The sequence below is a fragment of the Acidithiobacillus sp. TH-A67 genome, assembly GCF_057473545.1.
In genome coordinates, this window is record NZ_JBYCKU010000026.1 from 1 (window position 1) to 56,578 (window position 56,578).

At 54.9% G+C, this 56,578-nt stretch carries 57 protein-coding genes and 3 tRNA genes (1 of these 60 cut by a window edge); 41 read left to right on the top strand and 19 right to left on the bottom strand.

Annotated features, from left to right (window positions below; all coding sequences use genetic code 11):
• The 9 genes from clpX to AC2VNM_RS02730 form a co-directional block, all read left to right on the top strand.
• A partial coding sequence (gene clpX / locus AC2VNM_RS02690) for an ATP-dependent Clp protease ATP-binding subunit ClpX (protein ID WP_486912824.1) occupies positions 1-1,011 on the top strand: 1,011 nt, incomplete at its 5' end.
• Positions 1,012-1,108: 97 nt separating this feature from the next.
• A complete protein-coding gene (gene lon, locus AC2VNM_RS02695) occupies positions 1,109-3,544 on the top strand; it encodes an endopeptidase La (RefSeq protein WP_486912825.1) in 2,436 nt (811 codons plus the stop codon).
• Between the two features lie 79 nt (positions 3,545-3,623).
• On the top strand, positions 3,624-3,953 hold the full coding sequence (locus tag AC2VNM_RS02700) for an HU family DNA-binding protein (protein ID WP_483165394.1): 330 nt from the start codon (positions 3,624-3,626) through the stop codon (positions 3,951-3,953).
• Between the two features lie 11 nt (positions 3,954-3,964).
• Positions 3,965-4,040: transfer RNA gene (locus tag AC2VNM_RS02705), tRNA-Val, on the top strand.
• Between the two features lie 10 nt (positions 4,041-4,050).
• Positions 4,051-4,127 (top strand) — tRNA-Asp (locus tag AC2VNM_RS02710).
• Positions 4,128-4,206: 79 nt separating this feature from the next.
• On the top strand, positions 4,207-5,685 hold the full coding sequence (locus tag AC2VNM_RS02715; protein WP_483165363.1) for a peptidylprolyl isomerase: 1,479 nt from the start codon (positions 4,207-4,209) through the stop codon (positions 5,683-5,685).
• Positions 5,686-5,740: 55 nt separating this feature from the next.
• Entirely contained in the window at positions 5,741-6,550 is an 810-nt protein-coding gene (locus AC2VNM_RS02720) for a flagellar brake protein (RefSeq protein ID WP_483165364.1), read from the top strand.
• 23 nt (positions 6,551-6,573) lie between these two features.
• Positions 6,574-7,632, top strand: a complete 1,059-nt coding sequence (gene fliK, locus AC2VNM_RS02725) for a flagellar hook-length control protein FliK (protein WP_483165365.1) — start codon at positions 6,574-6,576, stop codon at positions 7,630-7,632.
• Positions 7,625-7,915, top strand: a complete 291-nt coding sequence (locus AC2VNM_RS02730) for an EscU/YscU/HrcU family type III secretion system export apparatus switch protein (protein ID WP_483165366.1) — start codon at positions 7,625-7,627, stop codon at positions 7,913-7,915. The genes fliK and AC2VNM_RS02730 overlap by 8 nt, the downstream gene beginning before the upstream one ends.
• Positions 7,916-7,926: 11 nt before the next feature.
• Here AC2VNM_RS02730 and AC2VNM_RS02735 read toward each other — a convergent pair whose 3' ends face one another.
• The 3 genes from AC2VNM_RS02735 to AC2VNM_RS02745 form a co-directional block, all read right to left on the bottom strand.
• Positions 7,927-8,484: an HdeD family acid-resistance protein gene (locus AC2VNM_RS02735; protein WP_483165367.1), complete on the bottom strand. Its 558-nt coding sequence runs from the start codon at positions 8,482-8,484 to the stop codon at positions 7,927-7,929.
• 26 nt (positions 8,485-8,510) lie between these two features.
• Positions 8,511-9,023: an AAA family ATPase gene (locus tag AC2VNM_RS02740; protein WP_483165368.1), complete on the bottom strand. Its 513-nt coding sequence runs from the start codon at positions 9,021-9,023 to the stop codon at positions 8,511-8,513.
• A gap of 132 nt (positions 9,024-9,155) precedes the next feature.
• A tRNA-Leu gene (locus AC2VNM_RS02745) sits at positions 9,156-9,242 on the bottom strand.
• A gap of 38 nt (positions 9,243-9,280) precedes the next feature.
• Here AC2VNM_RS02745 and rnr point away from each other — a divergent pair.
• Positions 9,281-11,515 carry a ribonuclease R gene (gene rnr / locus AC2VNM_RS02750; protein ID WP_483165369.1) on the top strand — a complete coding sequence of 745 codons (2,235 nt, stop codon included), beginning with the start codon at positions 9,281-9,283 and terminating at the stop codon, positions 11,513-11,515.
• 29 nt (positions 11,516-11,544) lie between these two features.
• On the opposite strand, the gene ppk2 is transcribed toward rnr, so the two are convergent.
• The 3 genes from ppk2 to AC2VNM_RS02765 are packed head-to-tail and all read right to left on the bottom strand — an operon-like array spanning position 11,545 to position 14,915.
• Positions 11,545-12,318 (bottom strand): polyphosphate kinase 2, encoded by a 774-nt coding sequence (gene ppk2 / locus AC2VNM_RS02755; RefSeq protein ID WP_483165370.1) that lies wholly within the window; start codon positions 12,316-12,318, stop codon positions 11,545-11,547.
• 56 nt (positions 12,319-12,374) lie between these two features.
• Positions 12,375-13,982, bottom strand: a complete 1,608-nt coding sequence (locus tag AC2VNM_RS02760; RefSeq protein ID WP_483189525.1) for a GGDEF domain-containing protein — start codon at positions 13,980-13,982, stop codon at positions 12,375-12,377.
• Between the two features lie 27 nt (positions 13,983-14,009).
• Positions 14,010-14,915: a GGDEF domain-containing protein gene (locus AC2VNM_RS02765; RefSeq protein WP_483165372.1), complete on the bottom strand. Its 906-nt coding sequence runs from the start codon at positions 14,913-14,915 to the stop codon at positions 14,010-14,012.
• 128 nt (positions 14,916-15,043) lie between these two features.
• Between AC2VNM_RS02765 and AC2VNM_RS02770 the strand changes: the two genes are divergently transcribed.
• The 5 genes from AC2VNM_RS02770 to AC2VNM_RS02790 all read left to right on the top strand — a co-directional run bounded on the left by AC2VNM_RS02770 (position 15,044) and on the right by AC2VNM_RS02790 (position 18,626).
• The gene (locus tag AC2VNM_RS02770; RefSeq protein WP_483165373.1) at positions 15,044-15,454 is read left to right on the top strand and encodes a hypothetical protein; all 411 of its coding nucleotides are present in this window, start codon (positions 15,044-15,046) and stop codon (positions 15,452-15,454) included.
• Between the two features lie 47 nt (positions 15,455-15,501).
• Positions 15,502-16,002, top strand: coding sequence for a flagellar basal body-associated FliL family protein (locus tag AC2VNM_RS02775; protein WP_483165374.1), 501 nt, complete (start codon positions 15,502-15,504; stop codon positions 16,000-16,002).
• A gap of 12 nt (positions 16,003-16,014) precedes the next feature.
• Positions 16,015-16,875 (top strand): flagellar motor stator protein MotA, encoded by an 861-nt coding sequence (gene motA / locus AC2VNM_RS02780; RefSeq protein WP_483165375.1) that lies wholly within the window; start codon positions 16,015-16,017, stop codon positions 16,873-16,875.
• A 3-nt stretch (positions 16,876-16,878) separates the two neighbouring features.
• Complete coding sequence (motB, locus tag AC2VNM_RS02785) at positions 16,879-17,811, top strand: flagellar motor protein MotB (protein ID WP_483165376.1); 933 nt, start codon at positions 16,879-16,881, stop codon at positions 17,809-17,811.
• A 104-nt stretch (positions 17,812-17,915) separates the two neighbouring features.
• The gene (locus AC2VNM_RS02790; RefSeq protein WP_483167444.1) at positions 17,916-18,626 is read left to right on the top strand and encodes a PilZ domain-containing protein; all 711 of its coding nucleotides are present in this window, start codon (positions 17,916-17,918) and stop codon (positions 18,624-18,626) included.
• 21 nt (positions 18,627-18,647) lie between these two features.
• Here AC2VNM_RS02790 and AC2VNM_RS02795 read toward each other — a convergent pair whose 3' ends face one another.
• Positions 18,648-19,484 (bottom strand): hypothetical protein, encoded by an 837-nt coding sequence (locus AC2VNM_RS02795; protein ID WP_483165378.1) that lies wholly within the window; start codon positions 19,482-19,484, stop codon positions 18,648-18,650.
• Position 19,485: 1 nt separating this feature from the next.
• Positions 19,486-20,826: an exodeoxyribonuclease VII large subunit gene (xseA, locus tag AC2VNM_RS02800; protein WP_483165379.1), complete on the bottom strand. Its 1,341-nt coding sequence runs from the start codon at positions 20,824-20,826 to the stop codon at positions 19,486-19,488.
• Between the two features lie 84 nt (positions 20,827-20,910).
• On the opposite strand from xseA, the gene trxA reads away from it, so the two are divergent.
• On the top strand, positions 20,911-21,285 hold the full coding sequence (gene trxA, locus AC2VNM_RS02805; protein ID WP_486912826.1) for a thioredoxin: 375 nt from the start codon (positions 20,911-20,913) through the stop codon (positions 21,283-21,285).
• Here trxA and AC2VNM_RS02810 read toward each other — a convergent pair.
• A complete protein-coding gene (locus AC2VNM_RS02810) occupies positions 21,282-21,455 on the bottom strand; it encodes a hypothetical protein (protein WP_483165381.1) in 174 nt (57 codons plus the stop codon). The two genes, trxA and AC2VNM_RS02810, sit on opposite strands and share 4 nt — an antisense overlap.
• A 12-nt stretch (positions 21,456-21,467) precedes the next feature.
• Complete coding sequence (locus tag AC2VNM_RS02815) at positions 21,468-22,340, bottom strand: energy transducer TonB (RefSeq protein ID WP_486912827.1); 873 nt, start codon at positions 22,338-22,340, stop codon at positions 21,468-21,470.
• A 151-nt stretch (positions 22,341-22,491) separates the two neighbouring features.
• Between AC2VNM_RS02815 and atpC the strand changes: the two genes are divergently transcribed.
• A complete protein-coding gene (atpC, locus tag AC2VNM_RS02820; protein ID WP_486912828.1) occupies positions 22,492-23,004 on the top strand; it encodes an ATP synthase F1 subunit epsilon in 513 nt (170 codons plus the stop codon).
• A 17-nt stretch (positions 23,005-23,021) separates the two neighbouring features.
• Here atpC and AC2VNM_RS02825 read toward each other — a convergent pair whose 3' ends face one another.
• Positions 23,022-23,153, bottom strand: coding sequence for a hypothetical protein (locus AC2VNM_RS02825; protein WP_486912829.1), 132 nt, complete (start codon positions 23,151-23,153; stop codon positions 23,022-23,024).
• 81 nt (positions 23,154-23,234) lie between these two features.
• Here AC2VNM_RS02825 and AC2VNM_RS02830 point away from each other — a divergent pair, with 81 nt between their 5' ends.
• The 19 genes from AC2VNM_RS02830 to AC2VNM_RS02920 all read left to right on the top strand — a co-directional run bounded on the left by AC2VNM_RS02830 (position 23,235) and on the right by AC2VNM_RS02920 (position 36,982).
• The gene (locus AC2VNM_RS02830; RefSeq protein ID WP_486912830.1) at positions 23,235-23,804 is read left to right on the top strand and encodes a Uma2 family endonuclease; all 570 of its coding nucleotides are present in this window, start codon (positions 23,235-23,237) and stop codon (positions 23,802-23,804) included.
• Positions 23,801-24,361, top strand: coding sequence for a Uma2 family endonuclease (locus AC2VNM_RS02835; protein WP_486912831.1), 561 nt, complete (start codon positions 23,801-23,803; stop codon positions 24,359-24,361). The genes AC2VNM_RS02830 and AC2VNM_RS02835 overlap by 4 nt, the downstream gene beginning before the upstream one ends.
• Before the next feature lie 219 nt (positions 24,362-24,580).
• A complete protein-coding gene (locus tag AC2VNM_RS02840) occupies positions 24,581-24,853 on the top strand; it encodes a CopG family ribbon-helix-helix protein (RefSeq protein ID WP_486912832.1) in 273 nt (90 codons plus the stop codon).
• 41 nt (positions 24,854-24,894) lie between these two features.
• A complete protein-coding gene (locus tag AC2VNM_RS02845) occupies positions 24,895-25,134 on the top strand; it encodes a type II toxin-antitoxin system RelE/ParE family toxin (RefSeq protein ID WP_486912833.1) in 240 nt (79 codons plus the stop codon).
• Between the two features lie 159 nt (positions 25,135-25,293).
• Positions 25,294-25,851 carry a Uma2 family endonuclease gene (locus AC2VNM_RS02850; protein ID WP_486912834.1) on the top strand — a complete coding sequence of 186 codons (558 nt, stop codon included), beginning with the start codon at positions 25,294-25,296 and terminating at the stop codon, positions 25,849-25,851.
• A gap of 83 nt (positions 25,852-25,934) precedes the next feature.
• Entirely contained in the window at positions 25,935-26,186 is a 252-nt protein-coding gene (locus AC2VNM_RS02855; RefSeq protein WP_486912835.1) for an AbrB/MazE/SpoVT family DNA-binding domain-containing protein, read from the top strand.
• On the top strand, positions 26,168-26,578 hold the full coding sequence (locus tag AC2VNM_RS02860) for a type II toxin-antitoxin system VapC family toxin (protein ID WP_486912836.1): 411 nt from the start codon (positions 26,168-26,170) through the stop codon (positions 26,576-26,578). Before AC2VNM_RS02855 ends, AC2VNM_RS02860 begins: the two co-directional genes overlap by 19 nt.
• 164 nt (positions 26,579-26,742) lie before the next feature.
• Entirely contained in the window at positions 26,743-27,309 is a 567-nt protein-coding gene (locus tag AC2VNM_RS02865; protein WP_486912837.1) for a Uma2 family endonuclease, read from the top strand.
• A 116-nt stretch (positions 27,310-27,425) separates the two neighbouring features.
• Positions 27,426-27,812: an oligosaccharide flippase family protein gene (locus AC2VNM_RS02870; RefSeq protein WP_486912838.1), complete on the top strand. Its 387-nt coding sequence runs from the start codon at positions 27,426-27,428 to the stop codon at positions 27,810-27,812.
• A 5-nt stretch (positions 27,813-27,817) separates the two neighbouring features.
• A complete protein-coding gene (locus AC2VNM_RS02875; protein WP_486912839.1) occupies positions 27,818-28,372 on the top strand; it encodes an acyltransferase in 555 nt (184 codons plus the stop codon).
• A complete protein-coding gene (locus AC2VNM_RS02880; RefSeq protein WP_486912840.1) occupies positions 28,362-28,871 on the top strand; it encodes a GNAT family N-acetyltransferase in 510 nt (169 codons plus the stop codon). The genes AC2VNM_RS02875 and AC2VNM_RS02880 overlap by 11 nt, the downstream gene beginning before the upstream one ends.
• A gap of 2 nt (positions 28,872-28,873) precedes the next feature.
• The gene (locus AC2VNM_RS02885) at positions 28,874-29,287 is read left to right on the top strand and encodes a sugar 3,4-ketoisomerase (RefSeq protein ID WP_486912841.1); all 414 of its coding nucleotides are present in this window, start codon (positions 28,874-28,876) and stop codon (positions 29,285-29,287) included.
• Positions 29,272-30,384, top strand: a complete 1,113-nt coding sequence (locus AC2VNM_RS02890) for a DegT/DnrJ/EryC1/StrS family aminotransferase (RefSeq protein WP_486912842.1) — start codon at positions 29,272-29,274, stop codon at positions 30,382-30,384. The genes AC2VNM_RS02885 and AC2VNM_RS02890 overlap by 16 nt, the downstream gene beginning before the upstream one ends.
• On the top strand, positions 30,381-31,868 hold the full coding sequence (locus AC2VNM_RS02895; RefSeq protein WP_486912843.1) for an O-antigen translocase: 1,488 nt from the start codon (positions 30,381-30,383) through the stop codon (positions 31,866-31,868). The genes AC2VNM_RS02890 and AC2VNM_RS02895 overlap by 4 nt, the downstream gene beginning before the upstream one ends.
• A 16-nt stretch (positions 31,869-31,884) precedes the next feature.
• Complete coding sequence (locus tag AC2VNM_RS02900; RefSeq protein ID WP_486912844.1) at positions 31,885-32,874, top strand: glycosyltransferase family 2 protein; 990 nt, start codon at positions 31,885-31,887, stop codon at positions 32,872-32,874.
• A gap of 101 nt (positions 32,875-32,975) precedes the next feature.
• Entirely contained in the window at positions 32,976-34,088 is a 1,113-nt protein-coding gene (gene glf / locus AC2VNM_RS02905; protein WP_486912846.1) for a UDP-galactopyranose mutase, read from the top strand.
• Positions 34,081-34,986 carry a glycosyltransferase family 2 protein gene (locus AC2VNM_RS02910; RefSeq protein ID WP_486912847.1) on the top strand — a complete coding sequence of 302 codons (906 nt, stop codon included), beginning with the start codon at positions 34,081-34,083 and terminating at the stop codon, positions 34,984-34,986. The genes glf and AC2VNM_RS02910 overlap by 8 nt, the downstream gene beginning before the upstream one ends.
• A complete protein-coding gene (locus AC2VNM_RS02915) occupies positions 34,986-36,065 on the top strand; it encodes a glycosyltransferase family 4 protein (RefSeq protein ID WP_486912848.1) in 1,080 nt (359 codons plus the stop codon). The genes AC2VNM_RS02910 and AC2VNM_RS02915 overlap by 1 nt, the downstream gene beginning before the upstream one ends.
• Positions 36,062-36,982 carry a glycosyltransferase family 2 protein gene (locus tag AC2VNM_RS02920; protein WP_486912849.1) on the top strand — a complete coding sequence of 307 codons (921 nt, stop codon included), beginning with the start codon at positions 36,062-36,064 and terminating at the stop codon, positions 36,980-36,982. Before AC2VNM_RS02915 ends, AC2VNM_RS02920 begins: the two co-directional genes overlap by 4 nt.
• 1 nt (position 36,983) lies before the next feature.
• On the opposite strand, the gene AC2VNM_RS02925 is transcribed toward AC2VNM_RS02920, so the two are convergent.
• The 4 genes from AC2VNM_RS02925 to AC2VNM_RS02940 all read right to left on the bottom strand — a co-directional run bounded on the left by AC2VNM_RS02925 (position 36,984) and on the right by AC2VNM_RS02940 (position 42,878).
• The gene (locus AC2VNM_RS02925) at positions 36,984-39,047 is read right to left on the bottom strand and encodes a glycosyltransferase (protein ID WP_486912851.1); all 2,064 of its coding nucleotides are present in this window, start codon (positions 39,045-39,047) and stop codon (positions 36,984-36,986) included.
• A 105-nt stretch (positions 39,048-39,152) separates the two neighbouring features.
• Complete coding sequence (locus AC2VNM_RS02930) at positions 39,153-41,297, bottom strand: glycosyltransferase (protein WP_486912852.1); 2,145 nt, start codon at positions 41,295-41,297, stop codon at positions 39,153-39,155.
• A 68-nt stretch (positions 41,298-41,365) separates the two neighbouring features.
• Positions 41,366-42,079, bottom strand: a complete 714-nt coding sequence (locus tag AC2VNM_RS02935) for an ABC transporter ATP-binding protein (RefSeq protein WP_486912853.1) — start codon at positions 42,077-42,079, stop codon at positions 41,366-41,368.
• Between the two features lie 4 nt (positions 42,080-42,083).
• Entirely contained in the window at positions 42,084-42,878 is a 795-nt protein-coding gene (locus AC2VNM_RS02940) for an ABC transporter permease (protein ID WP_486912854.1), read from the bottom strand.
• A gap of 360 nt (positions 42,879-43,238) precedes the next feature.
• Between AC2VNM_RS02940 and AC2VNM_RS02945 the strand changes: the two genes are divergently transcribed.
• The 4 genes from AC2VNM_RS02945 to AC2VNM_RS02960 are packed head-to-tail and all read left to right on the top strand — an operon-like array spanning position 43,239 to position 48,123.
• Positions 43,239-45,380 carry an O-linked N-acetylglucosamine transferase, SPINDLY family protein gene (locus tag AC2VNM_RS02945; RefSeq protein ID WP_486912855.1) on the top strand — a complete coding sequence of 714 codons (2,142 nt, stop codon included), beginning with the start codon at positions 43,239-43,241 and terminating at the stop codon, positions 45,378-45,380.
• Entirely contained in the window at positions 45,377-46,924 is a 1,548-nt protein-coding gene (locus AC2VNM_RS02950; RefSeq protein ID WP_486912856.1) for a ShlB/FhaC/HecB family hemolysin secretion/activation protein, read from the top strand. Before AC2VNM_RS02945 ends, AC2VNM_RS02950 begins: the two co-directional genes overlap by 4 nt.
• 12 nt (positions 46,925-46,936) lie before the next feature.
• Positions 46,937-47,707, top strand: a complete 771-nt coding sequence (locus tag AC2VNM_RS02955; protein WP_483190229.1) for a peptidylprolyl isomerase — start codon at positions 46,937-46,939, stop codon at positions 47,705-47,707.
• Positions 47,708-47,727: 20 nt separating this feature from the next.
• On the top strand, positions 47,728-48,123 hold the full coding sequence (locus AC2VNM_RS02960; RefSeq protein WP_483190230.1) for a hypothetical protein: 396 nt from the start codon (positions 47,728-47,730) through the stop codon (positions 48,121-48,123).
• Here the strand turns inward: AC2VNM_RS02960 and AC2VNM_RS02965 are convergent.
• From AC2VNM_RS02965 to AC2VNM_RS02980, 4 genes are all read right to left on the bottom strand, one after another.
• Positions 48,120-49,346 carry a glycosyltransferase family 4 protein gene (locus AC2VNM_RS02965; protein WP_483190231.1) on the bottom strand — a complete coding sequence of 409 codons (1,227 nt, stop codon included), beginning with the start codon at positions 49,344-49,346 and terminating at the stop codon, positions 48,120-48,122. The genes AC2VNM_RS02960 and AC2VNM_RS02965 overlap by 4 nt on opposite strands.
• A 47-nt stretch (positions 49,347-49,393) precedes the next feature.
• The gene (locus tag AC2VNM_RS02970; RefSeq protein WP_483190232.1) at positions 49,394-51,457 is read right to left on the bottom strand and encodes a glycosyltransferase; all 2,064 of its coding nucleotides are present in this window, start codon (positions 51,455-51,457) and stop codon (positions 49,394-49,396) included.
• Between the two features lie 30 nt (positions 51,458-51,487).
• Positions 51,488-52,594 carry a sulfotransferase family 2 domain-containing protein gene (locus AC2VNM_RS02975; RefSeq protein ID WP_483190233.1) on the bottom strand — a complete coding sequence of 369 codons (1,107 nt, stop codon included), beginning with the start codon at positions 52,592-52,594 and terminating at the stop codon, positions 51,488-51,490.
• A gap of 66 nt (positions 52,595-52,660) precedes the next feature.
• A complete protein-coding gene (locus AC2VNM_RS02980; protein ID WP_486912857.1) occupies positions 52,661-54,832 on the bottom strand; it encodes a beta strand repeat-containing protein in 2,172 nt (723 codons plus the stop codon).
• A 642-nt stretch (positions 54,833-55,474) separates the two neighbouring features.
• On the opposite strand from AC2VNM_RS02980, the gene AC2VNM_RS02985 reads away from it, so the two are divergent.
• A protein-coding gene (locus AC2VNM_RS02985) for an O-antigen ligase family protein (RefSeq protein ID WP_486912858.1) crosses the window boundary here: on the top strand, positions 55,475-56,578 show its 5' portion. Its footprint extends 936 nt past the window's final position; 1,104 of the gene's 2,040 nt are visible here — the first part of the coding sequence; the start codon lies at positions 55,475-55,477; the stop codon falls past the right edge of the window.

Here is a 56,578-nt window from a genome sequence, read left to right on the forward strand (position 1 = left end):
TCGGTAGCGGTGTACAACCATTACAAACGTCTTGAACATGGCGGGTCGGGTAGTGATGTGGAGCTCGACAAGAGCAATATCCTGCTTATCGGTCCCACTGGTTCGGGCAAGACCTTGCTGGCGCAAACCCTTGCGCGCCTGCTCAATGTCCCCTTCGCCATGGCCGATGCCACGACCCTGACCGAGGCCGGTTATGTCGGTGAAGATGTCGAAAACATCATCCAGAAGCTGCTGCAGAAGTGCGATTACGACGTTGAGAAGGCGCAGACGGGCATCGTCTATATTGATGAAATCGACAAGATTTCCCGCAAATCCGAAAATCCCTCCATCACCCGTGATGTGTCGGGGGAGGGAGTGCAGCAGGCCCTGCTCAAATTGATCGAAGGCACGGTCGCCTCGGTGCCGCCGCAGGGTGGCCGCAAGCACCCGCAGCAGGAGTTTTTGCAGGTCGATACCCGCAATATCCTCTTCATTTGTGGTGGTGCCTTTGCCGGCCTGGAAAAGGCCGTCGCCAGCCGCCTGGAGAAGGGCGGTATCGGCTTTGGGGCCAAGATCAAGAAGGGTAACGAAAACTTGGCCATGGCGACGATGATGGAAAATCTCGAGCCTGAGGATCTGGTGCGCTATGGACTCATCCCGGAGTTTGTCGGTCGTCTGCCCATCATCGCCCTGCTCGAAGAGCTGGACGAAGATGCCTTGGTGACGATCCTTACCGAGCCCAAGAATGCCCTCGTCAAGCAATATCAAAAGCTCTTTGCCTTGGAGGGCATCCAGCTTGAGATCCGCCCCGAGGCTCTGCGCGCCATTGCCAAGAAGGCCCTCACGCGCAAGACCGGTGCACGTGGACTGCGCTCGATTCTCGAGCATATTTTGCTCGATACCATGTACGAGCTACCCTCCATGTCGGGTATCAAAAAGGTGGTGATCGATGCCGGAGTCGTCGAAAGTGGCAACCAGCCGCTACTGGTCTACGACGAAGCGGCCAAGGTGGATGCTTCTCACCCTGCCTGAACCTTCCTGATCCGACGCTGTTGAAAACTACAGCGTCGGCCCCCATTTCCTCCTCCCATGGGGAGAGTTTTTCTTCCCCGCTACCCTGGAGTGAAGCGTGGCTGAATCCAAAACGAGTTCTCTATTGAGCGAAGAATCCCTCATCGTCCCCGTCCTGCCCCTGCGCGACGTGGTGGTGTTTCCCTTTATGGTCATCCCTCTCTTTGTCGGACGGCCAAAATCCATCCGCGCCCTGGAGGACGCCATGGCCGGCGACAAGCAGATCCTGCTCGTTGCCCAGCGCAACGCCGCCGATGACGATCCCGAGCCGGAGCGGATCTTCCGCATGGGAACGGTCGCTACCATTCTGCAACTGCTGAAGTTGCCGGATGGCACGGTGAAGGTGCTGGTGGAAGGTACCGACCGGGCCCGTATCCAGGCCTTTCTGCCGGCAGAAGGGACCCTGCGCGCGCAGATTGCCGTGGTTCGTTCCGGCACCGCCAATGACCGCGAGCTGGAGGCCCTGGTGCGTTCGGTGCAGGCGCAGTTCGAGGCCTACGTCAAACTCAATAAGAAGATCCCGCCCGAGATCCTGCAAACCCTCGCGAGCATCGACGATCCGGCGCGCCTGGCCGACACCGTGGCCGCCCATCTCAACCTCAAGCTCGAAGAGAAACAGGACATCCTGGAAAAGGCCGAGACCCGTGCGCGGCTCGAACATCTGCTCGGCATGATGGAATCCGAGATCGATCTGTTGCAGGTGGAAAAGCGGATTCGCGGTCGCGTCAAGCGGCAGATGGAAAAGAGCCAGCGTGAGTACTACCTCAACGAGCAGATGAAGGCCATTCAAAAGGAGCTGGGGGATCTGTCGGAGGAGGGCGGCAACGAGGCCGACGAGCTGGCGCGCAAGATCCAGAAGGCCGGTATGCCCAAGGACGTGCGCGCCAAGGCCGAGGCAGAGCTGAAAAAGCTGCGCATGATGAGCCCGATGTCGGCGGAAGCCACCGTGGTGCGCAACTACATCGACTGGCTCGTTGCCGTGCCGTGGAAGAAGCGCAGCAAGATCACCCAGGACCTGACCCATGCCAAGGAGATTCTGGATGCCGATCACTACGGCCTGGAAGACGTGAAAGAGCGGATCCTGGAATATCTCGCAGTGCAGCAGCGGGTCGGCAACAGCCATGGCCCGATCCTCTGTCTGGTGGGCCCGCCAGGGGTGGGTAAGACCAGTCTGGGCCGTTCCATCGCGCAAGCGACGGGGCGCAAGTTCGTGCGCATGTCCCTCGGCGGCGTTCGCGATGAAGCGGAAATCCGCGGGCATCGCCGCACCTACATCGGCGCCTTGCCTGGCAAGATCGTGCAGAGCCTGTCCAAGGTGGGTACCCGCAACCCGCTGATGTTGCTCGACGAAGTCGACAAGATGGCCATGGATTTTCGCGGCGATCCGGCCTCGGCCCTGCTCGAAGTCCTCGATCCGGAGCAGAACAACACCTTCAACGATCATTACCTGGAGGTGGATTTCAATCTGTCCGAGGTCATGTTCGTCACCACTGCCAATACCCTCAATATCCCGGCACCGCTGATGGATCGTATGGAGGTGATTCGCATCTCGGGGTATACCGAAGACGAGAAAATCCACATTGCCAATCAGTACCTGCTGCCCAAGCAGATTGAGAAGGCCGGTTTGCAGAAGGACGAAATCCAGATCTCGACGGCCGTGATTCGGGATATCATCCGTCATTACACCCGCGAAGCTGGGGTGCGGAATCTCGAACGGGAACTGGCGCGCCTTTGCCGCAAAGTGGTCAAGGAGCTGCTCCTCGACAAAAAACGCCGCAAGATACAGATCAGTGAGCGCAATCTCGACAAGTATCTTGGCGTTCAGCGCTTCGATTTTGGCAAGGCCGAGAAAGAGAATCGCATCGGCGAAGTCACTGGCCTGGCCTGGACGGAAGTAGGTGGCGAACTGCTCAGCATTGAAGCGGTGGTGGTCCCGGGACGGGGTAAGTTGCTGATCACCGGCAAGCTGGGCGACGTCATGCAGGAGTCGATCCAGGCAGCGATGAGCGTGGTGCGCGCCCGTTCCGGTATTCTCGGTATTGCCCCGGATTTCTATCAGAACCGGGATGTGCACATTCATGTGCCGGAAGGTGCCACCCCCAAGGATGGTCCGAGTGCCGGTATCGGTATGGTCACGGCCCTGGTTTCGGCGCTGACCGGTATCCCGGTGCACGCCAGTGTGGCTATGACCGGTGAAATTACCTTGCGTGGCGAAGTGCTGCCGATTGGTGGATTGAAAGAAAAACTGCTGGCAGCACATCGCGGTGGCATCAGCACCGTGCTGATCCCGGCAGAGAATGAAAAGGATCTGCAGGATATTCCCAAAAACGTGCGCGATGCCCTGACCATCAAACCGGTGCGCTGGATAGACGAGGTCTTTGCCATTGCCCTGGAACGGATGCCTGAACCGGTACCGGCCAATGAAGAGGGCGCCGTGGCGGCGGCCGCAGTTCCGGTCGAGGAAGGCACCGGCAAACGTGGCGCGGCGCACTGAAACTAATTGCCGCCCCAGAAATAAATCTGGGGCGGTTTATTTTTGCAGCTGTTCTTGACAGCGCTTTTTTTGTCCTGTTATAAAACTCTGGCCTCAATCGTCAAGCCTTACAGTACACACTCAGGAGACAAGGAATATGAACAAATCCGAATTGGTCGAGAAAATTGCAGAAGAAGCCGACGTATCCCGCGCTGCAGCCAGCCGCACCCTCGATGCAGCGATCAAAGTCGTTACCGAGGCCCTGCAAGCCGGTGACCAGGTAACCTTGGTCGGGTTTGGTTCCTTTATGGTTGCTGAGCGTGAGGCACGCAAGGGGCGTAACCCCGCCACGGGAGCAGAGATCATGATCCCTGCCAGCCGCTCGCCCAAGTTCAAGGCTGGAAAAGCGCTTCGGGATGCAGTAAACTAGGTCTTCTGGTCGGGCGGTTAGCTCAGTTGGTAGAGCGTCGGCTTTACACGCCGAATGTCGGGGGTTCGAGCCCCTCACCGCCCACCACAGCCCTTGTGGGGTGGTAGTTCAGTTGGTCAGAATGCCGGCCTGTCACGCCGGAGGTCGCGGGTTCGAGCCCCGTCCACCCCGCCACAACGCAGGCGACCCCGATGGGGTCGCCTTTTTTTATGTCTCGGTGCTTACGGATAGTCCACACCTTTGAGGTTTTTCTATGCTTGATGTCTTTCGCGGTCTGGCCCAATCCTGGGTGGCAAAAATCGGGATGCTCGTCATTGGTTTGTCTTTTATCCTTTGGGGCGTGAGCGGCTACCTATTCAACCAAGGCGATTCCACCGAGGTGGTCGCCAAAGTGGACGGCGAAAAGATCAGCAGCAGCATCTTTCAACACCGTCTGCAACAGGCGAAAGAGCAGTACGCCCATGTTTTTGGCAGTGACACGGCTAGCAAAGTGACCAAGACCCCAGCCTTCGCGCAGCAGGTTCTCGATAGCATGATCGACGATCTGCTGCTGGCGCACCAGGCGAGCAAGCTGCATCTGCAGGTACCCGACAGCGCCCTGAGCGCCAAGATTGTCGCCATGCCAGTTTTTTCAGAGAACGGGAAGTTTTCCCGAGCCCGTTATGATCAGCTCCTCAACGAAAATGGTCTGACTCCCGCGCAGTTCGAGGCACAATTACGCCAGGGGATGCTGCTGGAGCAATTACAAGCCCTGCCCCAGATCCTCGCCAGTGCCTCGCCCCAGGAGGCACAACAAGTCTGGCAGTGGTCCCAGGAATACCGCGATGTCTACTTATTGACCCTGCACAATGGGCAATTCATTGCCCAGGTGCGCCCAAGTGCGGCAGAGATCGACCAGTATTACCAGGCCCATAAGGCGGAATTCCAGCAGCCCGCGCAACTTCAGGTACAGTACATCGTTCTTGGGAAGAAGGACTTTGCCGACGAGCTGCAATTCGAAGCACAGGTCGACAACTTCAAAAACCTGCTGTTCAGTAGCCCAAATCTCCAAGCGGTGGCCAAGCAATACCACCTGACGCCAGAGCCGAGCGGCCTTCTGGAGGAAGGAAAAGCCGGTACCGGGGTATTCGCTGACCCGGCAGCCGTCAAGCTGGCCTTCAGTGCGGCGGTGCGCGCCGGCAAGAACAGCAGCGCCTTGCGACTTGCCAACGGCGATCTGCTGGCACTGCACCTGATGCATTACCAGCCTGCCCAGGCACGGAGCCTGCAGGCAGTGGAAACGCAAGTCCGCAGTGCCGTGCTCCAGCAGCAAGCGGCCAAGATGCGCCTGGCAGAGGCCAAGCAATTGCTGGCAACGGCACGCAAGGAACAGAGTATCGCTTCCTGGCAAAAGGAATATTCCGCAGAGCTCGTGCATTATCCCGAAATCTCCCGCCGGGACGCGCATGGCCTGTCATCGCCGTTGCTCCAGAAAATATTCCTGGCAGCGGCCCCTGCCAGCGGTAAGGTCACTGTGGGATCGCTGGAGGATGCATCGGCAAGCACCTTGTACGCGGTTGCCGGGGTGGTCCTGCCCAGTCCCGATTTGCTCAATCCTTCGGTGCGTGATGAAATTCAGAAGTCCCTGGCTGAGCAACGGCTGCGGCTGCTGAGTCGAGCCTACCTGCGGGCCCTGCGCGATCAGGGAAAGGTAAAGATCTATCAAAGTAATCTACGACAGGCAATTGGATGATCTTCACGGAAATTTGTAGAAATTAGATGTTCATCCGTAGAGGGAGGAGAGCGGGGTGTCGGAGAGTCTTGAGAATCTGCATCACGAGCTGTTCAGCAAAGAATACCAGATTGGGGCGGGAAGCAAGGCGCTACAAATAATCGAGCGCATTATCCGTGAGCACCTTTTCTGTACCCTATTCTTTGCGGAGCGTGATCGCAGTTACACCTCCATGCTGCTTCCTAATGCCGATTCTGGCAGCTTGGTATTGGATCTACCTCTCGACCTGCCGGCGCAAATCCAGCCGGGGACCTCGGTAGTACTGCTGGCGCGTATTGATGGCGTGATCACCGGCTTTCGTTCGAATCTGCGCGAACGAGGCCCGGAGGAGCTGATCCTGGATTTTCCCGAGGCCCTCTATCAGATGCAGAGGCGGCAGCTCTATCGGGTGCCGCCGGCAGTCGGCGATCCCGATCAGGTAATGATCTCCCGTCAAGGAGCCGAAACGTTGCTGGGCACAATGCAGGACATCAGTGTGGGCGGTATGCGTGCCCTGTTCCGGCCGGCGCCGCGAGATTTTCCCGTTCAGGCAGGAGAGCACTTTCCTGACGTCCGCTTTCAGCTGCGCGGCGGCAATGAACTCTCGCTGTCGGCGATCGCCCGCTTTACTGATCTGCACAGTCAGCGTGGCGATGCCCTGGTGCTTGGTCTGGAGTTTCAAGACATGTCCGCCACGATCCGGGAAGGCATCGCGCAATATGTCCAAAGCCGCGATCGCGAAATTCTCAAGGGCCTGGGCATTGGTCTCGGCAGTGGGAGAACCAGCGTAACCGCTGAGCAACCGGCGAGTCTGCGGCGAAAGCTGCGTCGCTGGTGGCGGGGTTGAGCTGGTGGCCATGAGGGGTGCCAATGTCCGCTGATCTGCCCCGAGTTCTAGATGCCCTGCGTCCCGTGCAGGGCCGCGCCCTGCCGGACGGCGGTAGCGCGGATCGAGGCTTTTCGGCGCATACTTCAGCCGGTACCCTGTTGACCGGACAAATCATTGGTCAATCCGGTCAGCTGAGTCTGGTCCGCATTCGTGGCCAGGATTTTCTGATGCAGCTCCCGCAACGCTGGCCAACGGCTCTGCGGCAGCTCTCCCTGCTGTACCTGGGTGGAGAGGAGGAAGCCAAGTTTCTCCTGCTGCAGCCCCAGGGTACATCTTCCTCCGCAGCAACCAGTCTGTCGCCTCTTCTCCGAACACTGTTCGCGGCGGCGCCTGCATCCGCTCCAGCAACCCTCGCCTTGGTTGGCGCCAATTCTGGCGGACAAATTCTGGCTTCATCTCTCGCCGCTTCTCTGCAGAGCGGCGTGGAAAGCAGCGGGATGTTTTATGAAAGTCATCTACAGGCCTGGGCGCAGGGAAATTATCCTTCGCAACGCTTGCTCCAGGAGCCGCAGGGAAAATTGAGCCCATTGCTTCATAGCGACATGGCGAACGGTGGGGCGGAAGCCTTGTCCTCGCTCAGTCCTGCTCCGTTTCGTTTGGCGCAGGCGCAACAGGCGCTGGGGGTCTACGCACAAGTGGCGGCCCAGGGTTCTTCTGCCTTTACCGTGCCAGCGGCGCTGCATCCCGTGCTGCAGCAGCAGGGGCAGGTACTGATGCAGCAGCAATTGCTCTGGAACGTGGCGGTGTGGCCCGGGCAAAACGCTACCTGGAAGGTAAGCCGTCGCCACGAGGATGCCCAGGATGGCAAAGTGCTTGCCGTGGAAGAGCTGAGCTCTTGGGAGAGCCGACTGGAAATGGATCTTCCCTCCTTGGGGCACCTCGACGCACGCATGCGCCTGCGTGGTGACAATCTGAGCTTACGGATGCAAGTGTCATCACAGATTCTGAAGAGTCTACACGCCAAACTCGAAGAATTGCGCTCGGCGCTGGAACTGCTGGGATTGCAGGCAAATATCCGCCTCGAAGCGGAAAATGGCTGAAACGGTCGATCCGAAGCACAAAAAAGCTGCCGCGGCGCTCCGCTATCAGGCCGGTGATGCGGCGCCGACCCTGGTGGCCAAGGGGCAAGGACTGATTGCCGAGCAGATCATCGCCGCCGCAGAATCCGCAGGGATCTATGTGCACCACTCGCAGGAGTTAGTCAGCTTATTGATGCAATTGGATCTGGATCAACAAATTCCACCAAAATTATACCAAGCGGTGGCCGAATTATTGGCGTGGGTGTATCGTTTGGAGCAGGATCATTCCGCTCGCTCCAGATAGGAGCACCGTGTTTATCTGCCGTTTCCTTTCAGGAGCCGACTGAGCAGCAGCAAGGCAATGCCATCGAAGATCAGGTTGATGCCCACAAAAATGCCCACCAAAACTATGGAGCCCCGGGGCCAGGTGAGGAGAAACAACAGGGCGATCAAGACATCGACGATGCCACTGAAGATGAACCAAGGGCGGCCCAGTCCCCCGGAGCGTTGATGAGCGGTAAAATTCCGGTAGGCATCCAACAGAAAATAGAGAATGAACAGCAGGCCGAGGCTGGCAATCCCGGCGGCCGGTTCCCAGACGATGATGAGACCGGTGATAAGCAAGAGCAGGGGCCGTAGCCAGTCGGAGAAATGCCGTTGACTATCGCCGTAGAGGTGCACGGACCAGAAAGCTCCGCCGAGAATCAAGATGGCGGCGACAATTCCAACGGTAAGGGTGGAGAGAAATACCGGGCTGATGAGGCCAATGATGCCCACCACGATAAGAAGGACGGCGACTGGGCGGGCAAATTTTCCCAGGCGTTTCTGCTCTGCCTCGACGATTGTGGAGAGATCTGGCGGTCTGAGGTTCATGCTGGGACTCCTCCGCTGGCGATGATTTATTCCTTCAGCTTAGCACAGCTGGCTTCTGCAGCCTCCAACGCCTGCCAGTAGGCATCTTGGGGCTGAAGCCGCTGGATCTGCTCGCGCAAGACTGCAGCCCCCACCGGATAAGAGCGGCCCTGGTCTTTGCGAATCAGTTCGACCAAAGGCTGAGCGGGAAAATATTGCAATGCCATTTCGCGCACTCCCATCTCGCACAGGAGGGTCGCCTCGCGCGCCAACTGCTCGGGATCGATGTGGGTATCGGCCAGAACCAGCACATCTGCATCCAGCAGACGGCGCACTTGCTCTACCCATTGCTTCTGAATTTCGCTTTCTTGCCCAACATCCCAGCCAGTCCAGGAGAACGCCGTGTCATGATTTTTGTCGTATTGCGCGCGGCGCAGTTGATCGCGTTCGAGGATTGCGATTTGCAGGTGGGGAAAGCGCTTGCCAAGATCCTGTGCCCAGGTTGATTTGCCAGAGGCGCTGGTTCCTACCGTAAAAAGTACTAAAATTTCCGGATTCATCGATGGTTTCTTCGTAGGTGATTGCCCGGACTGCAACCTGCAGACGCATGGACAAAAGACTCGCCTTCAGGGATAGTAAGGCAAGTCAGCTTGCAAACATTGAATGAAATGACCAAAAAAATTCTAGGAGAGTGGTACCGAGGACTGGATTCGAACCAGCACAAGCTTTCGCTCACTAGGACCTGAACCTAGCGCGTCTACCAATTCCGCCACCTCGGCAATAGCGCGCATCATCTACCAACAAGGAGTTTTTGTCAATGCCGGAGCAAGAGTCGCCCAGCCTGTCCCTGCCAGATCGGGATCCCATGTACGAGCGGGAAAAAGAAAAATATGAGCGCCCCATCGTCAGTCGCGAGTTTATTCTGAGTTACCTGGAGGGATTGGGGCATCCCGCCCGATTGGAAGATCTCATCGAAGACCTGGAGGTTGCGGAGGAGGATCAGGAGGCGCTACGGCGGCGCCTGCGCGCCATGGAGCGTGATGGCCAGTTACTGCGCAACCGGCGTGGAGCCTATGGGCTCGCAGAAGCGATGGAGCTGATCCGCGGGTCCGTGATCGCCCACCCCGATGGCTTCGGTTTTCTCTCGCGCGACGATGGTGGCAAGGACCTGTTTCTCTCCCCCCGGGAGATGCGCAAGGTGTTCCATGGCGACCTTATTCTCGGTCGGGTAATTGGTGAGGATCGGCGCGGGCGCCTCGAGGGTTCCGTCGTGCGCGTACTCGAACATGCCCTGACCCAGGTGGTGGGACGCTACCATGCGGAGGGAGAAAGCCGTTACGTGCTGCCGGAAGACCGTCGGCTCAGCCAGGAATTCGTGGTAACCGGCGCGGGAGAGCTGGCGCCGGTACACGGCCAGATTGTTGTGCTGCAGATTGAAACCTATCCCGACGGGCGCAATCTCCCCGAGGGACGCATCGTTGAGATACTTGGTGAACACATGGCCCCGGGTATGGAGGTCGAGATCGCCGTGCGCAGCTACGGTCTACCGTTCCAGTGGCCGGAGGCAGTCGAGCAGGAGGCCGCCACCATCGCGCCGGAGGTCCCGGAAGAAATGAAGCTGGGGCGCTACGACTTGCGCGACCTGCCGCTGGTGACGATCGATGGGGCCGACGCCAAAGATTTTGACGACGCTGTGTACGCGCAGCGGATGGGGGAGAGCGGATTCCGCCTCTTTGTGGCCATCGCCGATGTGGCGAGTTACGTACAACTGGGGTCAGCTCTCGACCAGGAGGCGCGACGGCGGGGCAATTCGGTCTATTTCCCGCGCCGCGTCATTCCCATGCTCCCCGAGGTGCTTTCCAATGGCCTGTGCTCCCTGAATCCGCAGGTAGATCGCCTGTGCATGCTCTGTGAGATGGAAATCGCCGACAATGGGGAGGTGCAGCGTTTTCGCTTTGCGCGTGCGGTGATGCGTTCCCAGCGGCGCTTTACCTACGATGAAGTGGCGCAGCTCCTGGCTGGCGAGACGCCCGCCGAAGGGGCAGATGCCGCCTTGCTTCCCCATCTGCAGACCTTGCACGCGCTCTATTCCGCGTTGGCAAAGGCACGGGAAGAACGTGGCACCATCGAGTTCGACAGTCAGGAGAGCCGGATTCTCTACAATGAGCAGGGGCGGATCGAGGCCATCGTGCCGTTACAGCGTAACATCGCGCATCGCATGATCGAAGAGTGTATGCTGGCCGCCAACGTCTGTGCGGCGCAGTATTTCCGCATTCATCAATTTCCCATGCTGTATCGGGTACATCCAGAACCGAATGCCGACAAGATCGAAGATCTGCGCCGTTTTCTTGGCGAGTTGGGCGTCCCGGTACGCCTGCCAGCGCGTCCACGCAGTGCGGATCTGGCGCAGATCATCGAGGCCACCCGCGAGCGCGCCGACGCCACCCTGATCCAGACCATCATCCTGCGCAGTCTGTCGCAGGCCTTTTATACCGTGGATACCAGTCTGCATTTTGGCCTGGCCTATCCCGCTTACACGCACTTTACCTCGCCCATTCGCCGCTATCCCGACCTGCTGATCCACCGCGGCATTCAGGAAATGCTGGATGCCGCAGCGGCTGGACGCCCGGTCCGAACACCTGCGCTGGTGGAGCTGAAAGAGCTGGGACAGCACTGCTCGATGACCGAGCGCCGTGCCGACGAGGCCTCCCGCGAGGCCGTGCAATGGCTCAAATGCGAATTCATGCTCGATAAAGTTGGCAATGAATATTCCGCCATCATCACCGGCGTGACGGGCTTTGGTCTCTTTGTTGCGTTGCGCGAGGCCTACGTGGAGGGGCTGGTACACATCAGCACCCTGGGTGCCGACTACTACCATTTCGATGCCAAACACTATCGCATCGTCGGCGAGCGCAGCGGGGAAGTCTTTCAGCTGGGGGAGGAATTGCGCGTGCGCCTAGTGCAGGTGAATCTGGACGAGCGCAAGATCGAGTTCGAGCGTGTGCTGGCCGAGGGCGAGGAAGGAGCGGGGCGCCGTCGTCGGCGCGTTTGATGCCGACCAAGGCAGTGTTTTGCCCCAGGCTATGGGGCGATGCTGCCGTTTTCCAGATAGCTCGGGTCGTAGTCGAAAATGACATTGCGATCCGGACTGACCAGATCCACATCCTTGCCGTCGTAATCCAGACGCAACAGGATTTCCTTTATGATCTGTAGGCGCGCCACTTTCTTATCGTCGGCGCGGACGATGGTCCAGGGGCAGAGGGTGCTGTGGCTACGCGCAAACATCTCGTTGCGCGCCTTGGAATAGTCCTTCCAATGTTTGACCGCCTGTTGATCGATGGGGCTGGTTTTCCATTGTTTCAGTGGATCGTCTTCCCGGGCTGCCAAGCGGGCCTTCTGTTCTTTGCGGGTGATGTCCAGATAAAACTTGCGCAGGTGGATGCCGGAGCGCATCAGCATGCCCTCCAATACCCCAACTTCCTGAAAAAATTCTTCCAGCTGCTTTTCCGTACAAAACCCCATGACCCGTTCGACGCCAGCGCGGTTGTACCAACTGCGATTGAAGAGCACGAATTCCGCTGCCGCCGGCAGGTGTGCGATGTAGCGTTGAAAATACCATTCCGTCTGCTCGCGGTCCGACGGTTTGGGTAAGGCGACGACGCGGGTTTCCCGTGGGCTCAGGTGTTCGGTGATGCGCTTTATGCTGCCGTCCTTGCCTGCGCCATCGCGTCCTTCGAGAAGGATCAGGATCTTGTCGCCACGCTGGATGATATGCCGTTGCAGCTTGACGAGTTCGATTTGCAGCAGCCGTAGTTCTTCCTTGTATTGCTGGGACTTCTCTGCCTTCTTGTTCATTTTCTGTTCCTCGGATGCGCCTGTCCCATTATTTGTAGGGCGCGGGGAGGGTGGCGTCAAGTAGACTTTGTACGATCCGGCTGTAGAGAACTGGGCGCAGACTGGCCTAGGCTGCGATAAATCCGCTGGCGTCCATCTCCTTTTGCCCGATACAGGGCCTCATCGGCGTCAGCAAGGGCCGTTTCCAGGCTGGTAGCGGGGCTCCACCCCACTACCCCGGCGCTGAAACTTACTACGATTCCCTGCTGTTTGCCGGTCAGTAGTGGCTGCGCCTGTAGGGAAGTTTGTAGACGCCGCAAAATCTGTATGGCGGTATCGGGATCGGCACCGGGCATGAGAATGACAAATTCCTCTCCTCCATAGCGCGCAATGGCATCTTCAGCACGCAGGCTCTGGCGCAGGAGTCGGGAAAAATGGCGCAGAACTTCGTCGCCGGTTTCGTGACCATAGTGATCGTTGATCTTTTTGAAATGATCGAGGTCCAGCAGGGCAATGCTCAGGACGCCATTCTGCCGTGCCAATCGCGCTGATTCCCGCTCGAAGGCCAGATGTAGTCCGCGACGATTGAGCAAGTGGGTCAGGGGGTCTTCATGCACCAGGAGATTGAGTTGGGAGATCTCTTCCTCCATGTCCTGCACCCGGCTACGGGCAGTCTCCAACTGTGCACGCGCCTCGCGCAGCGCAGTACGGGATTCGCGCAGCATGTCCTGTAAACTGCGGCTGCGCTCGACCAGGCGGCCCACCAGCTGGCGAATTTGCGTTGGATCTTCACTCTGCTCTATCTCCGAGCTCAGGCGCACAAATTCCGCATAGGTTTCACTGCTTCCTTCACTCAGGTTTTCGATATACTGAAAAACGAGTTGCAACAGCTCTTCCAGGGTCTTATCCACGTCGTTCACGAGTACCTGGCGCTGTTCCTGCCGGTAGAGCAGTTCGCTCAAGCCGGAAAGCAGTTCCTGGGCGCGGAGGGCGCTTTCGGGGGGCGCGTCGAATGCCTTGCCCAGGCTTTTGAGTTGTTCGCCAAACCAGGGAGTTTTGGTAAACAGTTCGGCGCTGGAGGAAAATAGCAAGCGCAAAGCGCGGCGATAGATATCCTGAATTTGTTCTTTTTCTCTCTCCTTCTCTTCCAGAAGATGCCAAAGGTTTCGCAGCAATTGGACAAGGTCTTCAGCAGGCGTGGCTGTATCGCCTACAAGCCTGTCGATCGCCTCGATGATGGCCTGCCCTTGATCGTCATTTTCCAACGGAATGGCAAAGCCGGAACGCAGTCCACGAAACCAGATCTGCGGTATGGTAACGGAGCTGTCACCGCTTTCCTCGTCGCAGGCGCTGCCGCGCATCGGCAGAGCTCGCCAGCGCGCGACGAGTTTCGCCATGGCCGCGAAGATTTCTGCGCTGTCCCGCGCTTTTGCCAGAAGCGCTTGGCGCTGCTGGAGCTTCTGTATATGGGCAAGCCCAGCCTGGCTACGATCCCACTCCTGAAGAAAATTGCCAAGGGTTTCCCGCCAATCAGCCGGTAATGCACTCTTGGGCGTGAAGCCTTCTTCAGTGCCAAATAATTTGTGGTAAACGAGGCGATAGTTGTCGGGATCGGCGGACAGATTTTCTTGCAGCAGGGTCTTCAGGACGGAAAGGCCAACCTCTTTCGGATCGAGTTCGGTCATGAGTTACCAGCCGCGCAGCAGAGAGAATCAGCGCGATGATACGGCGGGTTGCTGCTTTTCGGAAGCCCTTGCAAAGCCTAATCTTGCCCTGCCACGTCCCTCTGCTTTGGCCGCGTAGAGTGCTGCGTCGGCAGCAGCAAGGGCAGTTTCGTAGGAGCTATCTGCCGTCAGGGCGGCAATGCCAATAGAGATACTCAATCGAAAGGAGCTGCCATCGTCAAAATATTGGCGACTTGCAAGCAGGCGTTCGCAGAGTCGATTGGCCGTCCGCAGCGCGCAGGATTCTGTCATCCCAGGCAGAATCAGGATGAATTCCTCGCCGCCAAAGCGGTACACGCCGTCGTACGGGCGCAGGGAGCTACGCAGAAAATCGGCCAATACTCTCAAGGCCTGGTCCCCGGCGAGGTGACCATACTGGTCGTTGAAGGCCTTGAAATGGTCGAGATCGACGATCGCGACGCAGACGGCTGCACCCCGCTGCACCATCGCCTGCTGGCGCAGGAGATCCTGCGCCAGTCGGCGGCGGTTGGGCAGGCCAGTCAGCGCATCCGCTTCACTTTGCGCTCGCTGACGTTGGAGCAATGCATTCCAGCAGTCGTTTTGAAAGCGAGTCACCCTTTGCAGGAGTGTCCAGTCGCAGAAGTCCAGTCGGTTTTTTGACGATGCATCGGCGCGTAGCTCATGTAACAGGGCATGACATGCCTGTTCGAGCGAGGACCATGTTCTCCGATCTTCCTCCCGGAGGATTGGCTCTGGATCATGCAAAGCCTGTAAGAGCTTCTGCTCCCCCTCCCGCGTGTCTGCTTGGTCGAGCCACGCAGACCAATAGACATTCCAGGCGTTGATGAGCCGATCCAATGCGGCAAGAACAATGTCCTGATCCTCATCGCGTAGCTGCGGGGACTTCGGTTTTTGCCAAGAGCGCTTTTCCATGAGATTTCCCTTCACCGTTGGTATGGGTCAAAAAGCACAAGTCGTGCCACCTTTGTCAGGAAGGAATTCAAGAAATTCTCCAAGTGTGTCGCTATTCACCTCAATAGCTGACTTCTGCGAGGTGAGGCGTGCTGAACCACTTGCAAGCAGGTGAGAGGTCTGAGGGTGCCGGCGAAGCCGGCAGCAGAAATAATGATGCTTTACCGCTATTCATCTTTGGCGTTGAGCAGACTTTGCGACGGGTGCGCACGCGTGCTGGCTATACGGTGGCCCTGGAGCCCTGGCCCGAGCTCGCCCATGCCGAGCGGATCGTGCAGCATCAGCTACTGCAATTACCGGAAAACTGGACCAGAGAGCGGCAAAATCTTGCCGATCGACTATGTAGATTGCTGTTATTGCGTTTTGCCCATACCCGTATTTTTGCGGATACCTCTGCGTTGGAGCAGTGCCCGGCAATTCTTCTGGCACTCTCTCGGGTATGGTGGGGAGAGGGCATGGCTGTGCGCGGGCAGGACGCGGAAACGCTATTGCTGGGTTAGCGGAAGGGAATGGTTGGGGCTTTTTACGACAGGGATCGACACGGAAGATGGCAGGAAAAGAAAAATCGGGCAAGGGAAAGATCATGTTGCTGGCGGTCATTGCCGTCCTGTTGCTGCTGGTTGCCGCTGGCGGCGCCTGGTGGTTTCTGCTGCGCTCGACTGCGGCGCCAAGCAAGGCGCAATTGCAGGAGCAGCGTGCTCAGCAAACCAAGTTCATCGACCTGGGTGAGCTGGTAACCAATCTGCAAAGTAGGGATGGAGGCACACACTATATCCAGGTAAAAGTCGAGCTCAAGACCTATGACGCCGATCTGGAGAAAAAAATTCAGATCTATCGGCCAGAGATCAGGAATCAAGTATTACAACTGCTTGCCGCACAACAGGCGGACAAGGTCAGCGATCCTGCGGTTAGAGGTCAACTACTGGACAAGATCAAAGCCGATGTCAACCAGATTCTGGAAACCGATGGTGGTGCGTTGTCTGCTCCGGTAAACAGTAAGAATCCACCCATCGTGGCCGCCTATTTCAGTAGTTTTGTCGTCCAATAGGCGGGGAGAAGCATGTTTCTCATCATTGGGTATGTGATTGCGCTCGGCGCCATCTTTGGCGGCTTCATGGCCGAAGGCGGCAAACTCGCAGCGCTCATCCAGCCGTTTGAGGCACTGATGATCATTGGCGGCGCGTTTGGTGCCTTTTTTGCCTCCACTTTTCCCAGAAGTTTCAAGGCAGTTCTCAAGATGTTGCCGATGGCACTCAAAGGTAGCAAATACACTCGCGCTGCCTACATGGAATTGCTGAGCCTCCTCAACGAAATCTTCGGGCGCATTCGCCAAGGCGGACTGATGTCCATCGAGGCAGATGTCGATGATCCGCAGAACAGCGAGTTATTCAAGAAATATCCAACGATTCTGGCAGATCATCATGTGCTGGAATTCCTTACCGACTATCTGCGGTTGATGGTGGGTGGCACCCTTGGCGCCTTCGAGATGGAAAATCTCATGGACGTGGAGATCGATACCCACCATCGGGAACTGGAAGTCCCTATCCATGCCCTGACCCGGACAGCGGACGGCATGCCGGCCTTCGGTATCGTGGCGGCGGTGATGGGGGTGGTCAATGTGATGAGCTCGGTGGATAAACCGCCTGCAGTGCTGGGGGAACTGATTGCCGCCGCCTTGGTAGGCACCTTTCTCGGCATTCTGCTGGGCTATGCCGTGGTATCGCCAATTGCGGCGCGCATGGAAGACCGCGCGGCAGAAAGCAGCAAAATGCTGGAGACCATCAAGGTCTCGTTGCTGGCGACCATGAATGCCTATCCGCCGCAGGTCGCCGTGGAGTTTGGGCGGAAAGTCCTGTATTCCACCGAGCGTCCAAGCTTTCAGGAGCTCGATGCGCATCTGCGCGAAATGAAGGGCAAGTAAGCGATGGCAGAGGGAAAAAAAGACCAGCCGATTGTCATCAAGCGGATCAAAAAGGGAGGAGGCAGCCACGGTGGGGCGTGGAAAATTGCCTACGCGGACTTTATCACCGCCCTCATGGCATTCTTCCTGTTGATGTGGTTGCTGGGGTCCACCACCAAGGCGACGCTGCAAGGGATTGCCAACTGGTTCAAGAACCCGGAGCGTGTCTCGCTCATGGGCGGGCCGGGGACCGGGTCGTCCAATTCCATACTGAATGGCGGCGGCAGTAATCTGAACAAGACGGTTGGTCAGGTGCAGCGTGGTGAGAAACAGCAGGTGTTACCCAGTCCACAGCCGCCGGGGGCCGAGGCGCAGGAGATCGATCGGCATAATCTGGCGCGCCTGCAACAGGAACTGGAGGCACAGATCCGCGAGAATCCAGCCTTGGCCGCGTTTCGTAAACAACTGCTGATCAATATCACGCCCGAGGGCTTACGCATTCAGGTGGTGGATAGCGCCAAAAGACCCATGTTCCCCAATGGCAGTACCGATCTGGAGCCCTATGCGCGTGCGATTTTTGAGGCCATCGCGCCCACCCTCAACACCCTTCCGAACCGGATCAGCATCACCGGGCATACGGATGCCTTGCAGTATCTCAATGGTGGCAAAGGGTACAGCAATTTCAATTTATCCGCAGGGCGGGCCAACGCGGTACGGCAAGTCATGGTACAGCATGGTCTGGCGGAGGCCAAAATTCTGCGGGTGATGGGGATGGGGTCGGCGGTGCTGTTTGACCGTCAGAATCCCGACTCCCCGCTCAATCGTCGCGTGACCATCGTGGTGCTGAGCAACACAGCGGCCGATCGCATCATCAAAAACCAGCAGGCGGTGATGAATGTGAGTGCGCCTTCCTCGGCAAACGATGCGCTGCGCAGTGTCGACGTGGCTCGTTCCTGATTCTCCATTCTCCGATTTTGTTTCCTGTGATACTGTCCCGATAAATCATCGGCAGTGGTCAGGAAGAAATCCGCATGATGGAGCCAGCGCAAGGGAGAAGATCGATGACAGGTGAGCCTGATTCTCAGGGAGGTGTTCTGGTCGATGATGCAATAGTCGAATATCTGCTGTATTTGCGTGAGAGTGGTGGCGCGATTGCCCTCAGCGACTTGCGTCGAGGAATGCATGGGATTGGTCGGGTGGTACGACTCTCTTCGCGGGGCGTAACTATTGCCTGCGAAAATTTCTGTAGCGCGCATGCTAAGGTCCTTGTCGCCCACTATGAGCCCCGACGCTCAGTCCATTTTCTCCTGCAGGAAGGCAAAGAAGAGGAACCGGGTGTTTGGCTTTTCCCCTACCCAAGCAGCATTCAGATCCGTCAGGGGCGCAAGAATCTGCGCTATACCGTCAGCAGTCCCGTCCTCGCGACCTGGTATGACCTGCAGGGGAAGGAACTGGTCTCCGGCGATGTCGTCGATATCGGCCTTGGCGGGTTATTAGCGAGTATTTATGTATCGAGTGAACAAGCCCCAGAGACCAGTATTGGTGAGGAGGGTGATCGCGGCCAGATCGTCCTGCGTCGCAATGACTCCCGGCAATGGAAAGGGCAGGCGGAGCTGCGGCGGCGGGTCCCTCTCAATCCTCCCGCAGAGGAGAAGAGCATCGCCGGCGCTGCCGAGTTTGTCTTGCTCGGATTTGCCTTTCAATTCGCCAATCCGCAGGCCATAAATGAGCTGACGGATTTTTTTCAGGGGATTCTGGGGCCAGTCGCTTGACGCAACTTGCGTGCGTGGCAATTAGTTCTGCACGCTGGGGATGGCGTGCGCCTTGGGAACACGCCGACGCTGGGCCTGCCGCTGTTTGGGCAAGCCAAAGCTTTCCTTGGCAAAACACCAGCCAAAGAGTCCTACCCAGAGCAGAAGCATGACCGATAAGGCAGCGACAAGGGCCGCCGCCGCGGCCTGCTGGAGAATATGGGCGAGATAGCTGATTCCTGCTTGCAGAAGCAGACTGGCGAGCAGAAATACCAGCCAGATCCGTACATTGCGCAATACCGCCAGAAAGCCGGCGAGAAGGGCGAGATAGCCCTGCCGTACCAGCCCCAGTACGACGGCACCCACTGAAAGCATCAAAAATACATTGCCGAGCAGGGTTTGCGCATTCCCCAGGCTGTTGCTGAGGAGATTCTTCAGCCACAAGGGTAGCCTTGCCCAGCCGCTCGTGTGCAAGGTTTTCAGCGTGGCTGCCGAAGAAATATGGTCATCAGCCAGAATCCCCTGCAGGTAATGTTGTAGCGACCAAAGTACTAACAAAATGACAAAGACCAGCAGCGCGAGGACCAGCCCCAGACGAAGCAGGGGCAGCCAGGGCAGATCGCGAAAGGCAAGCAGCAGGTCACGGATTTCCCAGCCTCCCAGTTCCACGGTCATGGCGGTGGCGAAAATGAGGGCGGTTTCCAGACCGGCAAAGGGAATCGTCAGGATCAGTGGCTGGTGACTGAGGTTGATCAGCATCAACAAGCCCGAAAGAAAAATGAAAGCGACGGGCGCCTCCCTTTGTAACGCCCAGGACTCCCGGACCCAGCGCCGGAACCAGCCCGGTGGCACGGAATGTGGCTGCAGGGTCGAGGCCACGCTATTCCTCCCGCTCCAGTACCTGGCTGTGCAGGTGCCCGCGCCAGAGCTGCACATCGATGCGCGCACCCACGGCCACATCTGTGCTGCTGCGCAGAACGGTACCCTGGTTGTCGCGCACAATGGCATAACCGCGCTCCAAAACGGCGGCCGGATTCAGGGCCAGCAACCGCAAACGACGCCGGTCCAGTTCTTGCTCCCGCTGTTGCAGCTGGTACTGGATGTTCAGACGCAGACGATCGCGCAACCGCGCAATATGGTCCAGATGGCGGTCGATAGTTTGGCGGGGATCGATACGGCGCAGGCGGGCCTGGAGAGCAGTCTGGCGTTGTTCTGATCGCATCAGCTGCGCTCGCATCTCCCGGCGCAGGCGGCTGTGCAGCTGCGCGACCTCGCGCTCCTGCTGCTGCAGCGCCGTGAGGGGATTGCGCAGGCGGGCGCGGAGATAGTCGAGGCCGAGGATAGCGTCGCGCAAGTGGCGTTCCATGCTGCGCTGCAGCCGTTGCCGCTGGTGACGAAGCCGCTGTGCCCATTCCTCCCGATCCGGACTGATCTGTTCGGCGGCAGCGGTGGGTGTGGCGGCGCGCCAATCGGCCACGAAGTCGGCAATGGTAAAGTCGATTTCGTGCCCGATGCCGGTCACCACTGGCAGGACGCTGGCATGAATGGCACGGGCGATGCGTTCGTCATTGAAGCACCACAGGTCTTCGGCGCTGCCACCACCACGGGCCAGAATGATGAGGTCTTCCTGAGCGCGCCGATTGGCGTTTTGCAGCGCGGCAACGATCTGCGCCACTGCTGCTTCCCCCTGCACCTGAACGGGGTAGAGTAACAGCTCCAGCAGAGGCCAGCGCTTGGCCAGGGTGACGCGGATGTCGTGCCAGGCGGCCCCCGTCGCCGAGCTGATCACCGCCACCCGGCGCGGATGTTGCGGCAGTGGCCTTTTATGCTCGTTGGCAAAGAGCCCCTCGGCGGCGAGCTTGTCTTTGATGCGCTGAAATTCCGCGGCCAGGTTGCCGGCGCCCAGTTCTTCCATCTGTTCGACGATGAGCTGGAATTCGCCGCGTCCCTCATACAGGGTGGGCTGGGCGAGGACCTGCACCTGCTGCCCGTCGCGCGGGCGCCAGGATTGTAGCCCGTTGCGATTGCGAAACATGGCGCAACGCACCTGCGCCTGGGCATCCTTGAGCGAAAAATACCAGTGCCCGGAACTGGGGCAGGCAAAATTGGAGATCTCGCCCTCCACCCGCAGCGGTGGAAAGTTTCCCTCGATAATCTCCCGCACGGCACTGTTGAGGTCGCTCACGCGGAGAATCGGCAGCGACGTGGCGAACTCGCTCATTCGTCCTCGGTTATCAGGATTTTCCTTGACCTTACGGGGAGCGGGACTTAAGGTCAACCTACACTCGCTAGACAAGGAGGCCGTATGGCCGTGGTAGAACTGACGCAGGATAACTTCGAACAGATCATTACCGGCAACGAACTGGTGCTGGTGGACTTCTGGGCGCCCTGGTGTGCCCCGTGCCGGGCTTTCGCGCCCATCTTTGAGGCCGCTGCCGAGAAGTATCCCGATGTCGTCTTTGGCAAGGTGAATACCGATGAAGAACAGGAATTGGCGGGTGCCTTTCAGATCCGTTCCATTCCGACCCTGACCATCTTCCGACAGCAGATCGGCATTTTTTCGCAGGCGGGCTCCTTACCGGCCAGTGCCCTCGATCAGGTCATCGAGCAGGCCAAGGTCCTCGATATGGAGCAGGTGCGGGCGGAGATCGCCGCGCAGGAAGGCGGCGCGCAGCACTAAGACGCGCCGTGGGACGGGGCAGCCTCGCTGGCTTGCGGTGCTGCCCCGCTCTTGCCGATGCCGGCGGGCTGGATATTGGTGAAGCCGATGACGACCAGAGCTACCATCGCTACGGCCCAGAGTACTAAAAACAAAAACATCAGCAGGGTAGATCGCTTGGGTTTTTTCACGGACTCTCCTCGTTACCAGACATTTACCTGGCGCACGCCAAGGAAATGCATGTTCAGTGGGATCTCGATGCGCCGCGTCTGCTTTTTGAGCTGCTCGGAAAACGCGGTATAGGGGAAGGACAGGCGAATGATCTGCTCAGCCGCGGCGTCGAGCTTGGAATTGCCGGAAGACTGGACCATGATGATGCGCTGCAAGCCTCCCTCGGGGTTGAGTACCACTTTGACCTTCAGGTTACCCACCATCTGACCAGGGTAGTTCAGGTCGCCGATCCGCTCCAACTTCTGAATCCAGCCGGCAATGTAAAACTCGGCGGCGGGGGTTTCCGGATTGTGGAATTTGGGCAGGGCAGGGGCTGCGGTCGCACTGCGTGCGGCGTTGTCCATCTGTTCTTCCAGACGTCCCAGGCTGATGTGCGGGACGGCCTTGCCTGGGGATACTGTACTCGGTGCAGCGGCCGGTTGGCTCGGCGCCGGCTGCTCTACGGGAAGGGCCTGGGTGCTGGAGCGCGGCAGCGGATGGACCTGCGACCGTGGTCGGGGTTGGACCTGTGGCCGCGGCGTGGGCCGGGGGCGCGGTTGCACGTGCGGTACCGGCAGGGCAGGCTGGGCTCTGGCCGGTCGGCTGGGAGCGACCGGCCGGGTCGGTTCGGGCATGATCTGAAAGGTCTTATACTGCTTTTGCTTGCCCTGCAGCGCGAGGTGCTTGGGCGGATGTTGATAGAGCAACAGAAAGAGCAGCAGCGCAATCAGCAGCGTGGCGGGCACTACCCACGGCAAAAGGCTGTCGCTCCAATGCGGCTTGCCCTCGGGCACCAAGAAATAAAACGGACTGCCGACGCTCACCTCACCACCCACAAAGTCTCTTGCAACCTGCGCAGGCTGCAAGATTGAAGCATCCGCTACGCGGAGTAAAGCCGGAGAGACTTTTATTCACATTTCCGCCAAGGGGCAGCAGAGGGCCTCCAAGTGGCTAGCCTTTTCCTGATGGTTTACACTTGACACGCTGTTTGCATCTTTCCCAGCAAAAATGGCAACCATGACCGATACCAGAAACACTTTTCCGCTGCAGGTGGCCGATGTCCATGGGCTGGTTTTTTCTGGGCAATGTGTTTTTCTGGCCTTGCCAGGGGAACTCGGAGAACTGGGCATCCTCGCCCATCACGCCCCCCTGCTGACCATCTTGCAGGCGGGAGAGATGCGCATGCATCTGCTGGATGGCAGCGTGGAGGTCTTGTTTCTGGAGGGAGGATTTGCAGAAATCCTGCCCAGTGGGGTGATGGTCCTTGCCGATCTGAGCCTCCGTATTCCCGACCTGAACCCCGCCACGGTTCAGGAGAAGGTCGCAGAGGCAAAGGCCGCTGTTGCCAGCAGCAAGCCGGGTGAGATGGATTTTCTACGGGCAGAGCAGGAGCTGCGCCGTGAGCTGGCCAAATATCGCGCCCTGCAAAAATATGCCAGTATGCCGCCAGAGGAAAAAGGCGAATATGACTGGCAGCGGCCGCCGGTGCCAGAGCCACCCAAAATCAACCTATCTGCGTTGGAGGATTAATTCCTCTGGCATCCCTGTCAAATTGCGTCCAGTCGCTCCAGTACGCGCAAGGCTGTCTCGATATTTCCCTGTGCCGCCATGATCTGAAAACGGCGTTCTACGTCCCATTCGGCAAGAGCTTGGGTAGCCCATTCCTCAACCAATCGCATACAGACGTATGCATGCGGGTGCGGCTCGGAGTAAAATCGCGTTATGCTGCAAGGCACCAGCACGCAACAGGAGCGCAGACCATGACTTTGCAGTCCGCCCCGCATCCCTTTGTTACGGTTGAAGACTACCTCGCCGGAGAACAGGACGGCCAGGTTCGCCATGAGTACATCGACGGTGTCGTGTATGCCATGACCGGCGCGAGTCGGCGACATGGCCTGGTCTGCGTGAATCTCGCCGCCAAACTTCGGCCACTTTTGCAGTACACGACCTGCCAACTCTTTGCCAGTGACATGAAAGTCCGGCTGGAGATCCACGGCAAAACCCTATTCTATTATCCCGATCTGGTACTCAGCTGCGATCCAGAAGACCGCGAGGACTACTTCACCACCCGCCCCTGTCTGCTCGTCGAAGTATTGAGCCCACACACCGAGCGCCTCGACCGCCGGGAAAAGCTGCTTTCCTACATCACCATCGGCAGCCTGCAGGAATACCTGATTGTGGCGCAGGATGAACCGCGAATCGAAGTTTACCGCCGTCGCCAGGACTGGCTACCCGATGAATATACGGACGGCAGCTTCGCCCTGGATTGCGTGAACACAGAAATCTCCGTGGCCGATGTCTACGAGGGCGTATTTGGTGGATCCCTATGAGCACTGCCAAACGTCTTGCCCGTTATGAAGATCTGCTCGATCTGCCCGATAACGTCGTCGGAGAGATCATTGCCGGTAGGCTGCTGACCAGCCCCAGACCGGCACCCAAGCACGCACGTGCCTCGTCGGTCCTGGGCATCAGGATTGGAAATCCTTTTGATCTGGGAGGGGGTGGGGGCCCCGGCGGCTGGTGGATTCTGGACGAACCCGAGTTGCATCTGGGTACCGACATTCTCGTCCCCGATCTCGCCGGCTGGCGCCGGGAGCGTCTGCCCTCTCTGCCCCAGACCGCGTGGTTTGCGCAGGCCCCTGACTGGGTCTGCGAAGTACTTTCGCCCGCCACCGCCAGCACCGACCGGGTCCTGAAGCTGCCGCGTTACGCCGCCGCTGGCGTTGGTCACTGCTGGCTCATCGACCCTGACGCCCGCACCCTGGAGGCCTACGCCAATCAGGACGGGCGCTGGCTGCTGCTGGGTACCTGGGCTGATCAGGACGTAGTCGCCATCGAGCCCTTTGCCGCCATCGAGCTCGATCTTTCCCATCTCTGGGTGTACTGAACCCGGCTTGCGTACTGAGTGACTCGCTAACATGCCAGATTTTTTGGCTCTGTTTTCAGCGCCGGGATACTTTCTGCCGCGTTCCCCAATATCGTTTGCTCACAGAAATCGGTGCGCCGCAAGACCGCCGCTCCCGGTACCGGCTCCAAGGAAGCTTGATTCGGAGACCGAAAATCACTACTCTATTTTTAGGTATTACCAAGTAATACGAGGCCTGCTATGGCAACATCTCTCAAGGTGGACGACACGCTGAAAAAACGCGTCCGCCACTTGGCCAGCCAGCGTCGTCGCTCGCCGCACTGGATCATGCTCGAAGCCATCCGGCAGTATGTCGAGCGCGAAGAAGCACGCGATAGTTTCCGGCAGGAGGCCTTACACTCCTGGGCTGCCTACCAAGAAACGGGCCGGCATCTGACTGGTGAGGAAGCACGAGCTTGGTTGAACACTTGGGGCAGCGAAGACGAAACAGTGGTTCCTGAGTGCCACAAGTAATTGTCACCGAGGGGGCAGCCGAAGGTTTGGAACGGTGCCGAATGTTTCTGGCCACCAAGGCCAGGGAAGCAGCGCGACGGGCCGGCCAAGCCATCGAGCGGCAATTCCTTCTGTTGGAGACAACCCCTGCTATTGGTCGACCACTCTCGGAAATGCCCGAGCTGCGCGAGCTGGTGATTGCTTTCGGAGACTCCGGATATGTGGCTCTGTACCGCTACGAACCTGTTGAGGATGCGGTATATATTCTAGCATTCCGACACCAGAAAGAGGCTGGTTATTGATCTACCGGAAACCCGATAACGAAGTGTTGCAGCTCGTGCGTATTGGCTCCCGTAGCGAGCTTGGGCTGTGACAACCCTTATCCCCACGACATGGACCAGTGCCAGATAACGGCGCGATAATGATACCGTTTGTGACTGCGCCACCCAGGAGCGCGCCCCATGAGCACCGCCAAACGTCTTGCCCGTTATGAAGATCTGCTTGATCTGCCCGATAACGTCGTCGGAGAGATCATTGCCGGTAGGCTGCTGACCAGCCCCAGACCGGCACCCAAGCACGCCCGCGCGAGTTCCGGACTGGGTGGCAGCATTATGCCGCCGTTCGATTGGGGCAAAGAAGGCCCTGGCGGTTGGTGGATTCTGGACGAACCCGAGTTGCACCCGGGTAACGACATCCTCGTCCCCGATCTCGCCGGCTGGCGCCGGGAGTGCCTACCCTCTCTGCCTCAGACCGCGTGGTTTGCGCAGGCCCCTGACTGGCTCTGCGAAGTACTCTCGCCCGCCACCGCCCGCACCGACCGCGTTCTCAAGCTGCCGCGTTACGCCGCCGCTGGCGTTGGACACTGCTGGCTCATCGACCCTGACGCCCGCACTCTGGAGGCCTATGCCAATCAAGACGGCCACTGGCTACTGCTGGGTACCTGGGCTGATCAGGACCTTGTCGCCATCGAGCCCTTTGCTGCCATCGAGCTCGATCTCTCCCATCTCTGGGTGTACTGATTTGTTTGATGGACATTGAAAGTAAGGCGCTTTTGCATTATCCTGTAATACATCAATCTGTACTAGTGCCGGGGGACAACATCATGACTACACTGACCGTTACTGCACGGGGACAAGTGACTTTTCGGAAGAACGTCCTGCAACACCTCGGCATCAGGCCAGGCGACAAGATCGAGCTGGATTTGCTGCCAGATGGCCGGGCCGTACTCAAGGCGGCGCGGCCCGCCGGGACGATTGCCAGCTTCGTTGGTCTGCTCGCGGGCAAGTCGCAGAAGCTTGCCAGCATTGAAGAAATCAACGAGGCGGCAGCGCAAGGATGGGCTGGCAAGAAATGAAGATTGCAGTGGATACCAATATTCTTGTGCGTGCAGTTGTGTGCGACGATCCTGTACAAGCGAACGCCGCCATCACCGTCTTGACCACCGCCGAGTTGGTCGCCGTTGCGTTACCGTGCCTTTGCGAATTTGTTTGGGTGTTGCTTCGCGTATATGGGTTCCAGCGAGCCGATGTGGCCAGCGCAATCCGGACACTGCTGGCCGCCGCCAATGTGGAAGTAAACCGGCCTGCCGTAGAGGCCGGTTTGCTGGTATTCGACGCGGGCGGAGATTTTGCCGATGGCGTCATTGCTTATGAGGGCAATTGGCTTGGCGGAGAAACCTTCGTTTCCTTCGATAAGAAGGCAGTGGCACTTCTCACGGCCCAAGGGCAATCAGCTCGTGTGTTGTGACGCAGGCTAGCCGAAGGAAGTACGCACGCGACGACAAAATCCCGCAACAATCCCCGAGACCGTACGAAGCAACAAAGTTGAGTGGACTGAAATGCGCTTCCGTTTATCCCCGCCCGTCAGCGTGCGATGATACCGGGGTATCGCACGCGAATCGGAGAATGCCCATGTCCACGCAGAGCGCCCGGACGCAGGAGATCAGCGTCGCCGACTATCTGGCTGGACAGCAGGATGGGGAGCTTCGCCACGAATACGTGGCCGGTCGCGTCTACGCCATGACGGGAGCCAGCGCGCGTCACGGATTGCTCGTCGGCGCGTTGCACGCCCTACTGTATCCGGCAAGCCGTCGGAAAGGCTGCCAGCTTTTCGTCAACGATATGAAAGTCCATATCCAGCGTGCCGGCGAAGATGCCTTCTACTATCCCGACCTGATGCTCGCCTGCGCGCCCGACGACCGCCCGGACTATTACCGCGAAAAGCCCTGTCTGCTCATCGAGGTCCTGTCCGAGAACACCGAACGTATCGATCGCTGCGAAAAGCTCTACGCCTACACCGGCATCGCCAGCTTGCGCGAATACCTTCTGGTGGCGCAGGATAGTCGGCGGCTCGACCTCTATCGTCGTGTTACGGACGATTGGACGCATGACCGCTATACCCAGGGCACGGTTCGCCTCGGCTGCGTGGAGCTGGAGATCGCGCTCGACGACATCTATGCAGATGTTGATCGTGGGTGATGGAGCCGTCTGATGCGTATCAGTAGTGTGGAAGCACCTCAAATCGACCGTTTTGCAGAGTTTAGGGCTGAGGACGGGATGTTCAACTCCGTGAATGAATCCAAGGTGCTCTGAAGATGAGCGAGCCAAGCCGTCTGGCGGCGTCTGATAGGAAGTGCCTGTTTGCCAATATGGCGTCGTTATTCACCCTCCAGGGTGCCAACTATCTCTTGCCGCTGATCACGGTGCCCTATCTGGTGCGCGTGTTAGGCCCAGAAAACTTTGGGCGGGTAGCGTTTGCCCAGGCATTCATTCAGCACTTTGTCGTCCTGACCGACTATGGTTTCAATCTAGGCTCAACCCGAGCGGTGGCGGCATACCGAGGAGATTCGCAGAAACTCGGAGGGATCATTGGTGCAGTGAGGGGTATCAGGTTCGCTCTGGCGCTTGGCGGCGTGGCGCTCATCACCGTCCTCATCCAGGCAATGTGCAACTTCCGCAGCCGCTGTACCTTAGAGGGGTAAGTTAAATGACAGGTACCAAGTCTTTTCCGAAAATCCATCAGCTCTCCGACGTTCAGTCCACGCAGATCGGTGAAGGCACCAGTATTTGGCAGTATGTCGTGGTTCTCCCCAAGGCCAAAATAGGGCGCGAGTGCAATATCTGTGCTCAGGTATTCATCGAGAATGACGTTGTTGTGGGCGACCGTGTCACCATCAAGAGTGGAGTCCAGCTCTGGGATGGACTGCGCATCGAGGATGATGTGTTCATTGGCCCGAATGTCACCTTCACCAATGACAAATTTCCGCGCTCCAAGGTTTGGCCGGAAAGTTTTCTGCAGACCACCATCCAGCAGGGCGCTTCCATCGGGGGGGGGGCTGTGATCCTGCCAGGCATTACCATAGGAGCAATGGCCATGGTTGGCGCTGGTGCGGTTGTTACGCGTACGGTTCCACCGGGCGCAGTCGTCGTGGGCAACCCAGCACGTGTTATAGGTCAGGTGGAGCATCGGCGTGAGCACCAGGAAAATGCCATCGATCTACAAGGCGTCACGAGTCATCGGAAGGACGCTCATGTTCCGTGATGCCAATACTGCAGACACAAGCTTTATCCTTGGACTTCGCACTGATGCACAAAAATCCCGGTATCTGTCACATACCCCGTCGGATTTTGAACGACAACGCGCTTGGATGGAAGCGTATGCCTCAACCAGGGATCAAGCATATTTCATCATTGAAGACTCGCTTGGTGAGTCCGTGGGCACCGTGCGCCTCTATGATCCACGAGGAAATAGCTTTTGCTGGGGTAGTTGGATCATTAAGGCTGGTGCTCCTGCCCATGCTGCCGTTGAGTCTGCGCTGATGGTTTACGCCTATGCCATGGATCACCTCGGCTTCCAAGCGGCACATTTCGATGTTCGCAAGCGGAATAAGCATGTCTGGCGATTTCATGAACGTTTCGGAGCGGTGCGTACCGGTGAAAGTAAGCAGGATTACTTTTACCAAATTAATGAAGCAGCGATAAAAGCTTCTCGCAAGCGTTATCATAAATACTTGCCTGTACCTATAAAGATCGAGGAATAAAAATGGATATTGATCTTTGTAAAATTGTAGATCTCCCAAAAATAAGTGACCCTAGGGGTAATCTCACCTTTATTGAAGGTGGAGTGCATATACCTTTCGATATCAAGAGGGTATATTACCTCTACGATGTTCCAGGTGGAGCTGAACGTGGCGGCCACGCGCATAAGGGACTTCATCAGTTGATTGTCGCCATGTCGGGAAGTTTTGATGTGGTTCTTGACGATGGTGGAAAGAAGAAGCGTGTTCACCTCAACCGATCTTATAACGGATTGTATATTTGTCCCATGATTTGGCGTGAACTTGATAATTTTTCATCAGGTTCAGTATGCATGGTCCTGGCTTCTAACAAATACGATGAGTCGGATTATTACAGAAACTACGAAGAGTACCTTCAAGCACAGTGTTTGAACAAATGAATATCCCGTTCCTCGATCTGCGTACAGCTTATCTTGAATTGAGAGATGAGATTGATCAAGCCGTATTGAATTCCATGGGCTCTGGATGGTATATTCTTGGCCCGGAAGTAGAGGTATTTGAAAAGGACTTTGCTCAATTCTGTGAAACCGAACATGCCATAGGCGTCGGCAACGGCCTCGATGCTCTGCACCTTGCGCTGCGTGCCATGGACATTGGCCCGAGTGACGAGGTGATCGTCCCATCCAATACGTACATTGCCACATGGCTTGCGGTCAGCCAATGTGGTGCAACGCCAATGCCTGTGGAGCCGGACGCAGCGACGTACAATATTGATCCCACTCGAATCGAGTCAGCCATTACCGCCCGCACCAAGGCCATCATTCCAGTTCACCTGTATGGGCAGCCGGCGGACCTTGATCCCATTCTGGAAATTGCCGGCAAATATGGGTTGCGTGTACTTGAGGATGGCGCACAGGCCCATGGCGCGCGCTACAAAGGCAAACGACTCGGGGCGCATGGAGATGCCGTAGCCTGGAGCTTCTATCCTGGCAAGAATCTTGGCGCATTGGGGGATGGAGGAGCAGTTACCACCAATGATGCAAAGCTGGCTTCACGACTACGCACTTTGCGTAACTATGGCTCCAGGGTTAAATATGTCAACGAAGAACAAGGCTACAACAGTCGTCTTGATCCCATACAAGCCGCCATTCTCAGCGTCAAGCTTCGGCATCTCGACGAATGGAACGAACGTCGGCGAAACATTGCATCGCACTATCTGGGCAACCTAAAAAACTTGGGACTTACTCTTCCCCTCGTTCCGGAGTGGGCCGAACCTGTATGGCACCTGTTCGTCGTGCGCCATTCCAAGCGCGACAACTTGCAACAGAAGCTGAACGAAGCTGGAATTGGAACTCTAATCCATTACCCGATCCCACCACATTTGCAGCAGGCCTACGCAGACCTTGGCTATCAGCGTGGGTCCTTTCCGATTGCCGAGGCCATGGCCGATGAAGTGCTCAGTCTGCCCATGGGGCCGCATCTGGATGGTGCCCAAAGGGATAAGGTGATCGCGGCCATTTTGGGCTGCAAGCCATGAGCTCACATCGTCAGATATTCAAGTCCAGCGCCATTATCGGCGGTGCCTCGGCTATCAACATCGCCATCGGCATCGCCAAAGTGAAGATTTTAGCAGTTCTTCTAGGGCCAACCGGTATTGGTCTGATGGGCCTTTACACTAATATCATGAACATCGTATCCACAGTGGCTGGCTGTGGTTTAAGCAATAGTGGAGTGCGTCAGATCGCTGCAACTGGCGGCAAAGCGGACGTTCTGGCTGGAGTGCGGCGCGCCCTTTGGTTGGGGAGCCTAGTACTTGGCATCGCTGGCATGATCGGTCTGTGGTTGTTGCGCGGTCCTGTAGCGATATGGATATTTGATGATTCTAGGTATGCCCATGAAGTTGGCTGGATTAGCTTGGGTGTACTTTTTACCCTTCTCGCCGGATCGCAGACGGCGCTACTGCAGGGTTTACGCAGAATTCGCGATCTTGCGCTCGTTAACATAATCGGCGCGCTTATCGCTGCTATCGCGGGCGTGCTATTAGTATACTGGCGAGGACAGAGCGGTGTGTTGTGGTTTGTACTTGTAGCACCCGTCGTCAGTGTGCTTGTTGCTGGCTACTATACGGCACGCCTGCCAAAGCTGAATCGAAGGAAGATGCATTGGCGGAGCGTCGGTATACATTCAAAGGCCATGATCAAATTGGGTATACCAATAATGCTGGCTGGATTACTGACGCTTGGAACTGCTCTTGCCACCCGTTCGCTTGTTTTTCGTGAGCTCGGAGTGGATGCCAGCGGTTATTTCCAAGCGGCATGGGCAATTTCCATGACCTATATCAGCTTTGTATTGGGAGCGATGGGCATGGATTATTACCCGCGTCTGACGGAAATCATCGAAGATCATGGGCAAGCATGCAAGCTTGTTAGTGAACAGAGTGAAATGGCACTACTGTTGTCAGGCCCCGTAATCTTAACGTTGATTACGCTTGCACCATGGCTAATCCATTTGTTATATACGGAAGGCTTTGCACCCGCCGCTGAGGTGCTACGTTGGCAAGCGTTGGGTGACATACTCAAGGTGTCAAGTTGGCCCATGGGCTTTGTGCTATTGGCAAAAGGGCGGGGAGGGCTATTCATGATAACGGAATTCATCTGGGGACTTTCGTACATTGGCCCAATAGTCGTTGATGTAGGCGACTGGGGATTGGTCATCACTGGTATCGCGTTCTGGTTTGCATATCTGATCTACTTTCTTGTGATGGCTATTATTACCGCACGGTTGATAGGATATCGGCCCGGTAGCAGAAACACGCTGCTGCTGGTAATATTGATGATTGTTGGCGGATTGATCGTTTTCTGTTCCGATCATTCGGAAATCGAAGGCTTGATAGTTGGGCTCATAGCTGTTTTATTTTTTGGTTTTTATAGTTTGTTTCGTTTGAATAAACTATTAGATTTGCGAGCGTGGTTAAAGAAAAAGCTTGTTAATAGGTTAAGAGATGATGGGGTAGCTAAGTGATGGATGAGTTAATGAGTTGTTCCATCAAGATTTGTTTGAAAAATCTGAAGCGTTATCTGGAGTGGCGATGACTGAAATCAATAAAAATCCACTCGTGTCGATTTGCGTCCCTGCATATAACCATGATAACTATGTAGGTCTGTGTATTCAGAGCATTATTGATCAGGATTATGAGAATATCGAGTTTTTGATTATTAATGATGGATCTAGAGATGGTACTCATGATGTAATTTCGAGCTTTGCCCAGGCGTGTGAAAAAAGATTTGTTAGGTTTGTTTTTCTTTCTAGAGAAAATAAAGGGTTGCCAGTCACGCTCAATGAGATGGTAGATTTGGCGCGCGGCGAGTACATCAAAGTTCTTGCATCTGACGACAAACTTTACCAGGGAAGCATCAAGATTTTTGTTGATAAGATGGTTTCTGAGTGTCTGGATGTTCTGTATGGCAGGCTGGTTATTATCGATGAACACGACCTGTATGTAAAAGAAATGGAGGGGCTGATTGACTTGGGTGAGAGCTATACATTTAATCAGTTTGGCTTATCGGTCGCTCTTCGACAGTCGCCCACGAGGGGATCCGCATGGGTGATGAGAACGGAATCATTGCGCATGGTCGGAAAGTTTGATGAGCGCTCTAAAATTGAAGATTGGGATTTGATTCTTCGGGTGCTTCATAATCGTCTTGTGATTGGTTATATTGATTATCCCTCATCATATTATAGGGTGTTTGGAGAGAGGGATCCTTATTGTGGGTCATATTACAATTGGCTAAAATCCGATCTCTATGTTTTGGATAAGTATAAGAATTTCGATCATCAGAATTATATGGTCGGAGTGAGATCGGTCTTTAAGGGTCGCATTCTTGGTTCTGGAAAAAACTTATTAGATTTTGGAAGGTTGTTTTGGAAATTCGTCGATATCCATTTGTTTCATCAATTTTTGTCAACCCAGTTTTTTTGTTTAGGATCATATTGGCATGGGTCCCTAGAAGAGCAAAAAAAGTGGTGAAGAGCATGCTGCGTAGCGCGAAATCAGGAGAGATTAAGTAGCAGTTTTTTGGCCTTTTATGTGGCCTTCACGTATACTTGTTAAGGTAATGAGATTTATTAGTGCTTGATGATCTTGATGTGCTTATTGTCGGCGCCGGCTTTGCTGGCGCTACCTGCGCGCGTGAACTTGCCGAAGCGGGCTTTGACGTGCTCGTCATCGATCGCCGGTCACATATCGCCGGAAACGCCTACGACGAATATGACGGCCACGGCGTGCTCATTCACCGCTACGGGCCGCATCTGTTCCACACCAATGCCGAGCGGGTTTTTCAGTGGCTTTCACGCTTTACAGACTGGCACGACTACGAACACCGCGTGCTGGCCGAAGTCGAGGGCCAATTGCTGCCGATCCCCATCAACCGCACCACGATCAACCGCCTCTATGGCCTCGACCTCGACGAGGCCGGCGTTGCCGTCTATCTGGAGAAGGTGCGCGAACCTCGCGAATCCATCCGCACCAGCGAAGACATGGTGCTCAACAGCGTCGGCCACGACCTGTGCGAGAAATTCTTCCGCGGTTATACCCGTAAACAATGGGGGCTGGACCTGAGCGAACTCAGCGCCGGCGTCGCCGCGCGCATCCCTACGCGCAGCAACGATGACGACCGCTACTTCACCGACGCTTTCCAGGCTATGCCCAAAGATGGCTATACCAAGATGTTTGAGCGCATCCTAGAACATCCCAAGATCCACATTCGGCTCAACACCGACTACGCCCAAATCAAAGCGCAGCTCCGCCCCAGGCACACGGTCTACACCGGCCCCATCGACGCCTACTTTGATTACCGCTTCGGCAAGCTGCCTTATCGCTCACTGCGCTTCGACCATGAACACTTGAGTGACACCGGATGGTTCCAGCCGGTCGGCACCGTCAATTATCCCAACGAACACGCCTACACCAGGATCACCGAGTTCAAGCACGCGACCGGGCAAAGCCACGCCGGCACCTCCCTCGTGCGCGAATATCCACAGGCCGAAGGCGATCCGTATTACCCCATTCCGCGCCCGGAGAACGAAGAGCGCTACCAACGCTATAAAGCGTTGGCCGAGGCCGAACCCAACGTTACCTTTGTCGGGCGCTTGGCGCAGTACCGCTACTACAATATGGATCAAGTCGTGGCCGCAGCCCTCAAGAGCGCGCAACAGATCAAAGAGAGCCTGAGCAATGAGTGAAACCGTCGCCGCAGTCGTCGTCACCTACAATCGCAAGCAACTGCTGACGGAATGCCTTGATGCATTGCTTACGCAGACTCGGCCAGTCGATAAAATTATACTGATCGACAACGCCAGCACGGATGGCGCGCCGGAGCTGTTGGAAGAGCGAGGTTATCTTGCCAATCCCGTGATGGATTACGTGCGGTTGCCCGAAAACACGGGCGGAGCCGGGGGTTTCTACGAGGGTGTGAAGCGTGGCTACCAAACCGGCTATGACTGGCTGTGGTTGATGGATGATGATGGTGTTCCGGATATCGACTGTCTGAAAAATCTTTTGAACGCGACGCCAGAGAATGCAGTGTTGAGTCCTGCGAGCTTGCGGATAGATGAAGTTCAATATCTGTCAGTCCCTGCTGGAATTGCTAAAAAGCTGGTTGTTACGCAAAGTGAGTTAGATGCCCTCGCTGATGAAAATGGTTTAGTGTTTGGTTGGTCCTGCTTCTTTCATGGTACTCTAATGCACAGGACTGTTCCAGAGAAGTGTGGTTTTCCAAGGCCTGAGTTATTCATGTGGGGGGACGAAGAAGAGTATCAGATCCGAATTATGAGATCTGGATTTTCTCTTGGTACGCAAGTTAACGCGTTGTTTTTTCACCCTGCAGAGCGTCGTGTATTTCAATATCTATTCGGAAAGTATGGGGTTTTGGATTTTTCTAGAACTTGGAAGTATTTTTGTTATTTTCGTAATCATGCCTACATCGGAAAAATGCATGGATACAGGCATAGTATTAAATTCTTTCTAATATATTGTTACTACACGATAATTAAAAGAAAGAGTATTGGTGATTTTTCATTTTTTGTTTCGGCGTTCTTTGACGGTTGGTTTAATAGGTTTAAGAAAAGAGTACCTTTCTAATGCGGATCACGTTCATTCTTCCAGGTCGCGGCAAGAAGCCTGTCGGCGGCTTCAAGGTGGTCTATGAGTATGCTAATGGCCTCACCCAAAGAGGGCATGATGTTTCTGTTGTCCATCCAGCACTTTTATATAAGGATACTCCACTGATTGATTATCCCAAAAGACTTGCTAGATATCTTCAGGGGAAAGTGGATCATAGCCATCTACCAAAGAGCTGGTTTTCCATTGATCCGCGTGTGAGGATGCTTTGGCGATGGTCATTGGATCAAAAGCATATTCCCGATGCCGATGTGGTCATTGCTACTTCGTGGCAAACGGCGGAGTGGGTTGCCAACTACTCAAAGAGTAAGGGGCGAAAATCCTATTTACTACAGCATTGGGAAAATTGGGGCGGGGTTTCCGAAGAGCGCCTTCGGCAGACCTGGAAGCTGCCTCTAGAAAAAATCGTCATCTCCCGTTGGTTGCAAGACATCGCGGTTGATCTTGGTGAGTCGGCGGAATATGTTCCAAACGGGCTGGACTTTACGCGATTTGGACTGGATATCTCCATAGAACAAAGAAACCCAGCATCTGTATTCATGCTTTACCATGAGCAGGTTTGGAAGGGTAGTGTTGACGGTTTATGTGCGCTGGAGATGGTGAGAAGCCGCCGTCCCGATCTTCGCCTGGACCTATTTGGCACGCCCAAAAAACCTGCAGACCTCCCGTCGTGGATTGAATACCACAGGCTTCCTAGTCAGACGGAACTCCGTGCACTATACAACCAAAGCGGCATTTTCCTCTCGCCAAGCTGGGGGGAAGGTTGGCCGTTGCCACCAGCAGAAGCCATGCAGTGCGGGGCTGCAGTAGTGGCAACAGATATTGGGGGTCATCGAGAATATTTGGAGGATGGGGTAAACGGGATACTTCGACCGCCAAAGAACCCATCCGCACTTGCGGATGCCGTCCTTCAGCTCATTAATGATCCCGAGCTTCGTATCACCTATGCAGAGCGCGGTCATCAATCGATTCAGCAGTTCACGTGGACGCGTGCCTGTGATCGCCTTGAGCGGTTTTTGATGAGTCTGGTAAAGCCATGAATGAGCTTCCGGCGCCTAGGGTTGCGGCGATTATCGTAACATATGAACCAGATACCGATTTGCTGGAAACTAATATCCGTAAGGTCGCACCGCAGGTACAACGTGTCTATCTCATGGATAACAGCACAGTTTTTTGCGGCGAGGCATTCTCCGAATCTCTGGGTATACAAAATCTCGACTGCATCCCGTTGGGAGAAAATCTGGGAATTGCAACTGCCCTGAATCGGGGCATTGAATCCGCCCGGCGGGACGGGATGGACTTTGTGCTACTGTTGGACCAAGACTCAGAGTGCGCCTCTGATCTCATCCACGAACTCCTGACCGCCCATGAAAAAGTCCGCGAGCAAGGGGGCAAGATCGCCGCGATTGGCTCCCGCGCGCTGGATCGGGAAACCGGTCATCTTTCTGATCCGCTGATCTTCGGCTGGTTTGGCACCCGTGTGCAACTCTGCCCCGAGGGATCGGTGGTGCCTGTCGAGTTTGTGATTACCTCTGGATCCCTCATTGCCATGGAGACGCTGCGCACGGTGGGCGCTATGCGCGAAGATCTCTTTATCGATCATGTGGACACGGAATGGACCCTGCGGGCTCATCAGCACAATTACCAAGCATACCTTTGTTGTTCTGCGCAGATCATCCATGCTAGGGGTGAACGTCGTTTGCGGGTCTGGGCAGGGCGCTGGCGTAATGCCCCCTTACACAAGCCATTTCGCTATTATTACCTGTTCCGCAACTATCTGCTACTTCTCAGGCAAAAGGGGCTTTCCCGAAAATGGAAGTTTATGGAGGCCCAGCGCTTGGTCCAGATGCTGATTTTTCTTGCCCTGTTTGCGCAGGAACGGGAGCAAATTGTTCGCTTTATTGCCAGAGGAGTAGGAGACGGATTGCACAACAGAGGCGGCAGGATGGGCCAGTAACTCACCTCCTGGACTTCACCCCAAAAGCATACCCATACTGAAACGCCAAAAACTTGAGTATATTGCGCACCACAGATGCGGGCCAGAGCCAGAATCTGCGCAATCCGAGATAAACAAGCTCCGAGCGCGCATACCGTAATCCCTCACCGCCGGCTCCGCCGAAGGCCTCTGCGATCCATTGTTGCTGTCCGTGGAATTCGCCAATGTCGCGGTAGCGCCGATACTCTTGCTTCAAGGTGTAATTGTGCGAATGGTAGCAGACGGGTGCGGCCGGATAGCCGAGGCACCATCCAGCCAGGAGCATTTTGGCACCCACGTAGAGGTCTTCACTTACCCGCACGTTTTCGGGAAATCCACCAATCTCGGCGAGGGCTTGGGCGCGATAGGCAGCGCAGGAGTCCGAGAGAAAGGGCGTTTTGATACCGAAGCGTTCTCGATCCTGTAGACAACGTTTTTCCTCCACGGCAGGATAATTGAAATGGCGGGAGAAAGCGGCAAAGACAGTTGCGTTGAGGTGCGGCACTTGGCGGCCGCAGACGGCACCGATTTGCTGATCCTGAAATCCGCGGATGAGGATTCGTAAAGAGTCCTCATCATAAAAATAGGCGTCCTGGGTAAGATATACATAAAAAGCATAGTCGGGATTTTCGGCAAAGGCCATCTGCCGCGTCTTGCCATGACCAAAGTTTTTTTGTGCAATCACTTGCATGCGAATATCCGGAAAACAGGCATGCAACATTTCCCTTGTCCCGTCCGTGGAACTCGAGTCGATGATCAATACCTCATGGGGCAGGTCCTGTATGGCCAAGGAGTCGAGCAGTCGCTGTAGGTCGAGACAGCCGTTATAACTGGGGATTATACATAAAATCTTTCCATCCGGTATGCCAGAATGGTGGCGGGCGAGTCGCTTTTGCTCATGGCTACTGGTTTTTTTGGGTACCGGTACCAGACTTTTGAAAATCCGCAAGGTCTTCCGGCAAACGATCTCCGACGCATACTCCCGCTCCGCGTCTTTGTGTGCTGCGCTGGCCAGCCGCCTGCGTAGCTGCGGATGCTCCAGCAGATGTTCGATCGCGTCGGCCAGGGCGACAGGATCCTTCGGCGGCACGAGCCAGCCATTTTCTTCGTGCTGGATGAGCTCCCGACAGCCCACCACATCCGTGGTCACGATGGCTCGCCCCGTTGCCATCGCTTCGAGCAACACCTTAGGAATGCCTTCCCGATGCCAGGTGGGTAGGCAGAACAGGTGACAATGCCCCAGGAGGGAGCTCATATCCCGCTGATCTCCCAGCCACTCGACCACACCCTGTTCGCTCCATGCCTGCAAGTCCGCTTCTGGAATTGCCGCAGAGTGTTCGTGATCCACGCCACCCGCGAGGAGAAAGCGATACGGGCGCCCACGCTCCCGCGACATGCGGGCGGCTTCTACATAAACGCGGATGCCCTTTTCCTCGATCATGCGGGCTGCCAAAAGAACGGTTAGTGTAGCATCCACAGGCTCAGGGCGTAGCGGAAATTGCTGTAGATCTACCCCTGCGCCTTTGATGACGATGCCGCTGCCCTTCCGTAGCGCCCCCATTTTTTCGAGCTCGTGGAGATCCTCCTGGTTCTCGAACACGACCACGCTACCGCGAGGATTCAGCAAACGCCGGAGGGCCTGCCGCAGCAAAGGACGAATCAGCCGTGCCTTCCAATCCTCGCCGGCAAAGACATACCCTAGGCCAACCGGCGCATTGACAATCTTGCTGCCCGGCGTGCCCAAAATTACTGCCAGCGTACCCAGCACAATGGGCTTGATGCCAATCTGCCAGACCAGGTCCGGGCGCTGCGCACGGTAAATCGTACGAAGCTGGAGTATGCTCCGTAGCTCCGGCAGGGGATTGATATTGTGGCGCGATAAATCCAGGGAATGAAAATCAAAACCGAACTGCCGGATCTGGTCAGCATAACCGGTTTCCGGCGTAACTACCGTTACCCGATAGCCGGCGCCTTGCGCATGCTCTGCCCTATCCAAAAAATGGGAAAGGAAAAAGCGGTCGCTAACGCATAAAATAATTAGTCTCATTATTTTATAGTAGCCCCGAGGTCCACGCTAATCGACAACGCCATGAAGTAAGACGATAAAAGTATCTTTCCAAGAGAAACATCTATCTCGCAGCAGATAATCATATTACGAAGATTTATAGATAGCGCGTTTCATTGCCTCCTTGAAACCGCGACTGCGGAGAACTCCGATAAATTGCGAGCGCCGAGTTGGGTTGAGTCCACCTCGTACTAACCTTGGTATGGATTTAAATATAGAAAAAAAAGTAATGCGTCTCTTAGTTGTGGCCGGACTCTGAGGCAAGTTAAGAGAGAGGGCGTATGCCAAAGCCATACCTAAACCGTGAGGATTCTCCTTCAGAAATGGTCTAATGCTTCTGGAAGAATTAGCGATGGCATCGCCAGAGCGCAACATGCCGTGAGGGTTGACTCGATACCAATACAAAGGTTCGGGCACGAGCTCCAACTTCAGGCCAGAAAGCAGTGCGTTTGAGAATAGCTCCCAATCTTCGTGACCTAAGCCATAATCTACCGTAAATCCAGAAATTTTATCGAAACTATCCTTTCTCCAGATAGACTGTGCGTCGCCGTAAAGATTTTCAAATATTCCACAGCCAAGGCACCCTCCAAGAGTAACCCAGATTGGCCCTGTCTTATCGGGATAATCATCTCCAGAAAATAACATCATTACACTGGTAAGCACATCTGCATTGCTGGAAAGTGCTGCTCGAACAAAAGTCTCGACCATGTTGGGAAAGGCAATATTATCATCATCCATGAAAATGATGTAGTCTCCTTTCGCCGAGGCAGCAGCCCGATTCCGCGCCGCGCCTAGATAACTATTTTTCTGTTGAATTAATTTCCATCCTAGAGCCAGAAACTCCTTCCGAAGCTCCTCTAATAACGAGATCGAGGCAGGGTCATCACTCCCATCGTCGACTAAAATAACCTCAAAATTTTTGTATGTTTGCCTGCGTAAAGATTCGATCGCTTGAAGCAAATAGGTTGGTCTTTTATGGTGGACGAGGCAGATGCTAACCAATGGAGTTAAATTCGTTTTGGGCGTTGTCGATGATGATTTTAAATTAGCGCTCGAAAAAAAGTCCCGCCATTGTTGGCGCGCAAAAGATTCTGTGAATGATGGTCGAGCCGGTCCGATGTTTTGTTGCAGGTGGCGTTGTAGCGTTTCAGCAAGATTGCCGGGCGTCGGGGTGAATAGAGTGTCCTTATGGTCGGTTTCTGCCACAAGCTCAGGTATGCCGCCAACATTAGATGCGATGAAGCGAACCTGATTTCTTAGGCATTCTAAAACAGTATAAGGAGAATTTTCAACGAGCGACGGAATTACAACCAAAGTTCCTTGATTTTGAAGTTCTCGTACAGCCCGAGTTCGATCGCGGTCTATCAAGATGGCTATATCAACGCCCCAATCTGCTGAACGCTGATTAATGTACGCTATGCTATCAAAACCGTTTGATGAGACAGGTTTCCCTAAAAATTTAATTTTTCTAATGCTGTAACGTATCTGTTCCGGTAATCGATCAATGGCATCACAAAAGAGCTTGAGCCCCTTGCGAATTTCAAGGCGTCCAAAAAAAATGACGTTGTTTGTGGGATTGATTTCGGCAACTTTGTCTGGATTAGAGACGAATGTTGACTCGATATTCGGAATTACGCGTTGTCTTGATAGTTCAGGCATTTCCCAGTGACGACTACGCATCCATTCGAGCAAGTACTGACTTGGGCTAATGATCCAATCAGCAAGACGGATTGTTTCCCTTTCCATGAAATCTCGTTCAACGTCGTCAATGGAATGTGGCAAGGAGAAGTTGCCTTCCATTGCCCATGACTCCGGGCTATGTGTATTGACGACGATGGCCAGGTTTTGATAAGCAAGACCTTGGTGTTTGCTGAGGGCGACGTAAAACGCTAACCCCATCCACTCAGGAAAGATCACCATATCCCAGTCCCTCTCGCGACGCAGTAGCCACTGATGTACCGCCCACGCTCGTCTTCGATATACTCTTGCGTCTATCTCCGGATCATCTGCCTCATTACGTTCGTGGACTGGGTAAAATGGCACACCCGCTTGTGTGTAGTGTGTTATCCACCGATCGATGGGGCCGTTCTCGCTATAATGACCAAGAGCATAACTAATTGATATTTCGTGTCCTGCTGATTTGGCCCAGTACGCGAGATTGCTGAATGCGGTTCCGATACCACCATTTCGTATCGGTCCGTCGATATCGGGAGTTACAATTAAAATTCGCATCTCATACCTTAGGTTTGTTTCAGGGTGTAGGTTGCTAGGAACATGAACGTTGTTGAACGAATGGACAATTACAATTCAGAAGAGCTTCCGCTTGCCACGATCTTGCCCCGATCAAGACGAATATATTTATCACAGAACTGTTTCACTTGCTGTGTGTTGTGTGTAACCAATATCAACGCCATACCATTGCGTCTGAGTTGTTCAATTTTATCAAGGCATCGAATCTGAAAATCATGGTCACCAACTGCCAAAATTTCGTCTGCCAGCATAATGTGAGGATTAATATGCACTGCTATGGAAAAACCCAACCGCATTTGCATTCCCGAGGAATAGTTTTTGAGTGGCGTGTCAATAAATGCTCCAAGTTCTGAAAATTCAATAATAGTTTTCGTTAGGCCTAGGGTTTGACGGTTTGTGAATCCAAACAGGCTGGCATTTAAAAAAATATTCTGGTAACCAGTTAGCTCACCGTTGAAACCTACCCCTAACTGAATTAGTGGCGCAATCAGGCCTCTTGTAGTTATCGTTCCTTTCGTTGGAAGCATAATCCCAGCGATTACCTGCAGTAGAGTACTTTTGCCGGATCCATTATGGCCAATAAGTCCCAGGGATTCGCCCTGTGATAAGGTAAAACTAACGTTGCTGACTGCGGTAAACTTTTCTTTACGCTCCTTTTTATTGCGATAAAAAAGCGATAAAAATCGGCTCTTGATACCGGTATTGCGATTGTGACGGAGGATGAAATCCTTGGTAACGTTATCAACTACAACTGCGGGTTCCATGGTTTTACAGGTCCTCCACGAGGTGGCGTGCCTTTCTATGAAACATAAATGTGCCTATGGCTACCGCCGCGACGGCCCATAAGGCGGCAAGTATGATATGGTTCAGTGACGGCATGGCGTTGAGGTAAAGCAATGAATGAAATATGTCCATAAATTGGGTAAGAGGGTTTAGCTCAATAAGTGTCTTTGTCGAGCTGTGTAGTGAGTTTATATCGTATCCAATGGGAGTGAACCAGAAACCAAACATTAGTGCAATTTCTGTCAGATGTTTAAGATCTCTGAATTCTACCTGGAGCACAGAAAAGAGCAGAACTAAGCCCCAAATAAAGGCGACGTAAAGTATCAGGGCAAACGGATACAGCAAAAGAATCCAGCGATAGTGTCCTCCAAGAAACGGATATAGAATCATTAGGATTGCGATCGCGACTATCCATAGGGTCAAGTTGAAGAGTAAGGTTGATGTTGGTATTAAGATTCGTGGAAAATATATTTTCTGCAGTAGCTCCGTGGCGCCGATCAGGCTTTCGCAGCTTTGGCTTATTGCCTGAGTAAAAAGATTATAGTGTAATACGCCTATTACCAAATATAAAATATAATTAGGCAAGTTACTGCGGAACACGTGGGTGAACACAAAGTCATAAAGCAGTATCAAGGAAAGAGGGTTGCCTAGGGACCAAAGGAAGCCAAGCATTGCGCCTTGATAGCGGACCGTTAAATCTTTTCGAACAAGATTGGCCACTAGATCACGATATTGCCAATATCTGTTAATGCCTGTTTTCTTTGTGGAAGCGTAAGACATTTGGGCGCCATGTCAGGATTGCGATGATGTGAGTAGCGCATTCTTGCCTACGTGAAAGCTCCCGTCAACGGTTTGTCCATGGCGCTTGGCTTGCGCTACTGCTTTCTTTCTACACCGCCACTTCTTTTTCTTTCCCTTGGGCCGGTGGGTATGCTCACGGTTCGCGCCAGCGGCGAGGAGCTTTGGGTAGGATCAGCGCAGGTGTCAAATAGATCGTTAGGTGTGCATTCGACGTACTTGTTGGCGGCTGACCCTTCCGATCGGCATCCCGGGATGATATAGTCTGCGGCTTTCGGGCGGGGTTTGCTAGGCTACCATGCTCCAGAGAATCGAACTACAGCGTTTTCCGAGGGCTAATGAATGAGTGAAGGTTCCACCCACAATGAGCAGCGGGCTTCTGCTTCCAGACAGGTGTCACTAGCGGAAGCTCTTCAGATTGCGCTCGCCTACCATCGTCAGGGAGGCGTTCAATCTGCGGAAGAATTGTACACCAGCATACTGCGTGTCGACCCCAGCCATTTGGACGCCATGCATCTTCTTGGTGTGATCCGCTGTCAGCAGGGTAGGTTGGATGAGGCCGAACAGCTGTTACGGGGTGTTATTGAGCGCCAACCAGAGTCAACTGCGTTTCAGAACAGTTGGGGCCGTTTGCTCCTCTTGCGCGGGCGTAGAGAGGACGCCCTTTCAGCCCTGCGGCGCGCGCTGGAACTTTCACCGCAGAACCCTGAGGCATTTTTCAACCTCGCCGAGGCTGAGCTGAGTGCGCTACAGCTCCCTGAAGCGATACAAAATTACGAGAAATGCCTGTTGTTGCACCCTTCTCATCCCACCGCCCGCTTTGGACTTGCGCAGGCCGTGCGCCTCAAAGATGGGTGGTCTGCCGCGATTCCGCAATATCAACTTGCCGCGGCAAATGCTCCCGAAAATCCGGTTGTGCACCATTTCCTCGCGACAGCTCTCATGCTCTCGGGTCACACGGAAGCCGCTATGGAGGTGTTGGAAAGGCTCACCAGCAAGTGGCCAGAATTTGCGGATGGCTGGAGTGCATCGGGTGCCGTAAATTTTGCTCTTGGCCGACTTCCGCAATCGATTTCAGCCTATGAGAAAGCTATTGCTTTAAAGCCCGACGCTATGCAAGCGCTCGATGGATTGGTGGAAGCTCGTCGGCGTGCGTGCGATTGGCGAGATGATATCGCAATTCTAGAACAGCGGTTGGTAGACTATGTGCAGCGCTGTATCGACGAACGTCAACAACCGGTTGTTCGCGCCTTTACTTCGCTCTACATTCCTTGCAATGGTCTTCAGCAACTGGCCATTGCTCGCGCCAATAGCGCGAGTTTGATTCCGTTGGACAAGAATAACCGGTATACAGAGAAAGCATTTCAGGAAGGACGGCTGCGTATCGGTTACATGATTGCGGATGTGCGCAATCATCCCAACGCCCACAATACGTTGATGCTTTACGGTCTGCACGATCGAGAGCGGTTTGAGGTGTTCGTCTATAGCTGGGGCGTAGATGATAGCAGCGTTTATCGTCATCGTATTCGGGGGGCTGCCGAGCATTTCGTGGAAATGCGTGGGTGGTCCGAAGAGAGTATCGCAGGCCAGATTGCCAGCGATGGTATCCAGATTCTGGTGGACTTGATGGGTCACACTTCTGACAATCGGTTGGGTGTTCTTGCACGACGTCCTGCGCCCGTTCAGATCAACTATCTTGGCTACCCGGGTACCACTGGCGCTGATTTTGTCGATTACATCATTGGCGATAAGTGGGTTACTCCGGAGTCTCATGCAGAGGCCTTTTCCGAGGTAGTTCTGCGGCTACCCAACAGCTACCAAATCAATAGCGTTCGTGAGGTAGATCTTCGTGGCTCTCCGGACCGCGCCTCACTCGGCCTTCCCACCGAGGGTTTTGTGTATTGTTGTTTCAATACGGCCTACAAATTCACGCCGCGGGTTTTTTCGCTCTGGATGAACATACTCAAGGCTGTACCCAACAGTGTGTTCTGGACTTATGCCAGTGGCTCCTTGGTGGATAGGCATCTGAAAGAGACCGCCCAGCAGCACGGGATAGATCCCAGTCGTATCATCTTGGGTCCACAGCTACCGCGTGAAGAACACTTGCAGCGTATGCAGGTGGCTGATCTCTTTCTCGACACTGAGTACTACAATGCTCATACCACCGCGACAGATGCGCTATGGGCTGGTGTCCCGATTCTCACCGTGCCAGGCGAGACATTTTCTGCGCGGGTTTGTGCCAGCCTGCTGGACTCTGCTGGTTTGGCAGACTGCATTTTGGGAGATTGGGAAAGCTACCAGGATACGGCTATCGCAGTCGCCCGCGACCCCTCAAGATTACACCGGTGGCGAGAACACCTTCGTGCGCATCGAGAAAGCCTGCCCGTCTTTGACACGGCAAGTCTCGTTCGGGATCTAGAGGCCCTATATTTGGAAGTCTGGCAGAAAAAGCAGGCGCAGCAACAGGAAGGGGGCCTGCCTTGATTTTCCAGCAGCCCACCGTTCATCCTTCCAGCCTTATCCAGTTGCCGGCACCACAGTACGGGCAGAACCCGCTGCTTGTCCGCAGTCATGGCATCCGCTATCTCATTACGGGTAATACCTTGCTTGAGCCTGATGTCATTACGAACATCATCAACACATCCCGGACACCTAAGGAAGCGTTGCGCCGGCTTATCACGGCTTACCGTGAACGGGGATATTTTCTAGTGGTCGCCCGGGCAAAGGTTGATCATAATGATGTCCATATCTACGTCGTGCAAGGTCAGATTATACAAAAGGACGTTAGCTCCGATCTGGCTCCTTTTTATGCCGGACTGGAGGGGCAAGATCTCACTGCATCGCAAATGATCCGCAGAAACATTCTTGCGGACGCATACAGCTCTCGCAATGGGATGCAAATGAATGTCGGCTTCTCGCCATCCAGTAATCCTGGGGGTACGAACCTATCTGTACAGCAGCGGCCAAACCCAAATTTTTATCCTCTGAATGGCTCGGTCACCTTTGGTAACTATGGCAGCAGATATACATCCAGCTACATTTCTGGTCTGAATCTCTCCTTGCAGCCAGGTCACGGAATACTGCTCAGCGGAGGATTCAATTATGGAATTTCTGGGCTGAGCGAGAAAAGTAAAGGTAGTACCTACTATAACGGTACTCTCGGCTTTAGCGTGATCACTCCATGGGGCATTTATGGTGCTAGCCAACAATGGACGCACTATCGTTTAGGAGAAGTGACGGCGCCATATTACTTTACGGGCAATGTTGCCATTACTTCATTGACCGGCTCGCAATTGTTGTTTGCCAATACTACAAATAGAATTTCAGTAAATGAGGCATACACCTTTTCTGATTACAAGGAAACAGTTTTGGATGGATTGTATACCTTGAGTGACCAGAATTATCAGTATTACACCTTTGGCGCTAATGTGAATCATCAGTATCAGCTCTTTCAGCGTGCTGGTAATCTGGCGTTGGCCGCGACAATTAATCATGGAGTCAGTGGTTATCATGGGAGTTTCATTGACTCCCTTGGAGCACCCAGCCCAAAATTCACGTACCTGACATTACAAATCAATGCGATGCAGAGCTTACCCCTGGGTTTCTCCTTGCAAGGTAGTGCCAGTGGCCAATGGTCAAATCAGACCATGCCGGCCAATAATCAGTATGTAGTTGGCGGGTTTGGCAACCTGTCGGCATATACGCCAGGAGTTATACAGGGCGATTCAGGCTATGCCGGACGAATCAGCGTGCAGGCACCTTCCGTTCGTTTGGGGAAATTCACGGCTACGGGTTCTCTGTTTGGCGAGGATGTCGCAGTTACCGATCATTATCTCTCCCCCGGACAAAGACCCTGGAAAAGCCTCTCAGACATAGGATTGGGGGTCACGTTATCCAGTCCCTGGGGTACGTCCATCAACGCCATGACCGCGATACCTGTCGGTCATAATGGATTTTCTTCCTCCGAACTGGCTGCCGTGCGTAATAGCCGAATCGATGCCTATTTTCTGTTTACGCAAACATTCTGACAGGCTGATCTTATGAAGAACATTCGTTTATTATCATTTCTTAGTTTTTTTGTGCTGGCTGGTCCTGCCGACTGTGCTCAGGCACAGGTATTGGCCACCGTGGGTGGTGAAGCGATTACATACAAACAGGTTGCTGCTAAATATCCTGAGGTGGACCGCGACCTCGGGATTCTGGCGAATGCATTGAAATCATTTATCAATGAGAAAATCCTTCTTGATCAAGCGCAGAAGATGGATGTACAGAAAAATAAGAAAATCAGCGAACAGGTAAAAAATTACAGAAACCAGCTTTTGATGCAAGAAGTGTTGGATGAATATGTCGAGCGGCACCCGGTTGCGCAGCAGGACATAGAAAAGAAATATCAGGAGCTGGTGCGTGCTGCGCCGAAATGGCAGTATCGCATCCGCGAGATCATCGTGCCCAGCTACCAGAAAGCGCATGCGATGATGGATGATCTGCGCAAGGGAGCGAGCTTTTCGCAGTTGGCTGCCGGTAGCGATGGCCCTAATGCCGCGTTGGGCGGAGAATTGGGTTGGGTAAATGATACCGGGTTGGATGCCCCGATCCTCCAGCAACTCGAAAAGGCGTCCATAGGATCTGTGGTTGGTCCTATAAACTTGCCTTCTGGGTGGGGTCTAGTACAACTGCTTGGCAAAAGGAGGGCTCAGATCCTACCCCTGCAGGATGTCGAGGCCTCACTGAAAAAGCAGCTTGAAGAGCAAGAGAAGCAGGCCTATATTCAAAAACTCTGGGGCAAGTATCAGGTCCATATTTCGAGGTAGTCATGGCCAGGAAACATTGGATGTACCATATCGCAATTGCTTTGCCTTTGGTGCTGAGTGGATGCGCTTCCGAAACGCAAGTCAGTGTCCAGAGCGTCAGCCGGCTGCATTTTTCTCCTAGTACCACTGTCCAAGTCTTCTCGAAAGTCCCTGATAATCGCCCATTCATCGTTATTGCCAAGCTCGCGGCCGAAGGCCCTGCAGGAACGCCGTCATCCCAGGTGTTGGCCGCATTGGAAAAAAAGGCCGCCGCTTTGGGTGCCGATGCCATTGTGCTGCGGAATGATAGCCAGAAAACGGCTCCTGTTTTGCAATACAATCCGTCCGGTGGTACGTACAACGAGCCCAAGAGCGAGATAATACCCCGATACACAGCGAAAGCTTTGCGTTGGCTGGAAGCAAATCCGAAGCACTAATGTCGTAGCTTTTTCCACCAGCGTCCAATGGATTTTTCCTGGCCCGGGTTTTGTCTCGCCTTGTGCTCTTGGTGTAGTCTCCGGAACAGACGAAGGTGCGCCCTGGCACTACGCTCCCAGGTAAAACTGCGGGCCCGCAGAATGCCACGCTCCCGATAGGTTGTCGCAAGCTCGGTAGTAGTTATCTTGCGCATGGCTTGGGCTATGTCTTGTTCGCTAAATGGATCAACGGTAATTGCCGAACCTTCAAAGAGTTCTCTCATGGCACTGTTGTTGGACGTAATGACCGGGCAGCCACAGGCCATGGCTTCGACAACGGGTAACCCAAAAGTTTCTGATAAGGTCGCGAAAACCAGTGCAGTAGCGCCGCGATAATACGACGCCAGATCCTGTGGAGTGAGAGGGCCTTGCACGTGATTCACCAGCGGTGGCAGTTTGTCTGGACTCCAGTTATGGGCAATGATCGTCAAAGGAATCGGGCTCTTGCTGGCTTGATGAGCGGCAATGATTCGTTCGATATTTTTGATCGCGCGCCAGTGCGCGACGACATGTAAAAAGCCGACGCTCTCTTTTTTCTGTCCGTCTGGCAGATATACCGTGTGGTCGAGACCATGATGGATCACGCTGATCAGATCTTCGGGACAGCCCAGAGACTCGCATAGTTCGGCGCCGGCATAGAAACTCGGCACAATGAATGCGTCGACACTATCGATCCGCTCTCGCCACGACTGAAACTGCCGCATTACATAAGGTTGTAGCTGTAAGGCGGAATCCCGATCGGGATAGTCCCAGTCCCAATCTACAAACCAGCCTTTTGCCCCATGAAAGGTACATAGATAGGGAAGGTTGCCGTTCGCAGGAGGGGGAGGAGCGGTCCATCCCCCATAGGGATTCCATTCCAAGTCGGCTGTGCTTCGATCGCTGCCCCAGATCACTCCCAGGGCAGTGAGCTGCGGTGCGAGAAAGTCAAAATAGCGGCGGATACTTAAGGATGGCTCTATCGATTGGTCGACGTATACGCGCAGAGGCTCCAAGTCGAGTTGGCTGGAAGCTATCTGAGTCTTGGCGTCCTGTAGCTCAGTAGTGGGCTGGACGGCCATCTCTTTGATAATCTTCACTGCCTCTACATAAGAGGAGTCCTGTTGCATATTCGGGGCGTCTGCAACGATGCGGCGTACGCGTTGCCATTGCCGCCAAAGATAATAGTCATGGAAAGGGATCATAGTTGACAATACCGATCATGCAAGAAAGAAAAAAGGCCCGGCTGCTGCTATCCGTGGTTTTCATCGTGTTGTGGCCGTGGATGATATAAATCAAACTGGGTTACTGCTTCGGTACGCGAGCGATAGTAGAGTCCCAACTGTGCAAGCCGTGGAGTCTGCTGATTATGGCTGGTTTCAGAAATTGCCTCTGCCAATAACTCGACTATCGACTCTTGCGTACGTAGTGCTTGTCCCTTGGACCAGGGCCAAGACATGCTTCCCTTACGGAAGCGATAGTGAAAAAGTGGCTGCGGTAAGGTAATGGCCTGGTACCCGCGCAGACTGAATTGCAGCCAGAACAGCCAATCATCCGCCTCTCCGTTACGAATCGCCGGACGAAATCCAATGTCGCGAAGGCACGCGGTTTTTATCAGGGCCGTCATGCGGTAGTGGTTGTATACCCAGTGAAATGGCGTATGGATATTGGTATTGCCATACAGCTCGTCAGATGCGGAAAAATTTTTTCTTCTGGGAATTACGGCATCTGCATTTGCGTGCTCCACTGCCGAAAGACAGGCAGCCAGAAATTCCGGTGCGAGAAGATCATCTGAGTCAAGAAAAACTGCCCAGTGGGTAGTGCAATGGGAAAGCAGGGTATTGCGTGCAGAACAAAGCCCTAGGTTACCTTGATGCAAGCATTGCAAGTCGGGATAGCGTTCACGCAGGGCGGCGAAATGCGCGACAGATCTGGGATCGGTGCTGCCGTCGTCCAGGAGAAGAACCTGATCTGGCTTTCTGGTTTGGTTGTAGACTGAGACTAGAGCCTCATCCAGACGATCGAGATCGTTGTGATGAGGTATCAGGACAGCGATGCTTTCTTCTTCGGTAAGTGAGCGGGAGGAAGGGCGCACGCTGGAACGAGAGCGGACCGGAATGTCGCTTGTTATGTATTCTTCCAGGGAGCGAACATAGCGGTCAGGTCTGGTAATGTCCCACACGTGGAATTTGAGGCGTTCCCGTTTGGCATCTCTGGCGTCCTCCCAAAATGCTAATACCCGCAGAATTTCTTCCTGAGTGGGATAAGGACTCGACAGGATACCCTCCTGCAATTCGTTGGGGAAAAATTCGGCCATGGCCGACCCCGCGACGACAATGGGTATCACCCCGTGGGCGATCACTTCTACCGTGGTGTAGCCAAAAGTCTCCTCCGTCGATAAGTTGACGGCATAGCTCACACCGCCAAGGAGAGAAGAGAGATCCTTCCTCTCGTAGGAACCCGTGTACCTGGTTCTGTCTAACAGCTCTGGCGGCATTACCCGGAGATACCTTTCCCAAAAATTTTCATCCTTAAATGTGGAGGGACTCGTGCCGCCGATGATTGACACCTGCTGTGGCTCGTAGGCCGTGCCCATGAGCTGATTCAGGAAAAAAAGAAAGGCGTCCGCCCCCTTGCCAAACTTGAAGGTACCTACCGAAGCAAAGTGCCGCAAAGCGCCGCTCGATGGATGATGACCGATTTGCGGAAAGCGATAGGGCTCCGGTACCTTACGCCGGACCTGCTCTGCTATGCCCAGATCGTGCAGGCGACGCCCGGCTCGATCCGATGGATACACCACCGTGTCTGCCCAGTGCAGCTGACAGTATTCGCGGTTGAAGTCCTCCAGGGTGCGAATGTCGGAGGGCCAGTTCGCATCGGCATGCCATACGTCCATGCTCAGGCCATGATGGAACACCCGGATAGGGCATGGAGCCTGCCACAGGCCTGCTCGACTTTGTTCGAGTGCCGCGTGCAGCGGGGCGGTATAATCGGTGCTCTCGATCAGATCGGGGCGAAAGCGCGTGATTGCCTCCTTCAGTAGGAGTAGCAATGTCTCCGCTACGCACTGATCGTAGGAGAATCCGGGGTATTTTTCGATATTCTCTGTGCGGATCGGGATCCAGTACAGATTTGACCCCAAGCGATATTTCCATCTTTCATCCAGACTATCCAGTTCGCGCTCCCAGGCCCAGGAAAGCAAGGCAACTTCGTGTCCGGCCTGCAGCAGCGCGTCCATGGCTTGGGCTATATAGGTGGCAATACCGCCCGTTTGTTCGAGCAGCGGGCTTTCTGGTGAGACAAACAGTACTTTCATGATGATTTCTTCGCTGTGGAGCACGCCGGCTTACTGTCTGCGTAGCCGGGCACGCAAATGCCGTATGGGGGCAGTCCAACGCCAAGAGCGAGAGGAGGTCAATTCCGTGAGTTGCATGCGAACAGTATCAAACTCCGCAGTCTGGTGCTGGAACCGTGCAAGAAGATCATCGAATTCCTTTTGCAGATTTTTATTTTTGCTCAGCAGGGGAAAATAGCATTTCTGAAGCTCTTGATGGGCATTATATTCGTTTTGAAAGGCGCGATGCATTTGGGAGATCCGTTCATGTCGAGCCCGCACTTGCGGCACTGTCGATAAGATACCTTCGATATACGCCGGGGCCAAATCGCTACCCATTGGTACCTGCTCGGGATCATAGGCAAAGCGTGCAAAATCTTCGGCGTAGAGTTCCTGGATCAACTGTATTGTGCGCGCCGTCAAAAAACGGCGCTGATAGGGGAGGACCGTCTCATGAAAGTGCCCAAGAGGGGGAAAGTTACGGCCCTGCGCTGCCAGTCGTTGGGCCACTTCGTTTTGGGCCTTTGCCATATCTTCCAGAGGAAATATCGCGTCGTAGTGGGTTTGGAAGAAGTCGAGCCACAAAGACTGCGGCATCCAGTGAACATTTCGCCAGCCTTGCTGCAGGTCCCGTAGGGAGATGTCCTCCACAAAGGCTTCGAAGGCGGCGGCTACTTCGCCATCGGTCTTGGGCAGGGCCTGCGCGGCGGCACAAAGGTCATCGGGTATCTGTCCGCGCTCCTGCAGCAGAATCTTGGAAGACCAGGCAGAAAAAATGCGGGTAAAAGGATTGCGAACTAGAGCGAAGCGATATACCTGAGGATCGGAACAGGCCCGGGAGAGCGCCTGCAGATCGAAATTTTGTACGAGCGGCGCTGCTGCGCCAATCCATTGATGCACCATGAGGTCCGGACTGGCCTCCAGGCAGGCCCAATGGCTGTTGTCCTGGGGGGGGCTGAGCTCCAGTAGGGCTGCCACCCACCATTTCCAGCTGGTACAGGCGGCTTTGGGAGTTGCAAGATAATGCAGATGTAAATGGGGCAGATAAAAAGAATTGCGCGCCAGATCCCACACGTGCGGATCGGTCGCGACAAAATCCGGGCCTGAACCGGCAAGCATCACCATTTCTCCTTCTCAAAAAAAAGGGGGCTTTCGCCCCCTGTAAGCTACAAAAACAGCGATTGTTTACGGCAAGGTCACACTATTGAACTTGTTTGCCGTATTGGTACCACCCGCCAGTTGGGTCGTGAAGCTGCCATTGGCATACTTCAGGCCATAGAACCGATTACTGGTAGAATTTTCGGCATTGTAGTAATTGGCCAAGTAGGCACCGCTACCGCCCGGGAAATTGATCCAGGCGTTGGTGTTGGTGATTACGGTTGTTCCCACCTCGCCAAGTTTTTGGTTGGTCAGGAAGGCCATGCCGCCCATACCCGTCAGATTACTGGTAACCGCGTTGGAGAGAATCCCGTCCACGGTGATGGTACCGGTGTTGCTCAGCGCAAAGCTGCTACCTCCAACCTGCTGGACGTTGGCAAAGAAGAGCTGACCGGGGTAGTAGAAGTTACCGGTAGCGATATTACCGGTAGCCTGACCGGTAGTGATATTACCGGTAGCCTGAAGGGTGAAGCCACCCCACGGATAGTTGGCGATGACATTACCATTGGCTGTACCCACCGAAATGGGGCCAGTCGTGGTGGAAGATACAGTGACGTTACCATTCACTGCCAGGTTCATGTACTGCTTGGCCGTACCAGCGCTGGTCGGATCAACTGCCAAGGTTACGGTTCCGGAGGAGGCTACGTTGATGGGGATGGCCTTCTGGTAGTTGATGACTGCCGAAGTAACGCCGTTTTGGTTCACTACGTTGCCAGCAACAGTCAATGCCACCCTAGCGTCAGCAGAAGAAACATTGAAGCCGCCAACTGCGTGCGCGCCGGCATAGATATTGCCGGCAGTGACGTTAATGGTGTCCGTGCTGCTGTCACCAATGTTGCCCGCAAGGACGAGGTTGCCAGCGGCGCTCACATCAACTGTAGAGCCCGCCAGCGTGGTTCCTTGGTACAGACCGACATTGCCCTTTGCTGCCGCGGCGGTAACTGTCCCTGTCCCGATTACGCCACCGTTAGTAATGGTGACGCTGTCACCGGAGAGGTCGGTAGATGTGACATAGAGCAGGTTGCTGCCCAAGCTAACGTTACCGCCGCTCGCTGTGAGAGACACGCTGGTAAGAGGGGTATTGGAGGACGGGGCACTGGTGCCAATCAATACCGAGCCATTCAAGGTCACATTGCCCGTCGCTGCCGACATCGTAAGCGCATCAGTGCCCGTTAGAGAAATGGTGCCGGAGTTCAGTACGTCTCCCGAACTAGCGCGGAGGGTCAGGCTGCCAGCGGTGATGGTACCCGCATTGACAATGCCTGCACCCGAGCTGGCAGCGGCGGTAGCGGTAAAGGTCGCGTTGTTCGCCCCAGCGCTTATCGATCCATTGTTGACAATTTTCCCGGCCGTAGCAGTCAGATTGAAGCCAGTAGTAATGCTCATCGTACCGCTGTTGGTGATGCTGGCGGCTGAGAGACTACCAAGGGTCATTGTGCCATTGTTGGTCACGGCGCCACTGGCAGCGGTAGTGGTGAGCGTCAAATCCCCATTGTTGGTCAGGGCCCCGCCTAATGTGGCAGATACGGTAGCCGAGCCGTTGTTGACGAGGGCACCGTTGATCTGCCCGGAAGTGACATCAATGTCAGAGCCAGTCAGGTTCACGTTGCCGGCAGCGTTTACCGCGGCCGTTACGCCATTCGCAGAAAGATTGACTACAGCCGAGCTGTTGCTGACATACTGCGATCCGATGAGGGGCGCAACAGTAGTAGAGCTAGCCGTGAAGGAAAACCCAGCCACAACGCTGACGGAGCTAGCATTGGTGAGGTTTCCGCCCACATTTACATTGCCATTACCCGCTATTAGCAGGAAGCCACTAGAGTTGGACACCGTGCCATTGATGGTGACTGCACCAGTCTCCGTACCACTAGTAATCACACCGGCACTTGTGCCAGTGGTGCCCATAGTCACATTCTCGCCAATGAAACCGCCACCATTGGGCAGGGTAACGGTGGCATTGCTACCCACGACAACACCATTACCGTTGGCAACAAAAACTGCCGCGCCACCGCTTGCGTTGAGTTTCCCGTAAATCTGAGATGGATTACCCGTCTGATCTGACACCAGGACGCCAAAAGTGGTCGAGGTGGAAGTTGCGGCCGTAATGGTCAAACTAGCGGCAGAACCAACATTGAATCCCGCCTGGGCGTTGATACCGGGAGGAGCGGCAACGTGTTGGTCTGTGTAGTTCCACCCCACTGCAAGATCGTGGCACTGCTGGGGACCGTAATGGTCGCGGTAGTAGAGTCAGAAGCAGTATAGGTAACACTGTTATTACTGGAAAAACTACCAGGAAGCTGGTTGCTGGCGACACTTGGTAGCGCGGCCATGGCGGCAGGTGCCGACAGTGCCAGGGCAAGAGCTGCTACCAGTGGACTGTATTTTACAACAGATTGCTTTTTCATGCGTGATTCCTCACTAAACAAGGTAGGATGAACTGCTACTTCAAGGCCTCGAAAGGCGTCCGAACAGAACGCCCACCATGGATATCATCAGGCTACTTGCCAGCACGGCGCCGTGCCGACACTCGCGGTACCCACGGATTTCACCCTCTCGCAATTGCTCGAGAGGAAAGTCAACGCCCGCCACTGACGGGCAACAACAACGTCTAAGAAACGAGCGCAAACGTATTCCTTCGTTTGTAATCAGTTCGGCAAATATTGGCATCTCCCTTTCCATTCTGTCAAGTGCGCTGTGTCACTTTTACAACGCTCTTGCTCGGTCAACTAGATACTATGCAAGAGCGTGTCAAGGTTGGGTTCGAGGCGCGCTGTGGTGGATGTTCGCGATGGGATAGCCTGCTAGAATCCAGGCGACCACCCTGAGTGACCTAAAGATCTCATGCATAAATCGACTGCTCGCCTGTTGCTTCTCCTTGCTTCCTCTATTCTGGCCTATCTTTTCAGCTGGTACTACAACGGTTCCCTGATCCCGCTGCTCGTTATCAGTAGCGTCCTGCTGCTGGTCTTTGCGACGGTTGCCGTCTGGCCCCGGCTGCGCGAGGGCCTGCCGTGGCCGAGGGGGTACCTGCCGGTGTTCATGCTGCTGTGGTTGCTGTGGTTCTGGCTGACCCTATTCTGGAGCCATGTGCCCTACAGTAGCTGGTTCTATTTTTGGACCCTGGGCTCGGTGCCGCTGGGGTTTCTGGCTTGGGTGATGTTGTCGGAGAAGGATATCGGGGCGGTCTGGCCGTGGTTCTGGCGGGGGATTGTGGCGAGTGCCTGGATTCTGACGGGTATCGGGCTTTGGCAATACTATCATTTGCTAGGCTTGGGCACAGGCTGGCAGGGGTTGCGGCCGCAGGGGCCACTGATGGATTGCAATAGCTATGCGGCCTGGATGAATCTGCTGTTTTTTCCTCTCATCGCCCGCTACTTTGTACTCGACAGCGGCAAGGATCGGAGCTTTCTTTCCAGAAACATTCACTGGCCGGCCCTGGGTTACCTGGTGACCATTGCCGTCGTGCTGCTGGCGGACTTCAGTACCAGTAGCCGTGGCGGCCTGCTGGCGTGGTTTTGTACCTTACCCTTCGCCGTGCTGGGCTTTCGCAACCGGAAGGGGATGCTGGGACGCTGGCTGGTGATTCTGGCCCTGGTGCTCATTGCCTTTTTGCTGATGAATTATCCCAAGGGCTACGACATCCTGGGGCAACTCAATCCTCATTACATTTCTTCCAATATTGCGACGGTCTCCCGCAGTCTGATGTGGATCGCCACCTGGCACATTTTTCTGAGCCATCCCTATCTGGGTACCGGGCTGGGCAGCTATTTCCTCTTCTATCCCGCCTACCGTCTGCCGGGCGAGTTGGCGTCGGCGGGTACCTATGCCCATAACGATTTCATCGAGTTTTTGGCGGAAGGAGGGTTGATTAATCTCGGCTTTCTGCTGGCCTTTGCTGGGGCCTTGATGTATGCCCTGTATCGCTTGATTGTGCGTCCGGCGCGC

Coding starts and splice junctions, on each gene's coding strand:
- AC2VNM_RS02715 (WP_483165363.1), top strand. CDS start 4,207: ATGCTTGATGTCTTTCGCGGTCTGGCCCAATCCTGGGTGGCAAAAATC.
- fliK (WP_483165365.1), top strand. CDS start 6,574: ATGTCCGCTGATCTGCCCCGAGTTCTAGATGCCCTGCGTCCCGTGCAG.
- AC2VNM_RS02730 (WP_483165366.1), top strand. CDS start 7,625: ATGGCTGAAACGGTCGATCCGAAGCACAAAAAAGCTGCCGCGGCGCTC.
- AC2VNM_RS02735 (WP_483165367.1), bottom strand. CDS start 8,484: ATGAACCTCAGACCGCCAGATCTCTCCACAATCGTCGAGGCAGAGCAG.
- AC2VNM_RS02740 (WP_483165368.1), bottom strand. CDS start 9,023: ATGAATCCGGAAATTTTAGTACTTTTTACGGTAGGAACCAGCGCCTCT.
- rnr (WP_483165369.1), top strand. CDS start 9,281: ATGCCGGAGCAAGAGTCGCCCAGCCTGTCCCTGCCAGATCGGGATCCC.
- ppk2 (WP_483165370.1), bottom strand. CDS start 12,318: ATGAACAAGAAGGCAGAGAAGTCCCAGCAATACAAGGAAGAACTACGG.
- AC2VNM_RS02760 (WP_483189525.1), bottom strand. CDS start 13,982: ATGACCGAACTCGATCCGAAAGAGGTTGGCCTTTCCGTCCTGAAGACC.
- AC2VNM_RS02765 (WP_483165372.1), bottom strand. CDS start 14,915: ATGGAAAAGCGCTCTTGGCAAAAACCGAAGTCCCCGCAGCTACGCGAT.
- AC2VNM_RS02775 (WP_483165374.1), top strand. CDS start 15,502: ATGGCAGGAAAAGAAAAATCGGGCAAGGGAAAGATCATGTTGCTGGCG.
- motA (WP_483165375.1), top strand. CDS start 16,015: ATGTTTCTCATCATTGGGTATGTGATTGCGCTCGGCGCCATCTTTGGC.
- motB (WP_483165376.1), top strand. CDS start 16,879: ATGGCAGAGGGAAAAAAAGACCAGCCGATTGTCATCAAGCGGATCAAA.
- AC2VNM_RS02790 (WP_483167444.1), top strand. CDS start 17,916: ATGACAGGTGAGCCTGATTCTCAGGGAGGTGTTCTGGTCGATGATGCA.
- xseA (WP_483165379.1), bottom strand. CDS start 20,826: ATGAGCGAGTTCGCCACGTCGCTGCCGATTCTCCGCGTGAGCGACCTC.
- trxA (WP_486912826.1), top strand. CDS start 20,911: ATGGCCGTGGTAGAACTGACGCAGGATAACTTCGAACAGATCATTACC.
- atpC (WP_486912828.1), top strand. CDS start 22,492: ATGACCGATACCAGAAACACTTTTCCGCTGCAGGTGGCCGATGTCCAT.
- AC2VNM_RS02825 (WP_486912829.1), bottom strand. CDS start 23,153: ATGCGATTGGTTGAGGAATGGGCTACCCAAGCTCTTGCCGAATGGGAC.
- AC2VNM_RS02830 (WP_486912830.1), top strand. CDS start 23,235: ATGACTTTGCAGTCCGCCCCGCATCCCTTTGTTACGGTTGAAGACTAC.
- AC2VNM_RS02835 (WP_486912831.1), top strand. CDS start 23,801: ATGAGCACTGCCAAACGTCTTGCCCGTTATGAAGATCTGCTCGATCTG.
- AC2VNM_RS02840 (WP_486912832.1), top strand. CDS start 24,581: ATGGCAACATCTCTCAAGGTGGACGACACGCTGAAAAAACGCGTCCGC.
- AC2VNM_RS02845 (WP_486912833.1), top strand. CDS start 24,895: ATGTTTCTGGCCACCAAGGCCAGGGAAGCAGCGCGACGGGCCGGCCAA.
- AC2VNM_RS02850 (WP_486912834.1), top strand. CDS start 25,294: ATGAGCACCGCCAAACGTCTTGCCCGTTATGAAGATCTGCTTGATCTG.
- AC2VNM_RS02855 (WP_486912835.1), top strand. CDS start 25,935: ATGACTACACTGACCGTTACTGCACGGGGACAAGTGACTTTTCGGAAG.
- AC2VNM_RS02860 (WP_486912836.1), top strand. CDS start 26,168: ATGGGCTGGCAAGAAATGAAGATTGCAGTGGATACCAATATTCTTGTG.
- AC2VNM_RS02865 (WP_486912837.1), top strand. CDS start 26,743: ATGTCCACGCAGAGCGCCCGGACGCAGGAGATCAGCGTCGCCGACTAT.
- AC2VNM_RS02870 (WP_486912838.1), top strand. CDS start 27,426: ATGAGCGAGCCAAGCCGTCTGGCGGCGTCTGATAGGAAGTGCCTGTTT.
- AC2VNM_RS02875 (WP_486912839.1), top strand. CDS start 27,818: ATGACAGGTACCAAGTCTTTTCCGAAAATCCATCAGCTCTCCGACGTT.
- AC2VNM_RS02880 (WP_486912840.1), top strand. CDS start 28,362: ATGTTCCGTGATGCCAATACTGCAGACACAAGCTTTATCCTTGGACTT.
- AC2VNM_RS02885 (WP_486912841.1), top strand. CDS start 28,874: ATGGATATTGATCTTTGTAAAATTGTAGATCTCCCAAAAATAAGTGAC.
- AC2VNM_RS02895 (WP_486912843.1), top strand. CDS start 30,381: ATGAGCTCACATCGTCAGATATTCAAGTCCAGCGCCATTATCGGCGGT.
- AC2VNM_RS02910 (WP_486912847.1), top strand. CDS start 34,081: ATGAGTGAAACCGTCGCCGCAGTCGTCGTCACCTACAATCGCAAGCAA.
- AC2VNM_RS02915 (WP_486912848.1), top strand. CDS start 34,986: ATGCGGATCACGTTCATTCTTCCAGGTCGCGGCAAGAAGCCTGTCGGC.
- AC2VNM_RS02920 (WP_486912849.1), top strand. CDS start 36,062: ATGAATGAGCTTCCGGCGCCTAGGGTTGCGGCGATTATCGTAACATAT.
- AC2VNM_RS02925 (WP_486912851.1), bottom strand. CDS start 39,047: ATGAGACTAATTATTTTATGCGTTAGCGACCGCTTTTTCCTTTCCCAT.
- AC2VNM_RS02930 (WP_486912852.1), bottom strand. CDS start 41,297: ATGCGAATTTTAATTGTAACTCCCGATATCGACGGACCGATACGAAAT.
- AC2VNM_RS02935 (WP_486912853.1), bottom strand. CDS start 42,079: ATGGAACCCGCAGTTGTAGTTGATAACGTTACCAAGGATTTCATCCTC.
- AC2VNM_RS02940 (WP_486912854.1), bottom strand. CDS start 42,878: ATGTCTTACGCTTCCACAAAGAAAACAGGCATTAACAGATATTGGCAA.
- AC2VNM_RS02945 (WP_486912855.1), top strand. CDS start 43,239: ATGAGTGAAGGTTCCACCCACAATGAGCAGCGGGCTTCTGCTTCCAGA.
- AC2VNM_RS02955 (WP_483190229.1), top strand. CDS start 46,937: ATGAAGAACATTCGTTTATTATCATTTCTTAGTTTTTTTGTGCTGGCT.
- AC2VNM_RS02960 (WP_483190230.1), top strand. CDS start 47,728: ATGTACCATATCGCAATTGCTTTGCCTTTGGTGCTGAGTGGATGCGCT.
- AC2VNM_RS02965 (WP_483190231.1), bottom strand. CDS start 49,346: ATGATCCCTTTCCATGACTATTATCTTTGGCGGCAATGGCAACGCGTA.
- AC2VNM_RS02970 (WP_483190232.1), bottom strand. CDS start 51,457: ATGAAAGTACTGTTTGTCTCACCAGAAAGCCCGCTGCTCGAACAAACG.
- AC2VNM_RS02975 (WP_483190233.1), bottom strand. CDS start 52,594: ATGCTTGCCGGTTCAGGCCCGGATTTTGTCGCGACCGATCCGCACGTG.